The 47,723-nt window shown below is 67.6% G+C and carries 57 protein-coding genes and 1 pseudogene (1 of these 58 running past the window's edge); 22 read left to right on the top strand and 36 right to left on the bottom strand.

Going from position 1 to position 47,723, the window contains the following annotated elements:
* The 4 genes and pseudogenes from KHC24_RS12740 to KHC24_RS12725 all read left to right on the top strand — a co-directional run.
* Nucleotides 1-335 (top strand): annotated as a pseudogene (locus tag KHC24_RS12740) (CCA tRNA nucleotidyltransferase); the annotation flags it as partial.
* A 49-nt stretch (nt 336-384) separates the two neighbouring features.
* Entirely contained in the window at nt 385-810 is a 426-nt protein-coding gene (locus tag KHC24_RS12735) for a VOC family protein (protein ID WP_213363645.1), read from the top strand.
* Between the two features lie 64 nt (nt 811-874).
* Entirely contained in the window at nt 875-1,960 is a 1,086-nt protein-coding gene (locus tag KHC24_RS12730; RefSeq protein ID WP_213363644.1) for a DUF3616 domain-containing protein, read from the top strand.
* A 191-nt stretch (nt 1,961-2,151) separates the two neighbouring features.
* Nucleotides 2,152-3,054, top strand: coding sequence for a glycosyltransferase (locus tag KHC24_RS12725; protein WP_213363643.1), 903 nt, complete (start codon nt 2,152-2,154; stop codon nt 3,052-3,054).
* Nucleotides 3,055-3,102: 48 nt separating this feature from the next.
* On the opposite strand, the gene hemF is transcribed toward KHC24_RS12725, so the two are convergent.
* Nucleotides 3,103-4,038 carry an oxygen-dependent coproporphyrinogen oxidase gene (gene hemF, locus KHC24_RS12720; protein WP_213363642.1) on the bottom strand — a complete coding sequence of 312 codons (936 nt, stop codon included), beginning with the start codon at nt 4,036-4,038 and terminating at the stop codon, nt 3,103-3,105.
* A gap of 219 nt (nt 4,039-4,257) precedes the next feature.
* Here hemF and KHC24_RS12715 point away from each other — a divergent pair, with 219 nt between their 5' ends.
* The 3 genes from KHC24_RS12715 to KHC24_RS12705 are packed head-to-tail and all read left to right on the top strand — an operon-like array spanning nt 4,258 to nt 7,239.
* The gene (locus KHC24_RS12715) at nt 4,258-6,117 is read left to right on the top strand and encodes an ABC transporter ATP-binding protein (protein WP_213363641.1); all 1,860 of its coding nucleotides are present in this window, start codon (nt 4,258-4,260) and stop codon (nt 6,115-6,117) included.
* 36 nt (nt 6,118-6,153) lie between these two features.
* Entirely contained in the window at nt 6,154-6,894 is a 741-nt protein-coding gene (locus tag KHC24_RS12710) for an FRG domain-containing protein (RefSeq protein WP_213363640.1), read from the top strand.
* Between the two features lie 9 nt (nt 6,895-6,903).
* Complete coding sequence (locus KHC24_RS12705; protein WP_213363639.1) at nt 6,904-7,239, top strand: pPIWI-associating nuclease domain-containing protein; 336 nt, start codon at nt 6,904-6,906, stop codon at nt 7,237-7,239.
* 19 nt (nt 7,240-7,258) lie between these two features.
* On the opposite strand, the gene KHC24_RS12700 is transcribed toward KHC24_RS12705, so the two are convergent.
* The gene (locus KHC24_RS12700) at nt 7,259-7,735 is read right to left on the bottom strand and encodes a tRNA (cytidine(34)-2'-O)-methyltransferase (RefSeq protein WP_213363638.1); all 477 of its coding nucleotides are present in this window, start codon (nt 7,733-7,735) and stop codon (nt 7,259-7,261) included.
* Nucleotides 7,736-8,076: 341 nt separating this feature from the next.
* On the opposite strand from KHC24_RS12700, the gene petA reads away from it, so the two are divergent.
* From petA to KHC24_RS12685, 3 genes are read left to right on the top strand one after another with little or no spacing between them, the layout of a single operon-like run.
* Nucleotides 8,077-8,637, top strand: a complete 561-nt coding sequence (gene petA / locus KHC24_RS12695) for a ubiquinol-cytochrome c reductase iron-sulfur subunit (RefSeq protein WP_213363637.1) — start codon at nt 8,077-8,079, stop codon at nt 8,635-8,637.
* 24 nt (nt 8,638-8,661) lie between these two features.
* Nucleotides 8,662-9,933, top strand: a complete 1,272-nt coding sequence (locus KHC24_RS12690; protein WP_213363636.1) for a cytochrome b — start codon at nt 8,662-8,664, stop codon at nt 9,931-9,933.
* A 14-nt stretch (nt 9,934-9,947) separates the two neighbouring features.
* Complete coding sequence (locus tag KHC24_RS12685) at nt 9,948-10,835, top strand: cytochrome c1 (protein WP_373878613.1); 888 nt, start codon at nt 9,948-9,950, stop codon at nt 10,833-10,835.
* A gap of 208 nt (nt 10,836-11,043) precedes the next feature.
* Here the strand turns inward: KHC24_RS12685 and KHC24_RS12680 are convergent, their stop codons facing one another.
* Genes KHC24_RS12680 through KHC24_RS12670 form a run of 3 tightly spaced genes read right to left on the bottom strand, consistent with a single transcriptional unit; the run spans nt 11,044 to nt 12,727 of the window.
* Entirely contained in the window at nt 11,044-11,784 is a 741-nt protein-coding gene (locus KHC24_RS12680) for an endonuclease/exonuclease/phosphatase family protein (protein ID WP_213363635.1), read from the bottom strand.
* Nucleotides 11,781-12,257, bottom strand: a complete 477-nt coding sequence (locus KHC24_RS12675) for a MaoC/PaaZ C-terminal domain-containing protein (protein WP_213363634.1) — start codon at nt 12,255-12,257, stop codon at nt 11,781-11,783. Before KHC24_RS12675 ends, KHC24_RS12680 begins: the two co-directional genes overlap by 4 nt.
* An 11-nt stretch (nt 12,258-12,268) precedes the next feature.
* Nucleotides 12,269-12,727 (bottom strand): MaoC family dehydratase, encoded by a 459-nt coding sequence (locus KHC24_RS12670; RefSeq protein WP_213363633.1) that lies wholly within the window; start codon nt 12,725-12,727, stop codon nt 12,269-12,271.
* A 154-nt stretch (nt 12,728-12,881) separates the two neighbouring features.
* On the opposite strand from KHC24_RS12670, the gene KHC24_RS12665 reads away from it, so the two are divergent.
* Nucleotides 12,882-13,217, top strand: a complete 336-nt coding sequence (locus KHC24_RS12665; protein WP_213363632.1) for an ArsR/SmtB family transcription factor — start codon at nt 12,882-12,884, stop codon at nt 13,215-13,217.
* A gap of 4 nt (nt 13,218-13,221) precedes the next feature.
* Nucleotides 13,222-13,752: an SRPBCC family protein gene (locus tag KHC24_RS12660; protein ID WP_213363631.1), complete on the top strand. Its 531-nt coding sequence runs from the start codon at nt 13,222-13,224 to the stop codon at nt 13,750-13,752.
* Nucleotides 13,753-14,094: 342 nt separating this feature from the next.
* Here the strand turns inward: KHC24_RS12660 and ychF are convergent, their stop codons facing one another.
* The 10 genes from ychF to lgt all read right to left on the bottom strand — a co-directional run bounded on the left by ychF (nt 14,095) and on the right by lgt (nt 23,740).
* The gene (gene ychF, locus KHC24_RS12655; protein ID WP_213363630.1) at nt 14,095-15,192 is read right to left on the bottom strand and encodes a redox-regulated ATPase YchF; all 1,098 of its coding nucleotides are present in this window, start codon (nt 15,190-15,192) and stop codon (nt 14,095-14,097) included.
* 87 nt (nt 15,193-15,279) lie between these two features.
* Nucleotides 15,280-15,891: an aminoacyl-tRNA hydrolase gene (pth, locus tag KHC24_RS12650; protein ID WP_213363629.1), complete on the bottom strand. Its 612-nt coding sequence runs from the start codon at nt 15,889-15,891 to the stop codon at nt 15,280-15,282.
* Between the two features lie 99 nt (nt 15,892-15,990).
* Complete coding sequence (locus KHC24_RS12645; protein WP_213363628.1) at nt 15,991-16,629, bottom strand: 50S ribosomal protein L25/general stress protein Ctc; 639 nt, start codon at nt 16,627-16,629, stop codon at nt 15,991-15,993.
* 199 nt (nt 16,630-16,828) lie between these two features.
* Complete coding sequence (locus KHC24_RS12640; protein WP_213363627.1) at nt 16,829-17,653, bottom strand: hypothetical protein; 825 nt, start codon at nt 17,651-17,653, stop codon at nt 16,829-16,831.
* A 163-nt stretch (nt 17,654-17,816) separates the two neighbouring features.
* Nucleotides 17,817-18,770, bottom strand: coding sequence for a ribose-phosphate pyrophosphokinase (locus KHC24_RS12635; RefSeq protein WP_213363626.1), 954 nt, complete (start codon nt 18,768-18,770; stop codon nt 17,817-17,819).
* Nucleotides 18,771-19,000: 230 nt separating this feature from the next.
* Nucleotides 19,001-19,705 (bottom strand): hypothetical protein, encoded by a 705-nt coding sequence (locus KHC24_RS12630; protein WP_213363625.1) that lies wholly within the window; start codon nt 19,703-19,705, stop codon nt 19,001-19,003.
* A gap of 95 nt (nt 19,706-19,800) precedes the next feature.
* Nucleotides 19,801-20,958, bottom strand: coding sequence for a M24 family metallopeptidase (locus KHC24_RS12625; protein ID WP_213363624.1), 1,158 nt, complete (start codon nt 20,956-20,958; stop codon nt 19,801-19,803).
* Nucleotides 20,959-20,961: 3 nt separating this feature from the next.
* Nucleotides 20,962-21,726 carry a peptidoglycan editing factor PgeF gene (pgeF, locus tag KHC24_RS12620; protein ID WP_213363623.1) on the bottom strand — a complete coding sequence of 255 codons (765 nt, stop codon included), beginning with the start codon at nt 21,724-21,726 and terminating at the stop codon, nt 20,962-20,964.
* A complete protein-coding gene (locus KHC24_RS12615; RefSeq protein ID WP_213363622.1) occupies nt 21,723-22,889 on the bottom strand; it encodes a class I SAM-dependent methyltransferase in 1,167 nt (388 codons plus the stop codon). The genes pgeF and KHC24_RS12615 overlap by 4 nt, the downstream gene beginning before the upstream one ends.
* A complete protein-coding gene (lgt, locus tag KHC24_RS12610; RefSeq protein WP_213363621.1) occupies nt 22,886-23,740 on the bottom strand; it encodes a prolipoprotein diacylglyceryl transferase in 855 nt (284 codons plus the stop codon). Before lgt ends, KHC24_RS12615 begins: the two co-directional genes overlap by 4 nt.
* A 264-nt stretch (nt 23,741-24,004) precedes the next feature.
* On the opposite strand from lgt, the gene KHC24_RS12605 reads away from it, so the two are divergent.
* The 4 genes from KHC24_RS12605 (at nt 24,005) to KHC24_RS12590 (ending at nt 26,348) form a co-directional block, all read left to right on the top strand.
* The gene (locus KHC24_RS12605; protein ID WP_213363620.1) at nt 24,005-24,271 is read left to right on the top strand and encodes an accessory factor UbiK family protein; all 267 of its coding nucleotides are present in this window, start codon (nt 24,005-24,007) and stop codon (nt 24,269-24,271) included.
* Nucleotides 24,272-24,504: 233 nt separating this feature from the next.
* Nucleotides 24,505-25,002, top strand: a complete 498-nt coding sequence (locus KHC24_RS12600; RefSeq protein ID WP_213363619.1) for a type III secretion system chaperone family protein — start codon at nt 24,505-24,507, stop codon at nt 25,000-25,002.
* A gap of 129 nt (nt 25,003-25,131) precedes the next feature.
* The gene (proC, locus tag KHC24_RS12595) at nt 25,132-25,956 is read left to right on the top strand and encodes a pyrroline-5-carboxylate reductase (protein WP_213363618.1); all 825 of its coding nucleotides are present in this window, start codon (nt 25,132-25,134) and stop codon (nt 25,954-25,956) included.
* A gap of 38 nt (nt 25,957-25,994) precedes the next feature.
* Nucleotides 25,995-26,348, top strand: coding sequence for a tRNA-binding protein (locus KHC24_RS12590; RefSeq protein ID WP_213363617.1), 354 nt, complete (start codon nt 25,995-25,997; stop codon nt 26,346-26,348).
* A gap of 97 nt (nt 26,349-26,445) precedes the next feature.
* Here KHC24_RS12590 and KHC24_RS25705 read toward each other — a convergent pair whose 3' ends face one another.
* The 4 genes from KHC24_RS25705 to KHC24_RS12575 all read right to left on the bottom strand — a co-directional run bounded on the left by KHC24_RS25705 (nt 26,446) and on the right by KHC24_RS12575 (nt 29,607).
* Complete coding sequence (locus KHC24_RS25705; protein WP_444979315.1) at nt 26,446-26,757, bottom strand: GFA family protein; 312 nt, start codon at nt 26,755-26,757, stop codon at nt 26,446-26,448.
* Nucleotides 26,758-26,770: 13 nt separating this feature from the next.
* On the bottom strand, nt 26,771-28,159 hold the full coding sequence (locus KHC24_RS12585; RefSeq protein WP_373878616.1) for an ATP-binding protein: 1,389 nt from the start codon (nt 28,157-28,159) through the stop codon (nt 26,771-26,773).
* A 107-nt stretch (nt 28,160-28,266) separates the two neighbouring features.
* On the bottom strand, nt 28,267-29,010 hold the full coding sequence (locus tag KHC24_RS12580) for a response regulator (protein WP_213363616.1): 744 nt from the start codon (nt 29,008-29,010) through the stop codon (nt 28,267-28,269).
* 9 nt (nt 29,011-29,019) lie between these two features.
* Complete coding sequence (locus KHC24_RS12575) at nt 29,020-29,607, bottom strand: MarR family winged helix-turn-helix transcriptional regulator (RefSeq protein WP_213363615.1); 588 nt, start codon at nt 29,605-29,607, stop codon at nt 29,020-29,022.
* A 268-nt stretch (nt 29,608-29,875) separates the two neighbouring features.
* Here KHC24_RS12575 and KHC24_RS12570 point away from each other — a divergent pair, with 268 nt between their 5' ends.
* Nucleotides 29,876-30,772 (top strand): branched-chain amino acid aminotransferase, encoded by an 897-nt coding sequence (locus tag KHC24_RS12570; RefSeq protein ID WP_213363614.1) that lies wholly within the window; start codon nt 29,876-29,878, stop codon nt 30,770-30,772.
* Between the two features lie 59 nt (nt 30,773-30,831).
* On the opposite strand, the gene KHC24_RS12565 is transcribed toward KHC24_RS12570, so the two are convergent.
* Both KHC24_RS12565 and KHC24_RS12560 read right to left on the bottom strand, forming a co-directional pair.
* Nucleotides 30,832-31,227 carry a DoxX family protein gene (locus tag KHC24_RS12565; protein ID WP_271180675.1) on the bottom strand — a complete coding sequence of 132 codons (396 nt, stop codon included), beginning with the start codon at nt 31,225-31,227 and terminating at the stop codon, nt 30,832-30,834.
* A gap of 21 nt (nt 31,228-31,248) precedes the next feature.
* Nucleotides 31,249-31,641, bottom strand: coding sequence for a VOC family protein (locus KHC24_RS12560; protein ID WP_213363613.1), 393 nt, complete (start codon nt 31,639-31,641; stop codon nt 31,249-31,251).
* A gap of 77 nt (nt 31,642-31,718) precedes the next feature.
* Between KHC24_RS12560 and KHC24_RS12555 the strand changes: the two genes are divergently transcribed.
* Nucleotides 31,719-32,240 (top strand): MarR family winged helix-turn-helix transcriptional regulator, encoded by a 522-nt coding sequence (locus KHC24_RS12555; RefSeq protein WP_213363612.1) that lies wholly within the window; start codon nt 31,719-31,721, stop codon nt 32,238-32,240.
* A gap of 4 nt (nt 32,241-32,244) precedes the next feature.
* Here the strand turns inward: KHC24_RS12555 and KHC24_RS12550 are convergent, their stop codons facing one another.
* The 4 genes from KHC24_RS12550 to uvrC all read right to left on the bottom strand — a co-directional run bounded on the left by KHC24_RS12550 (nt 32,245) and on the right by uvrC (nt 36,048).
* Nucleotides 32,245-32,754 (bottom strand): molybdenum cofactor biosynthesis protein MoaE, encoded by a 510-nt coding sequence (locus tag KHC24_RS12550; protein WP_213363611.1) that lies wholly within the window; start codon nt 32,752-32,754, stop codon nt 32,245-32,247.
* 4 nt (nt 32,755-32,758) lie between these two features.
* Nucleotides 32,759-33,010 carry a molybdopterin converting factor subunit 1 gene (gene moaD / locus KHC24_RS12545; protein ID WP_213363610.1) on the bottom strand — a complete coding sequence of 84 codons (252 nt, stop codon included), beginning with the start codon at nt 33,008-33,010 and terminating at the stop codon, nt 32,759-32,761.
* Complete coding sequence (pgsA, locus tag KHC24_RS12540; protein ID WP_213363609.1) at nt 33,007-33,663, bottom strand: CDP-diacylglycerol--glycerol-3-phosphate 3-phosphatidyltransferase; 657 nt, start codon at nt 33,661-33,663, stop codon at nt 33,007-33,009. The genes moaD and pgsA overlap by 4 nt, the downstream gene beginning before the upstream one ends.
* A gap of 129 nt (nt 33,664-33,792) precedes the next feature.
* Nucleotides 33,793-36,048: an excinuclease ABC subunit UvrC gene (gene uvrC, locus KHC24_RS12535; protein WP_213363608.1), complete on the bottom strand. Its 2,256-nt coding sequence runs from the start codon at nt 36,046-36,048 to the stop codon at nt 33,793-33,795.
* A 138-nt stretch (nt 36,049-36,186) separates the two neighbouring features.
* On the opposite strand from uvrC, the gene KHC24_RS12530 reads away from it, so the two are divergent.
* Nucleotides 36,187-37,119: a DMT family transporter gene (locus tag KHC24_RS12530; RefSeq protein WP_213363607.1), complete on the top strand. Its 933-nt coding sequence runs from the start codon at nt 36,187-36,189 to the stop codon at nt 37,117-37,119.
* A 26-nt stretch (nt 37,120-37,145) separates the two neighbouring features.
* On the opposite strand, the gene KHC24_RS12525 is transcribed toward KHC24_RS12530, so the two are convergent.
* Nucleotides 37,146-37,928 (bottom strand): SDR family oxidoreductase, encoded by a 783-nt coding sequence (locus KHC24_RS12525; protein WP_213363606.1) that lies wholly within the window; start codon nt 37,926-37,928, stop codon nt 37,146-37,148.
* A 293-nt stretch (nt 37,929-38,221) separates the two neighbouring features.
* Between KHC24_RS12525 and KHC24_RS12520 the strand changes: the two genes are divergently transcribed.
* Nucleotides 38,222-38,830 (top strand): outer membrane protein, encoded by a 609-nt coding sequence (locus KHC24_RS12520; protein ID WP_213363605.1) that lies wholly within the window; start codon nt 38,222-38,224, stop codon nt 38,828-38,830.
* Nucleotides 38,831-39,183: 353 nt separating this feature from the next.
* A complete protein-coding gene (locus KHC24_RS12515) occupies nt 39,184-39,828 on the top strand; it encodes an outer membrane protein (protein ID WP_213363604.1) in 645 nt (214 codons plus the stop codon).
* 179 nt (nt 39,829-40,007) lie between these two features.
* Here the strand turns inward: KHC24_RS12515 and KHC24_RS12510 are convergent, their stop codons facing one another.
* The 10 genes from KHC24_RS12510 to KHC24_RS12465 all read right to left on the bottom strand — a co-directional run bounded on the left by KHC24_RS12510 (nt 40,008) and on the right by KHC24_RS12465 (nt 47,224).
* Entirely contained in the window at nt 40,008-40,613 is a 606-nt protein-coding gene (locus KHC24_RS12510; RefSeq protein WP_213363603.1) for a glutathione S-transferase family protein, read from the bottom strand.
* A gap of 112 nt (nt 40,614-40,725) precedes the next feature.
* Nucleotides 40,726-40,941, bottom strand: a complete 216-nt coding sequence (locus KHC24_RS12505) for a cold-shock protein (RefSeq protein ID WP_213363602.1) — start codon at nt 40,939-40,941, stop codon at nt 40,726-40,728.
* A gap of 147 nt (nt 40,942-41,088) precedes the next feature.
* The gene (locus KHC24_RS12500) at nt 41,089-41,952 is read right to left on the bottom strand and encodes a 23S rRNA (adenine(2030)-N(6))-methyltransferase RlmJ (protein WP_213363601.1); all 864 of its coding nucleotides are present in this window, start codon (nt 41,950-41,952) and stop codon (nt 41,089-41,091) included.
* Nucleotides 41,953-41,966: 14 nt separating this feature from the next.
* Nucleotides 41,967-42,671: a ribonuclease T2 family protein gene (locus KHC24_RS12495; protein WP_246546917.1), complete on the bottom strand. Its 705-nt coding sequence runs from the start codon at nt 42,669-42,671 to the stop codon at nt 41,967-41,969.
* Nucleotides 42,672-42,673: 2 nt separating this feature from the next.
* Nucleotides 42,674-43,243 (bottom strand): hypothetical protein, encoded by a 570-nt coding sequence (locus KHC24_RS12490; RefSeq protein WP_213363599.1) that lies wholly within the window; start codon nt 43,241-43,243, stop codon nt 42,674-42,676.
* A 114-nt stretch (nt 43,244-43,357) separates the two neighbouring features.
* Nucleotides 43,358-43,663 carry a hypothetical protein gene (locus KHC24_RS12485; protein WP_213363598.1) on the bottom strand — a complete coding sequence of 102 codons (306 nt, stop codon included), beginning with the start codon at nt 43,661-43,663 and terminating at the stop codon, nt 43,358-43,360.
* Nucleotides 43,664-43,705: 42 nt separating this feature from the next.
* On the bottom strand, nt 43,706-44,059 hold the full coding sequence (locus KHC24_RS12480; protein ID WP_213363597.1) for a cupin domain-containing protein: 354 nt from the start codon (nt 44,057-44,059) through the stop codon (nt 43,706-43,708).
* Nucleotides 44,060-44,115: 56 nt separating this feature from the next.
* Nucleotides 44,116-44,622: a peptidoglycan-binding domain-containing protein gene (locus tag KHC24_RS12475; protein ID WP_213363596.1), complete on the bottom strand. Its 507-nt coding sequence runs from the start codon at nt 44,620-44,622 to the stop codon at nt 44,116-44,118.
* Nucleotides 44,623-44,825: 203 nt separating this feature from the next.
* Complete coding sequence (locus tag KHC24_RS12470) at nt 44,826-46,436, bottom strand: regulator (protein ID WP_213363595.1); 1,611 nt, start codon at nt 46,434-46,436, stop codon at nt 44,826-44,828.
* Nucleotides 46,437-46,522: 86 nt separating this feature from the next.
* Nucleotides 46,523-47,224 (bottom strand): cysteine hydrolase family protein, encoded by a 702-nt coding sequence (locus KHC24_RS12465; RefSeq protein WP_373878612.1) that lies wholly within the window; start codon nt 47,222-47,224, stop codon nt 46,523-46,525.
* A gap of 318 nt (nt 47,225-47,542) precedes the next feature.
* Between KHC24_RS12465 and KHC24_RS12460 the strand changes: the two genes are divergently transcribed.
* Nucleotides 47,543-47,723: the beginning of a phosphodiesterase gene (locus KHC24_RS12460; protein ID WP_213363593.1), read on the top strand. Its footprint extends 617 nt past the window's final position; only the first 181 of its 798 coding nucleotides appear in the window; its start codon is at nt 47,543-47,545; the stop codon falls past the right edge of the window.

Here is a 47,723-nt window from a genome sequence, read left to right as displayed (position 1 = left end):
CGCCGACGCCGGGCATGTGCGAGAAGGGGCAGAAGGCGTTCCTCTACCGGATGGCGCGCGAGCGCTTCACCGACCGGGCGCTGATCGCCTTCGCCCGTTCCGGTGCGGCACCGGACGAGGAAGGCTGGCGGGCGCTGCTGGCGATCGCGCTGGATTGGCCGATCCCGGTTTTTCCGCTGAAGGCAGCGGATTTCCTGGCGCGCGGGCTCTCGCCCGGCCCGGCGCTGGGCGTGGCGATGAAGCGGGCGGAGGAAGCCTGGATCGAGGCCGGATTCCCGCAGGATCCGTCAGCCCTCGACCAACTCCTCGCAGCGGTACTCGCCGACGACCGCTGAACGGCAGCGCATGCGATAGTGCGCCCTTACCCAAGGGGGAGGGTTGCCCATGGCCAATGAGGGGCTTCATGTCGCCCGGCAGATCTTCGTCAACCTGCCGGTGAAGGAGCTGAAGCGTTCGGTGGAATTCTTCACCGCGCTCGGCTTCAGCTTCAACCTGCAATTCACCAATGATGATGCCACCTGCATGATCATCGGCGAGAATTTCTTCGCCATGCTGCTGGTCGAGCCGTTCTTCAAAAGCTTCACCCACAAGGAAATCGCCGACACCGCCAAGACCACCGAGGTGCTGGTGGCGCTGCAGGTGGACGACCGCGCGGCGGTGGACGCGCTGATGGCCAAGGCGCGGGCCGCCGGCGGCGCGGTGCCGCGCGCGCCGCAGGATCTCGGCTTCATGTATTCGCACGGCTTCGAGGATCCCGACGGCCACATCTGGGAAGTGTTCCACATGGGCGAGATGCCGGCGACCGCCTGAGGCTCTGGCCGGTGCCGGCGAAGGGTGGTTGAATGACACCCTTTCCGTCGTTTCGGGTGATGCCATGATCGCCGCATGGGTGCGGGCTTTGCGGTTCGGTCTGCTGGCGGGGCCGCTGCTTCTGGCCGGCGCCGGGGCGGCGCGGGCCGACGAGACGGAATGGCCGATCGAGGGGCGGCTGTTCGGCAAGCTGGAGCCGGGCGGCAACGGCAAGAAGCTCGACTTCAAGACCGCGCGCGACATCAGCGGCATCGCCTGCGAGGACGGCACGGCGCTGCCGCGCCTGTGCCTGATCGCCGACGACGAGGCGCAGGGGGTGCAGATCGTCATGGCGCGGCGGCACGAGGGCGAGGCCGGCGCCTTCATCCCGCTGATCGCCGACCGTCTCGGCGGCGAGCCGCTGTCGCTCGACGCCGAGGGCGTCGCCTATGCCGATGGCGCCTTCTACGTCATCGGCTCGCATGGCCGGCCGCGCCGCGAGAGCGACCCGGCGGCGGCGAATATCCGGGCGAAGGCGACCTGGCGGGTGTTCCGCATCCGCTTCGTGCCGGGCTCGGTGAACCGCAGCGGCGACATCCGGGGGCCGCGCCCGGCGGTGGAGGTTTCCACCGACCTGCCGGCCTTCCTGCGCTCGGTGCCGCAACTGGCCGGCGCCTTCGACGGAAAGCTCGCCGAGCACGGGCTCAACCTCGAGGGCGTCGCGGTGCATGAGGGCCGGCTGTTCGCCGGCTTGCGGGCGCCGGTGGTGGAGGGCCGGGCGGCGGTGGTGGCGGTGCCGCTCGCCGCGCTGTTCGGCGGCGAGCCCGGCAAGGCGGAGCTGATCACCTACGACCTCGGCAAGGACACGCTCGGCGCGCCGCGAGGCATTCGCGACCTGATCGCCTTCGGCGGCGGCTTCCTCATCCTGGCCGGGCCGCAACTCGACCCGCCGGCGGGCCGGGCGGTGGCCTATGGCGACTATGCGGTCTACCGCGCCGCCACTGCCGGCACCGGCGCGACGCTGGTGGCGAACCTGCCGGCCTTCGGCGGCGAGGGGAAGCCCGAGGCGCTGCTGCCGCTGAAGCACGAGGGCGGCGCGCTCAGGGCGGTGCTGCTGTTCGACGGACCGCGCGAGGGCGGTGGCCGGATGGTGAGCTTCGAAATCCGTTAGCCGGCGGCACCTGCTGCCGGAAGTCGCGCCCGGCGCCGGGCGGGCGCGGACAGCCCCATTTCCGCGCCGCGATCCGGGATCGTCGCGGGATGACGGGCTGAGGATCGCGGCCGTGCGGCCGGGCCCCGGCTTGACCTCCGGACGGGCGGCGCCTAGCTTCCGCTCGGTTACGAAGGGGCGGTCGCAGCGGAATGTCGATTACATTCGTCGGGCTGACGCGGTTCAGCCTGGTAACCCAGGATTCGTTGACCTGGTTCGAATCCACGCGCTACCTCACGATCGAGGAAGCCAAGCAGCTGGTGTTCGACGAAGGCCGGCTGCGGCTGCGGCTGGAGATCTTCCGCCGCTACGCCCTGCCGACCTATGCGGTGCTGACCAAGCACCCGCAATCCTATGCGCTCATCATCATCAACGCGGATTTGCCGGCGTTCTGCCAGAAGCGGCTGCAGGAGATGATCGCGCCCTATCCCAATATCCGCATCGTCCAGGTGCGCGGGGGGCAAAGCTTCAAGACGCCGCCAAAGCGGCTGTCGGTGGAGCTTGCGGCCGGCGGGCGGCTGTTCTCCTATCGGTTCGACGACGACGACGCGCTGCCGCCCTCCTATATCGACATGATCCGCAGCCACGCCGAGACGCTTGCCGACGGCACGGTGATTTCCCCGATCAATGGCTGGACGATCGCGCCGGCGCCGGATGACGGCATCCAGATGCAGAACAGCGAACTGCCCTGCCTGGCGCTGGGGCTGGGCGTGATCTCGTCGGCCGAGCGCTATCTGAGCGCCTTCCAGCTCGGCAACCACATGACGGTGCACAAGCGGTTTCCGGTGCACCTCATCTCGTCCGAGCGGCCGCTCTGGCTGCGGACGCGGCACGGCTACAATGACAGCGTGAAGCGCCGGCCCGGACCGCCGCCGGAAGACAAGCCGATGCTGGACGCCTCCCTCGAGCTGAAGAAGGATTTTCCCTTCATCAACCTCGCCTCGCTGCGGGTGCTGCATCGGCCGCCGGTGCCGTCGCCGGCCGCGGAACCGCGCCAGCTGGAGCCTTCCTCCGATGCCGGCATGGAAGCGCCGGCCATCGGCAGCGGCACCTGAGCGGGCGTCTGGCCCCTCGAGGCCGTTGGCGAGATGGTCAGCCGGCCGTCACGGCCACTTCACCACCGGCGGCATCGAGGACAGGATCGATTCCACATTGCCGCCGGTCTTCAGCCCGAACACCGTGCCGCGATCGTGCAGCAGGTTGAACTCGACATAGCGGCCGCGACGGATCAGCTGTTCCTCGCGCTCGGCCTCGGTCCACGGCGTTCCGAGGTTGGCGCGCACCAGGCGCGGATAGATGTCGAGGAAGGCGAGGCCGACGTCGCGGGTGAAGGCGAAGTCGGCGTCGCGGTCGCCCGAATCCAGCCAATCGTAGAAAATGCCGCCGATGCCGCGCGGCTCCCGGCGGTGCGGCAGCCAGAAATATTCCTCGCACCAGGCCTTCAGCCGGCCATGGTCGGCGACGGCATGGGCATCGCAGGCGGCCTGCATGGCGGCATGGAAGGCGAGGGCGTCGGGATCCTCTTGTGAACGGCGGCGGTCGAGCACCGGGGTGAGGTCGGCGCCGCCGCCGAACCACGCCCGCGAGGTGACGACGAGGCGGGTGTTCATGTGCACCGCCGGAACATGCGGGTTCGCCATGTGGGCGATCAGCGAGATGCCGGTGGCGTGGAAGCGCGGATCCTCCTCGGCGCCGGGAATCTGCTTGCGGAATTCCGGGGCGAATTCGCCGTACACGGTGGAGCAATGGACGCCGACCTTCTCGAACAGCCGGCCGCGCATCATCGACATCACCCCGCCGCCGCCGGGAGCGCCGGAATGATCGGTGCGGCTCCAGGGCTTGCGCTCGAAGCGGCCGGGGGCGCCGGGATAGAGTGCGGCCGGCGCCTCGTCCTCAAGCGCCTCGAAGGCGGCGCAGATGCGGTCGCGCAGTTCTTCGAACCAGTCGCGGGCGACCGCCTTCAGCGGCTCGACGCGCGCCGGGTCGAGCGGCGTTCCGGGGGCGTTGCGGGCGGCGTCGGCGATATTCGAGGCGGACATCGACAGGCTTCCTCTCTGCGCCGCCGCTTCTAGATTGTTTTGCGCTTTCGCGAAATGGCGTGCCGGCGCCGCGGTTTTTCGCGCGGGAGAGCTACAGGCAGGACGGGGACAACCGATCGATGCTGGCGGATGGACGGCGACTCGTGTTTGTTCCCGGTTAGTTCACGCGCGTTCCCAATCGACATACTGCCGCCGCATCGAAGGCGGAAAAGGCTGATCATGCTGACGCGTCTGCTTATCTGGTTCGAGAACCGCCTCGATCCGTTCCGTCCCATGCCGCTGGCCCGCCCTCCCGAGGGGCTGTGGGCGTTCTACTGGCATTTCGTGCGGCAAAGCGGCCCGATCTTCGTATTCGCGCTGGCGGCTGCCTTCCTCGTCGCCATCGTCGAGGTGTCGCTGTTCCGTTATGTCGGGCAGATCGTCGACCTGCTGCAGTCGTCCTCGCCCGGCGCGATCTTCGCCGACCATGGCGGGCTGCTGCTGTGGATGGCCTTCGTGGTGATGGTCGCCCGGCCGGCGACGCAGGCGCTGCACGATTTTCTCGTGCGCCAGACCATCAACGCCAATTTCTCCAGCCTGATCCGGTGGCAGTCCTATCGCTGGGTAGTGCGCCAGAGCCTGTCCTATTTCCAGAGCGACTTCGCCGGGCGCGTCGCCACCCGCGTGCTGCAGGCCGGGCCGGCGGTGCGCGGCTCGGTGGTCGAGGTGATCGACGCGCTGTGGTACGTCTCGGTCTATGCGATCAGCGCCGTCATCCTGTTCGCCGAGGCCGACTGGCGGCTGGCGGTGCCGATCGTCGCCTGGATCGTGCTCTATGTCGCTGCGCTCTCCTATTTCATTCCGCGGGTGCGGGCGCTGTCCAAGGCGATGTCGGAGACCAATTCGGCGCTGACCGGGCGCATCGTCGACAGCTACACCAACATCATGACGGTGAAGCTGTTCGCCCATGCCGACCGCGAGGATGCCTATGTCCGCGAGGCGACGCAGCATCACAACGAGGCCTTCCTGCGCCAGCAGCGACAGATCACCGGCATGGCGATGAGCGTCAGCTGGCTGAACAGCCTGATGCTCGGCGCCATTGGCGGGCTCGGCGTGTGGCTGTGGTCGACGGGGGCGATCAATCTCGGTGCCATCGCGCTGTCGACCGGCCTCGCCATCCGCATAACCAACATGTCCGGCTGGATCATGTGGGTGGTGACCGGGGTGTTCGAGAATGTCGGCACGGTGCAGGAGGCGATCCTCACCATCGCCCGCCCGCATACGGTGATCGACAGGCCGGGCGCCCCCGCCCTCGCCGTGCCGCGCGGCGACGTCCGCTTCGAGGATGTCAGCTTCCATTACGGCAAGGGTTCTGGGGTGATCGAGAAGCTCGACCTGACGGTGAAGCCGGGCGAGCGCATCGGCCTCGTCGGGCCCTCGGGAGCGGGCAAGTCGACGCTGATGAACCTCTTGCTGCGCTTCTACGACCTCGAGGGCGGGCGCATCCTGATCGACGGGCAGGACATTGCCGGCGTGGCGCAGGAGAGCCTGCGCGGCCATATCGGCGTGGTGACGCAGGACACCTCGCTGATGCACCGCTCGGTGCGCGACAATATCCGCTACGGGCATCCCGAGGCGGATGAGGAGGCGATCTGGCAGGCGGCGCGGCGGGCGCATGCGGCCGAGTTCATCGACGGGCTTGCCGACCCGCAGGGGCGCAGGGGCTTCGACGCGCATGTCGGCGAGCGCGGGGTGAAGCTGTCGGGCGGCCAGCGCCAGCGCGTCGCCATCGCGCGGGTGCTGCTGAAGGACGCGCCGATCCTGGTGCTGGACGAAGCGACCTCGGCGCTCGATTCGGAGATCGAGGCGGCGATCCAGCTGAATCTCGACGAACTGATGCAGGGCAAGACGGTGATCGCCATCGCCCACCGGCTCTCCACTATCGCACGGATGGACCGGCTGGTGGTGATGGACCATGGCCGCATCGTCGAGATGGGCACCCATGCCGAACTGATCGCCCGCGGCGGGCTCTATGCCCGGCTGTGGCAGCGCCAGTCCGGCGGCTTCATCGACATGGAGGAGGACATCGCGGCGGAGTGAGGCGGTGGTAAGATGCCGGGGGGAAGGGGAAACCGTATGGCATCCAATGCTGGGAATACATCGCGCGGCGAAAGGCTCGCGGTCGAGCGACGTCGTTTATGGCTCGAATTCATGGATTTTGTCGAACGGCACCGACAGTCAAACTGGGTGTTCCGAGGCGTTGCTGATGCGAAGAACCATCGACTGATCCCAAAGGTCGGACGAATCGCCAGCGTGTACGATGCCGATGCAGAGGCCGTCATCTTCGCAAATTTTAAACGACGTGCTCGCCAGTTCATCGAGACGGGCGGAATGTCGCAATGGGAATTGCTGGCGCTCGCCCAGCACCATGGACTGCCGACGCGGCTTCTGGACTGGACAACGAATCCATTGGTCGCGGCGTATTTCGCGGTGTCGAGCGAGCCGCGCGACACAAAAGCCCGCATTTATGCGGCCAAGGCACCACCATTGGTCGATGTTGGGCGTGTTTCCGAACCCTTCGCATGCTCTCACGTCGTGTCGCTCATGCCGACAGCGGTGACGCCGCGCATCGTCGCGCAGCGCGGACTTTTCACCGTGCATCCCGATCCGACGAAGGCCTGGGAGACATTCTGGGAATACGATATTCTGGAAGAGGATACCTTCGACATCGAAGCCTCGTTCCGCTCTGATTTCGAGCGGCGGCTATTTCAGGTGTCCATCGATGCCGCCTCGATCATGGCCGATCTTGACGGCATCTGTGATACATTGGCTTGGCAGTTTCGCTCCAAGGTCGCCGTCGGCGAGTTCAACTATTAGGAAACCGGCATGCCCGTCACGTTGAAGAAGAGGGATGCTGAGGACCTGATCGCTGAGGCGGTGCGGTCTGTCGAACTCAGGGATTTTCCGTCCGCCTGGAACGAACTTGATACGCTTTCGAGCGAGACGACCGTTGACAATATTGGCGTCGACCCAGCTGGCATCAGGGTGAGTGGAACCAAGTTTTCGGGATTGGCCTCGGTCTATGTCGCCCTGCGGTATGGGAAGGGCGATGATGAATTCACCACCTCCGAGGCCTTCCGCGGCAAGTTTCATGGCCATTTTGATCAAGGCAAGCCGTTGATCGACGACTTCACGGTCGATACGTCGCCTTTCTTCGCTTGAGGTGGCGGCGGAGTGAGCCTCACGCCGCCGCGCCGGCCGGGAAACCCCCGAGCTGGCGCAGCGCCTCGCCGGCGATCATCGCGCCGGCGATCGCCACGTTGAGCGAGCGGGTCCCCGCCGCCAGCGGGATCAGCAGGCGCGCATCCGCCGCCGCGTGCACCGGCTCCGGCACCCCGGCGCTCTCGCGGCCGAGCAGCAGCACATCACCCGCCGCGAATCGGAACGCGACATAGGGCACGGCGCCGCGCGTGGTGGCGAGCAGCAGCCGCGCTTGCGCCGCCAGCCGCCAGGCCTCGAAGGCATCGAAGCTCGCATGGCGCCGGATCGTCGCGCGGTCGAGATAGTCCATGCCGGCGCGGCGGAATCCGGCATCGCCCACCGGAAAGCCGGCCGGCTCGATGATGTGCAGTTCCAGCCCGAGGCAGGTGCCGAGCCGGGCGAGCGTGCCGGCATTCTGCGCGATGTCGGGCTGGTAGAGGGCGAGGCGGATCGACATGGCGGCGGTTCCGGGCGAGGTCCTGACCAAAGGTCGTCGGAAACGGCGGGATTGCGGCGACAGCATGGCGTCGACACGGCCGAGGTGGATGAAGGTGCAGCAGGGGGGCGGGGCGGACTGCCGCACTGCCGTCATCTGGACAAGGGGCTGGGAGGGTGCAATTAGAGGCAGTCGAAGGTAAGCCGACCGCGTGATCGGCCGCACCGGCGTTGCGTCACGCCGGGGGGCGGCAGGCGCATCACGCGGCGGCGGCCAACGGTTTAGGCGGCGATCGGCTTCGGCGGCGACTGGCTCGGCGGATCGTGCATCGTTCGATGGGCGTGAGGGGAAAGGAAACACTCGTGGCATCAACCGGAACGGCGGAAACCACGCGCCGCGACTTCCTCTATATCGCGACCGGCGCCATGGGCGCGGTCGGGGCCGCCGCCCTGGTGTGGCCCTTCATCTCGCAATTGCAGCCGGATGCCTCGGTATTGGCGCTGTCCTCGACCGAGGTCGATATCGGCCAGATCCAGGAAGGCCAGATCGTCACCGTGAAGTGGCGCGGCAAGCCGGTCTTCGTGTGGAACCGCACCCCGAAGGACATCGAGGAAGCCCGGGCGACCCAGCTTTCCGCGCTGCTCGACCCGGTAGCCCGTAACGCCAACCTGCCGGCGGACGCTCCCGCCACCGACGAGAACCGCGCCGCCAAGGACCAGGAGAAGTGGCTGGTCGTCATCGGCATCTGCACCCATCTCGGCTGCGTCCCCATCGGCCACATGGGCGAATATGACGGCTGGTTCTGCCCCTGCCACGGCTCGGAATATGACAGCGCCGGCCGGGTGCGCCGTGGCCCGGCGCCGGAAAATCTCGCCATTCCGCCGTATCATTTCGTGTCCGACACGAAGATCTCCATCGGCTGAGCCGAGCATCCGGGAAAGAGACAGATGAGCGGACACGCTACCTTCGAGCCGAAGAACCCGGCGCTCAAGTGGTTCGAGAGCCGGCTGCCCCTGGTCGGGCTGATCCATTCCTCCTTCATCGCCTATCCCACCCCGCGCAACCTGAACTACTGGTGGACCTTCGGCGGCATCCTGTCGCTGATGCTGGCCTGCCAGATCCTGTCGGGCGTGGTGCTGGTGATGCACTACACGCCGCATGTGACGCTGGCCTTCGATTCGGTCGAGCACATCATGCGCGACGTCTCCTATGGCTGGCTGCTGCGCTACATCCACGCCAACGGCGCCTCGATGTTCTTCATCGCGGTGTACATCCACATGTTCCGCGGCCTGTATTACGGGTCCTACAAGGCGCCGCGCGAGGTGCTGTGGATCCTCGGCTGCATCATCTACCTGCTGATGATGGCCACCGCCTTCATGGGCTACGTGCTGCCGTGGGGCCAGATGAGCTTCTGGGGCGCCACCGTCATCACCAACCTGTTCTCGGCCTTCCCGGTGGTCGGCCCGACCATCGTCGAGTGGCTGTGGGGCGGCTTCGCGGTCGACAACCCGACGCTCAACCGCTTCTTCTCGCTGCACTATCTGCTGCCGTTCATGATCGCCGGCGTGGTGGTGCTGCACATCTGGGCGCTGCATGTCGTCGGCCAGAACAATCCGACCGGCGTCGACCCGAAGACCCCGAAGGACACCGTGGCCTTCACCCCCTACGCGACCATCAAGGACGCGTTCGGCATGGTGTGCTTCCTGATCTTCTTCGCCTGGTTCCTGTTCTACATCCCGAACTATCTCGGCCATGCTGACAACTACATCCCGGCCAACCCGCTGGTGACGCCGGCGCATATCGTGCCCGAATGGTACTACCTGCCGTTCTACGCGATGCTGCGCGCAGTGCCTTCCAAGCTTGGCGGCGTGCTCACCATGTTCAGCGCCATTATCGTGCTGTTCTTCGTGCCGTGGCTGGATACCTCGAAGGTGCGCTCGGGCGTCTATCGTCCGCTGTTCAAGCAGTTCTTCTGGATCTGGGTGCTGGTGTGCATCGGGCTCGGCTGGCTCGGCTCGAAGCCGGCCGAGGGCGGCTACATCATCGCCGGCCGCATCCTGACGATCTGGTACTTCGCGCACTTCCTGATCATCCTGCCGCTGCTCGGCCTGTTCGAGAAGCCGAAGGCGGTGCCGGCCTCGATCACCGAGGCGGTGCTGGGCAAGAAGGGGGGCGCCCCCGCATCCGTCGGCGTCAGCGCGCCGCAGACCAAGGGCTGAGCGGGAACCGAACGATGAACAAACTGATGTCCTCGCTCTCGATCTTCTCCTCCTCCCGCGCCTCGCTGCGGCGCGGCCTGATCGGTGCCGCCGTGACCGGCGCCGTGTTGGCCGGCGGTATGGCCCCGGCGCTCGCCGCCGAGGGCGCGCCGAAGCCGCACCGCGAAAGCTGGAGCTTCGCCGGCCCGTTCGGCAAGTTCGACCAGGCGCAACTGCAACGCGGCTTCCAGGTGTTCAAGGAGGTCTGCGCCTCCTGCCACTCCGCGCATCTGCTGGCCTTCCGCAACCTCGCCCAGCCGGGCGGGCCGCACTTCTCCGAGGAGCAGGCCAAGGTGGTGGCCGAAGGCTACCAGGTGCAGGACGGCCCGAACGATGCCGGCGACATGTTCGACCGCCCGGCGCGGCTGTCCGACCGCTGGCCCTCGCCGTTCCCGAACGAGCAGGCGGCGCGGGCCTCCAATGGCGGCGCCTATCCGCCGGACTTCTCGACGCTGGCCAAGGCGCGCACCTATGAGGTCGGCTTCCCCGGCTTCCTGATCGACATCTTCACCCAGTATCAGGAGCAGGGCCCGGACTACATCCACGCGCTGCTGAACGGCTATGTGGACCCGCCGGAAGGCTTCACGGTGCCGGAAGGCGCGTTCTACAACGCCTTCTTCCCCGGCCACGCCATCAAGATGCCGCAGCCGATCTCGGCCGATCAGGTGACCTATACCGACGGCACGCCGCAGACCGTCGATCAGTATTCGCGCGACGTCACCGCCTTCATGATGTGGGTCGCCGAGCCGCATCTCGAAGCGCGCAAGCGCCTGGGTTTCCAGGTTATGATCTTCCTGATCGTGTTCGCCGGCCTGCTCTACTTCACCAAGAAGAAGGTGTGGAAGGCGGTCCACGATCACTGAGCGGCCTGCCGCGCTTACGTCCATCGTATCGAAGGGCCCCTTGCGGGGCCCTTTTACGTTGGCGATAGGCCTTCTGGCGGTGTCGGTGTGGAAACGGCCCGTCCCATGGCATCAGCCGGCGGGGCGGGGCGGGGCTGGCGCCGCGGCGGCTTGCAGGCTGGCGAGTGGGTGGTGAGGTGGCGGTGGTGCAGTGCCGCCCGGGGCCATTCTACGGTGCCGATCGGGCGAGGCGGATCATGAGGCCGGTGTGATCGGAGATCCGGCTGCCGTCCTCCAGCACATTGGGCAGCGCGGCAATGTCGAGCGGCGTCAGATCGCTTGTCGCGGCCAGATGGTCGATGGACGGACGCTCCAGGCCGGGGATCGCCCCGGCGGTGGCGACGGTGAGCGACGGCCCCAGCGCGGCGGCGAGGGCCGTGGCCACGTCCTTCGGTGCTCGCGTGCGCGGGATGGCCTGATTGAAGTCGCCGAGCAGCAGCGTGTCCGCGCGGGGCGCCTCACGCCCCAGCAGGTCACCGAACGCATGCAGGTAGCGGCGATGGTCTTCCCAGGGCGCGCGGTCGCGCCGTCCGCACGCGACATGCGCCATCGACCAGGGAATGCAGACGCCGATGACGGCGAGCCGGCCGAGCGGCGTCGCGGTCATGCCGCGTACGAAGCGGCCGGAGGGCAGATCGCGATGGCCGCGATCGTCCACCTGTTCCCAGGGATGCCGGCTCCACACTATCACCTTGCGGCGGCCGGGCTTCATCGGCATGCCGTAATCGGGATCGGCGGCGATGACGTGCCCGCCGACCGGCAGATCGAGCGGCGCCTCGGTGAGGCAGACGAGATCGGGATCGTGGCGCGCGAGCAGGTCGCGTATCATCGCACCGGCGGGTGAGGCGGGCCGGCGCCAGGCGACGTTCCACAGCAGCACGCGCAGCGCGCCGCCGGGGAGGGCGCTCACGCCTCGATCCGCTCGACGAAGACGCAGTCGTCCAGTGCGAACACCGCGCGGCCATACTGGTCGGTGCCGGTCTCGTGGGTGAAGACCAAGCCCCATTCCGGGCGGCTGGCGCTGGGCTTCTTGGACGTCACCTCGCTGGTGAAGGTGACAGTGTCGCCGGCCAGTACCGGGCGAAGCCATTTGAGGTTCTTGAAGCCGGGGGAGGGGCCGATGCGCGGTGTCGGCTTGCCCTGGCCGCGCAGCACGGCGTGGTGCCGGGCGATCGCCTGCGCGCGCAGCCGGGCGGCGACCGCGGCAGTGTGCCAGCCTGAGGCGGCGAGGCCGCCGAAATGCATGCGCGCGCCCACCGCGGCATCGAGATGGAAGGGCTGGGGATCGAAGGCGCGGGCGAAGGCGATGATCTCGTCGGCGAAGAAGCTGTGCGCCCCGAGCGGGGTGGAGGTGCCGACGAGAATGTCCTCGAAGAAGTCCATGCCCGCCTCCCTCACGCCGGCCGGAAGCCGGGATTGCGCCGGCCGAACATGATCGGCCCGATGAGCTCGCAAACCGGGCGGTTGTCGGCGTCGAGCAGTTCCAGCCGCATCTTGACGATCCCCATGTCCGGCCGGCTCTTCGAGGAGCGGGTCTCCAATATGTGACGGCGCAGCTTCAGCACCATGCCGGGGCGGACCGGAGCCAGGAAGCGGGTCTCGTCGATGCCCGGCGAGCCGAGGCAATCGGCATTGGCGAGCACCCCGTCCACCAGCAGCCGCATGGCGATGGCGCAGATGTGCCAGCCGGAGGCGCACAGCCCGCCGACGGCGCTCGCCTCGGCGGCGGCATCGTCGAGATGCAGCGGGTTGGGGTCGTATTTCCGTGCAAAGGCGACGATCTCCTCGCGCCCGACCACATAGCGCCCGCTTACCGCGACATGGCCCTCGTGGAAGTCTTCCCAGAAGAGCATCGGCGCCCCGCTCCGTACCCGCGACTCTTGCCCATTATGACAGGCGACGGGCGCGCCAAGGTCAAGCCGTCCAGTCGAAAAGAGCGGGCAAGAGCGTCGCAGGTTGTTTGACCGGAATATATCCATATGGTTATATATCTAAATGGATATAAATTTGGCGCCGCAACTCGATCGTCGTTTCGCCGCGCTTGCCGATCCGGTCCGTCGCGCCATCCTGACCCGGCTGGCGCAGGGCGAGGCGACGGTGGGCGAACTCGGCAAGCCCTTCGGCATCAGCCAGCCGGCGATTTCCAAGCATCTGAAGGTGCTGGAGATGGCGGGGCTGATCGAGGCCGGGCAGGCGGGCGCCGCGCGGCCGCGTCGGCTGAAGCCGGAGGCGCTGCGCGAGACGGAGCAGTGGCTCGCCGGCCTGCATGCGCTGTGGGTCGACAGCTTCGACCGTCTCGACGCGGTTCTCGCGCAGCTTCAGCAACCCGACCCACAAGGATGAGATCATGAGCGCCCAGATGCCGGCCTCGGACCAAAGCTCGACCGCACCCGTGTTCACCATTGTTCGCCGGTTCGCGGCGCCGCGCCCGCTGGTGTGGCGGGCCTGGACCGAGGCCGGCCTGCTCGGCGCCTGGTTCGGGCCCAAGGGGGCGAAGACCACCGTATTGTCGCAGGATCTGCGCCCCGGCGGGCGGCTGCACGGCCGAATGGAGATCGCCGAGCACGGCGTGGTCCATTTCCGCTTCGTCTATCGCGAGATCGCCGCGCCGGAGCGGCTCGTCTGGGTGCATTCCTTCGCCGATGCGGCGGGAGAGGTCGTGTCGGCGCCGTTCCTCGACGCGTGGCCGCGCGAGCTCGTCACCACGGTGCATTTCGAGGAGGCGGCGGCGGCGACACGGGTGACGCTCACCTCCGAGCCGCTCGGCGCCAGCGCGGCGGAGATCGCGGCCTTCATCGACCTGATGCAGGGCATGGAGGCCGGCTGGGGCGGCGGTTTCGAGACACTGGACGGGTTGCTGGCGAAGCTGGGCGGATGATCTCGGCGCCGAAGGGAGTGGCGGGCGCCTGCGTGCTTCGAGGCTCGCGGCGTTCGTGCCTCAGAGCCCGACTCACGATTTCCTCTCCCGCTCGCGGAGGTAGCCCGCGAAACGTGTCGGTAAGGGGAGATGCCTTTGCGGAGCGTCGAAGACCCCTCACCCCAGCCCTCTCCCCGACGGGGAGAGGGAGAAAAGCGTCTTCATCGTCCATATGCGCCACGATGAGTCGGGCTCTCGGCATGCGGGCGCTGGGGGCGATGGCGCCGGCTGCCGTGAAGCCAGGGCGTCCGGCCTCAGGCGGGCCGGCGGCGCTTCCGTATCGGTCGCGCCACCCCGCCGCCTTCAGTTGGCGAAGCGGAAATGCAGCACGTCGCCATCGGCGACGACATAGTCCTTGCCTTCCAGCCGCAGCCGGCCGGCGTCGCGGGCACCGGCCTCGCCCTTGCCCTTGACGTAGTCGTCATAGGCGATGGTTTCGGCGCGGATGAAGCCCTTCTCGAAATCCGAGTGGATCACGCCCGCCGCCGCCGGCGCCTTGGTGCCGGCGGTGATGGTCCAGGCGCGGGCTTCCTTCGGGCCGACGGTGAAATAGGTCACCAGCTTCAGCAATTCGTAGCCGGTGCGGATGATGCGGTTGAGGCCGGGTTCGTCGAGGTCGATGGCCTCGAGATAATCCTTCTGTTCCTCGGCGGGCAGCACGGCGATCTCGCTCTCGATCTTGGCCGAGACCACCACCGCCTTGGCGCCTTCCTCGGCGGCGCGGCCGAAGACTTCCGCCGACAGCGCATTGCCGGCCTTGGCCGAGGCCTCCTCGACATTGCAGACGTAAAGCACCGGCTTGGACGAGAGCAGGCCGAGCATGCGGAAGGCCTTCTCCTCCTCCGGCTTGACGTCGACCAGGCGGGCCGGCTTGCCCTCGCGCAGCAGCACCAAAGCGCGGTTCATCAGCTCGAGCTGTTCCTTGGAATCCTTGTCGCCGCCCTTGGCCTTCTTCTCCAGCGCGCCGGCACGCTTCTCCAGGCTTTCGAGATCGGCGAGCATCAGCTCGGTCTCGATGGTCTCGATGTCGGAGATCGGTGCAAGCTTGCCCTCGACATGGGTGACGTCGGAATCCTCGAAGCAGCGCACCACATGGGCGATGGCGTCGCATTCGCGGATATTGGCGAGGAACTGATTGCCGAGGCCCTCGCCCTTCGAGGCGCCGCGCACCAGCCCGGCAATGTCGACGAAGGTCAGCCGAGTCGGGATGATCTGGGCCGAGCCGGCGATGGCGGCCAGCGTCTCCAGCCGCGGATCGGGCACCGCGACGTCGCCGACATTCGGCTCGATGGTGCAGAACGGGTAATTGGCCGCCTGCGCCGCCGCCGTCTGCGTGAGCGCGTTGAAGAGGGTCGACTTGCCGACGTTCGGCAGGCCGACAATGCCGCATTTGAAGCCCATGGTGCGATGCTCTTTAGGATCTGGTCTGGTTGCCGATGTGGTTAGGCAAGCCGGAGCGCAAGCGCAAGCGCCGCGGTCATCATAGGGTTATTTCGCCGGTGCGCCCGGCGGTTTGACGGTTCCGTAGCCCTGCGCATCAAGGAAGAGATGCAGCCGGCTCTGGAACTCGTCGATCCTGCCGGCGATCAGCAATTCGGCACAATCGGCGCAACCATCCGCCACCGCCTCCACCCATGCCCGCTCGGACTTGGCGAAGTCGCCGAGCACGAAGGGCATGACCAGGGCCTTGTCGCCGGGATGACCGATGCCGAGACGCACCCGGCCATAGTCGTTGCCACAATGGGCAGTGATGGAGCGCAGCCCGTTATGGCCGGCATTGCCACCGCCGAACTTGGTGCGGACCTTGGCGGGCGGCAGGTCGAGCTCGTCATGGAAGACGAAGATGTCCCTGAGCTCGATCTTGTAGAAGCGCTGTGCCTCCGCGACCGCGCGGCCGCTCTCGTTCATGAAAGTTTCCGGCAGCAGCGCCAGCACCTTCTCGCCGCCGATCTCGCCTTCGCAGGCGGCACCCTGGAAGCGACGGCGCCACGGCGAGAAGCGATGGCGGCGGGCAAGGGCGTCCACCACCATGAAGCCGATATTGTGCCGGTTGCCGGCATATTTCGGCCCGGGATTTCCGAGCCCGGCGAAGAGGAACACGTCCGGCCTCCTGCCGCGACGAGGCGGCGTACCGCTGAAACGAGAGGGAGCCGGAAGCGGGCTTCCGGCTCCCTCGACAGGACAGGCGCGTGCGGCCGATCAGCCCTTGGCGGGCGGGGTCGCAGCGGCCGCAGCAGCGGCGGCAGCGGCCTCGTCCTGCTCGGCTTCCTTCTTGCCCGACGGGGCGACGATGGTGGCGAGCGTGTCGTCGCCATGGCCGGCCCAGGTGACGCCTTCCGGCAGCTTCACCGCCGACAGGTGGATGGACGAACCGAGGGCGTAGCCCGACACGTCGACTTCGATCGCCTCGGGAATGGCGTCGGCCGGTGCGTTCAGCGACACGGTATGGGCGACGATGTTCAGCGTGGCGCCCTGCTTGAAGGCGGCACCAGTGTCGGCACCGAGGAAATGCACCGGGACGTCGACGGTCAGGGTGGCGCCGATGGCGACACGCAGGAAGTCGATGTGCAGCGGGAAGTCCTTCACCACGTCGAGCTGGTAGTCGCGCGGAATGACGCGGTGCTTCTCGCCGTCGATGTCGACGTTGAACAGCGTGGTCAGGAAGTGGCCGGCATAGATGATCCGGTTGATCTCGACATGGTCGAGGGTGATGCCGACGGGGGCCTTCCCGTCGCCATAGATCACGGCGGGTACGCGACCGGCGCGACGCTCGGCACGGGCGGCCCCCTTGCCGCTCTTCGTGCGGGCCTGCGCCTTCAGTTCCTTGATGGCGGTCATGGCTAAAAGTCCTTGGTTGCAAAAGGAGAGGGCCGCTCGCGCGGCCCGGTCCCTTCAGGCTGGGTCTGGTGTCGCCGCGGCGGGCCTCCAGGGGTGCGGAATGGCCACGGCGAGCGGCTTCCTAGCAGCAAAAGCCTTCTGCGGCAATGCTTGCGTCGCGCTGGAGGCGGCACGACGGGCGAGGTCCGGAGCCCGCGGCTCAGAACCTGCCGAGCACGCCGGCCTTCACCACGCCGCTGGCGTCGGAGCCGACCGGCGCCGAACGCTGCACCGAGAGGAAGCGCTCATAGCTGCCCATCGGCGCGCGCAACTCGACGCCGGTGTTCACGGTCGAGGAACTGTCCATCTCCACCGTGGCGCCGAGCCTGTCGCCCTTGCCGAGGCCGAGATTGTCGAGCGGCATGCTGTAGGTGCTGCCGACCGTGTAGCCATCATACACCGAGGGAGTGCCGGTGGAGGCCGAGGCGCCGAGCTGGGTGGTGCCGTAGACCGACAGATTGTCCATGGAATAGCCGACGCGGCCCTTCACCTCGCCATTGCCGCTGCCGGCCTGCCGGTTGGTGGGCGAGGAGACCGGCGCGCTCGCCGACATGCTGGTGGAAACGCCGATGCTGACCGGCCCGCGGTCGACGAACTGCACGCTGGTGGGCAGCTTGGAGGTTTTCGACGTCGCCACCGCCTTGCGCTGGGGCAGCAGGGTGTTCGGCGCCGGCTTCTCCGGCTCCGGCTCCGGCCGGCCGCCAAGGCCGAGATCGAGGCTCTGGTAGAGCGAGGGCGGCGTCCACTGATCGACCGGGGTATCGGCGACCTGCGGCTCGGGCCCCGGCACGTCGGCCGGATGCGGCGGCGGCAGCGCCGGAACTGCGGCTTCCGGCTCGTACCGATCCTGCGTCGGGGTGACGATGACGGTGACGCCGGCCCAGGGATCGACCGGATCATAGGGCATCGGGCCGCCCATCGACTGGGCGCCGGCAAGGGCGGGCATCAGCACCGCGATAGCGGCGGCACCGGCAAGCAGGGGCACGCGAGTCGGCCTATGGCCGCGCAAGGTGGCGCGTAGCATCGGGTCGTCCCGTTCCGTTCAACGAGCCCGATACATGCGGCTGAAAAGTGGAAGGAGCATGGCGCAGCGCGCACAGAACTGTGTGCGCTGCGGTAGGCGAGGGTCGGAACCGGCGAAAAATGTCTCAGTTGAACAGGCTGGAGACGCTTTCCTCATGCGCGGTGCGCCCGATCGCCTCGGCGAGCAGGCTGGCGATGGAGATGACGCGGATGTTGCGCGCCACCCGGACCGCCTCGGTCGGCTGGATGGAATCGGTGATCACCAGTTCCTTGAGGTTGGAGGCGGTAACGCGCGCCACCGCGCCGCCGGACAGCACGCCATGGCTGATATAGGCGTGCACCTCGGTGGCGCCGCGCTCCAGCAGCGCATCGGCGGCGTTCACCAGCGTGCCGCCGGAATCGATGATGTCGTCGACGAGGATGCAGCGCTTGCCGCGCACGTCGCCGATGACGTTCATCACCTCGCTCTCGCCCGGCCGCTCGCGGCGCTTGTCGACGATGGCGAGCTGGGCGTCGATGCGCTTGGCCAGCGCACGGGCACGCACCACGCCGCCGACGTCGGGCGACACCACGGTGATGTCGTTGAGGTCGAAGCGCGACTTCACGTCCTGCACCATCACCGGGGCGGCGAACAAATTGTCGGTCGGGATATCGAAGAAGCCCTGGATCTGTCCGGCATGCAGATCGACGGTGAGCACGCGGTCCGCGCCGGCATGAGTGATCAGGTTGGCGACCAGCTTGGCGGAGATCGGCGTGCGGCCGGAGGAGCGGCGGTCCTGCCGGGCATAGCCGAAATAGGGCAGCACCGCGGTGATGCGGCGCGCCGAGGAGCGGCGCAGCGCATCGATCATGATGAGCAATTCCATCAGGTGATCATTTGTCGGGAAGGAGGTGGACTGCAGCACGAACACGTCCTTGCCGCGCACATTCTCCTGGATCTCGACGAAGATCTCCATATCGGCGAAGCGCCGCACCACCGCCTTGGTCAGCGAAGTGGCGAGATAGGCGCCGATCGCTTCGGCGAGAGGGCGGTTGCTGTTGCCCGCGACCAGTTTGATCGAACCGTTATTGCTGGACATTCCGGCGCGCGCTCCAAGCCGTAGATTCACCGCGTAAGATCACCTCGCGGCCGTCTCACGGCCGTCGCGAGGTTCTGATAGGCGGGCGGGCCTGCCCTGTAAAGCCACACCGGCACAGGATTTGGGCAAGGCATCCGCCCGAGTGGCGAGGCGGCGATGCCTCGGCACGACGTATGCGGAGGTCGTTCCGGGAACGGCGATCCGGGATTCGGCAATCGGCTGACGGAAGGTCAGTGGCTTGCGGTGAGGGCGAGGGTCGAGCCGGATTCCGGCCCCGGCGCCTCGTCGCCGGCCGCTGCAACCGGTGGGCCGTCATCGGTACGCACCGGCTCATGGGGATCCTCGGCGGCAGCGGGCTCGGCCGCGACCGCGGGGTCGCCGACCGGCTTGCGCGGCGCGGTCGGGCTCTCGGCGAGGCGGGTCGAAATCTCGGCGAGGCTCTGCGCGGCGATGCGATCCAGCATGGCTTGATCGACATTGGCCCAGACGTCGCTGCCGGCCCCGGCCGGCTCGGCACCGGAAACGCGCAGCACCCGCTCGCGGTCCTTGTCATAGACGTCCCATGCCCAATCGACGCTGCCCTTGCCGTTCTCGACGACGGCGAGGAGATAGCCGCGCACCCGATAGGGCGCATTGCTGTCGCGCGAAGCGACCGGAATGCGCCGGGCGCCAGCCTCGGTGGACAGGCTGCTGACCAGCCGGTCGAACACCGGCTCCGGCGGGCCGTCGATCGATTCGAAGGCAAGGGTCTTAGGACCGGCGGTGCGGGAGGCGACGGCGCGGGCCGGCTGGGCGCCGGAGGTTTCGGCACCGGTGGCGCTCGCGACCGGCTTGCCGGCGCCGCCGGTCTGGCAGGCAGCCAGCCCAAGGGCAACGACAGTGACTGTAGCTGCCGGCACGAGCTGACAAAATCGCCGGCCGAGCTGTTGGATCATCAAGCGCCGTCCCCTTGCGGGCCGGTCGCTGCGCGTGTCCGCACCGAAGCGATTCGGCGCGGCCGCGCCGTCGCCGGCACATCCGGGGCAAATCGTTAACGGGAATTAACGATAAGGTCCAGAGGTGCACCCGTTAACGGCTCGTTACCGTTAATGGTGACGAGGAAGGTGCGCCCGAGGCACATGGCGGTTTCGGTCTCGCTGTCCATCAGGATCATGTGGGCGAACATGACCATGCCGGGCTCCAGCACCCAGGGATTGCCCTCGTAGAACATTGGCGGGTCCATCCATGACGGGGTGAACTTGGCGCCGAGCGAATAGCCACAGGCGGCCAGCCGGTGCTCGGCGAGGCCGTGACCGTCCATCACCTGCGCATGGGCGGCGAACACCTCGCCGGCGGTGCGGCCGGGTGCGATATTGGCGGCGCAGGCCTCCAGCGCCAGCCTGGCGGCGTTGAACAGGTCGATGTGGCGGTCGCGGGGGCGACCGACGATCGCGGTCTCCATCATCGCCGCATGATAGTGGCGGTAGGTGCCGGCCCATTCGAGGGTGATCTGGTCGCGCGCGTCGAGGCGCCGGCGGCCGGACTTGTAGCGGCAGAGCAGGGCGTCGCGGGCGGAGCCGATGATGAACTCGTTGCCGGGATAGTCGCCGCCGCCCTTGAAGATGGCCCCCTGCATGGCGGCGAGGATGTCGCCCTCGTCGACGCCGGCGCCGATCAGCTCGATGGCCGCCTGCCGCGCGTCGAGCGCCAGCTGGCCGGCTTTGCGGACATAGAAGATTTCCTCCTCCGACTTTACCGCCCGCAGGTAATCGACGAGGCCGGATGCGTCGTCGAGGATGGCGAAGCCGTCGAAGGCGGCATCGAGCTTGCGGCCGTTGGCGGCGGTGAGGCCGTAGCTGTCATACTCGACCCCGATGCGGGCATGCGCGCCGCCGAGATCGGCCACCATGTCGCGCAATTGCTGCTGCGGCGTGGAATCGGCGGCATCGCGCCAGATGCGGATGTCCTCGATAAGCGAGGTGTGCTGCGCCTGCCTCAGGTCCGCCGAGCGGGTGAGCAGGGCGAAGCGGCCGTCGGCGCCGAGCCACAGCGACTGGAAGAAGCAGAAGCCGAACGTGTCGTAGCCGGTGAGCCAGTACATCGATTCCTGCTGGAACATCAGCATGCCGTCGAGCTGCCGCTCGGCCATTGCCGCCAGCAGGCGGTTCTTGCGGCGTTCGAATTCCAGTGTGGTGAAATGCAGGCTCATGGCTCAAGGCACCAGGGTGATGGCGGCGATCAACCGGCCGTAATCGGGCTCGCCGCGATGGGTGGCGCGGCGATAGGAATAGAAGCGGGCCTCGTCGGCATAGGTGTCGAGGCCGAGATCCTCGACCGTGCCGACGCCGAGGCGGGTCAGCCGGGCGGCGATGTAGCCGGGCAGGTCGAACATCGCGTGCCCCGCCCGCTCGGACGGCGCGAGGAAGCGGATGTTCCCGGCATCGAGGGATGTGAGGTTGGCGACGAATTCGGGGCCGACCTCGTAGCTCGGCTGGCGGATCAGCGGGCCGATGGCGGCGACGATGCGCGCGCGCTTTGCCCCCAGCTCCTCCATGCGGGCGAGGGTGGAATCGAGTACGCCGCCGACCGCCCCCTTCCAGCCGGCATGGGCGGCGCCGACGACACCCGCCTCGGCATCGGCGAACAGCACCGGGCCGCAATCGGCGATGGCGATGCCGACCGCGACGCCGGGCGTGTCGGTCGCCACCGCGTCGGCCTTGGGGCGCTCGTCCCACGGCACGCGAGCAACGAGGCAGTCCGGCGAATGGATTTGCCAGGCGGTGAGCAGATGCGTCGGCGGCACGCCGAGCGCGGCGGCCATGCGAGCGCGGTTCTCGACGACGTTCTCCGCCGCATCGCCCGAGCCGGTGCCGCCATTGAGGCCGGCATAGATGCCCTCCGACACGCCGCCCTCGCGAGTGAAGAACGCGTGGCGGATGCCGGGCAGCGCCTTGAGGGCGGGGGATTCGACCTTCATGCGGTTTCGTCTCCGATGTTCTCGACGAACTCTTCGCCGGCCGCGAATCCGGCCGGGGCGCCGAGGGAAGGATGCACCAGCGCGAGCGCCTTGAAGAGAGCGCCCATGCCCTGTTGGTGGGTGCCGGCGAGCCGAAGCGCGGCGGCATCGATGGCGGCGGCGGCTTCCGGGCCGGCATTGCGCTTCAGCCGTTCGGCACGGGCATGGAGGCCGAGGCGCTCCAGCAGGTCGCCCTGGCAGATGGGGCCGAAGGCGCGGGCGCCGTTTCTTCGCGCGGCGATCGCCAGCGCAGCGAAGTCGACATGGGCGGTGAGGTCGGCCTCGCCGGGGTGGGCGAGCGGATGATCGTAAACATGGGCACGCAGCGCCTGCAGCGTGTCGCCAAAGCCGCCTGAGGGTTCGTGTTCGCCCTTGTGGCCATAATCGATGAACAGCGCCGCGCCGCCGTCGCGCGCAAGGCGGGCGCCGACATGGGCGGCGACGCTCTGGCCGAGCGGGCAGATTTCCAGCAACGCGCCGGCCGGGGCGGCGAGCAGCCGCCGCTCGGCAGCGGCATCCAGGCGGGCGCCGGGGCGCAGGCCGAAGGCGAGGGCGTCGGAACCGGGAGGGCAGGCGCCATCGAGGCCGACCATGCGTTCGGCAATGCCCTCCGGCATGCGGAGGAACTGGCGGATCGGCAGCGCGTCGACGAATTCGTTGGCGATGAGGATCAGCGGGCCGGCCGGCAGGTCTTCCACCCGGTCGGCCCATTCGACGGCGTGGCCGGCGAGGGCACGCTTCTGCACCGCGCGCAGGCGCGGGGAGGCTTCGACCAGCACGAGGCGGGCGGCATCGAGAAAGCCGGGGACGATGCGGACGGCCCGCAAGGCGTCGGCCATCAGGGTGCCGCGGCCGGGGCCGAGCTCGGCGAGAATGAACGGGGCCGGGGAGCCGAGACGTATCCAGCTGTCTGCCGCCCACAGCCCGACGAGTTCGCCGAACATCTGGCTGATTTCCGGCGCGGTGACGAAGTCGCCACCCTGCCCGAACGGCTCGCGGGTGGAATAATAGCCGTGGCGGGGATGCAGCAGGCATTCGGCCATATAGTCGGCGACGGTGAGTGGCCCGTCCCCGGCGATGCGGGCGGCGAGCTCATGCGCCAGCGGCGTTGGCGCCTCGCTCATGCGGGGACGCGCTCGTTCAGCGGTGGCCGGCGCGAGGAGTGCCAGGCGAGCCAGGCGCCGAACAGCACCATCGGCACCGACAGCAGCATGCCCATGGTCAGCCAGCCGCCGGCGAGATAGCCGAGCTGCGGATCGGGCTCGCGCACGAATTCAACGATGATCCGCGAGAGGCCGTAGAGCATCACGAACAGGCCGCCGACGATGCCGGGTCGCGCCAGCGCCTTGAAGCCATGGATCGCGATCTGCAGGATGACGAAGATGGCGACGCCTTCCAGCGCCGCCTCGTAGAGCTGGCTCGGATGGCGCGGCTCGGGGCCGCCGGTGGGGAAGACGAAAGCCCAGGGCACGTCGGTGACGCGGCCCCACAGCTCGCTATTGATGAAATTGGCGAGGCGGCCGAGGAACAGGCCGATCGGCACCACAGCGGCGGCGATATCCAGCATCGACATCAGGGGCAGGCCGCGGCGGCGGCAGAACAGCGCCATGGCGAGGATGGAGCCGAGGAAGCCGCCGTGGAAGGACATGCCGCCATGCCAGACGGTGAGCGCTTCCATCGGGTGGGAGGCGTAATAGGGCAGGTTGTAGAACAGCACATAGCCGAGGCGCCCGCCGAGGATGACGCCGAACGCCACCCACACCACGGCGTCGTCGAACTCCTCCGGCGGGATGGCGGACTTGCCGCCCCACAGCGCCGGCGTGGCGCAGAGCTTCTTCGCCAGCCACCAGCCGATGAGCAGGCCGGCGACATAGGCGAGCGCGTACCAGCGGACGGCAAAGGGGCCGAGCTGGATCAGCACGGGATCGATGGCCGGGAAGGGCAGAACGAGAAGCGGCGGTGTCGCGATCAGCATGAGGCGTCCGGAATGCGGGACCAATGGCGGCGCGACCGGCCGCGGCACGACTCGTGCGGCGCCGACGCCGCCACGGTCTTGCCCCCCCCGCGTGACAGGATCAAGGCCGGAGATGGGCCCGCAAGGCCGGAGCATGGCCTCCGAGGTGCGTTCCACGGTCGCCCCTGCGTGTGGAACATGGGTGCGACGGTGGCTGCGCCCTTGCGGTGCGGGGACTTGCGCCCCATTGTTGATCCTGAGGCGTCAAGCCGGGAGAAAAGAGCCATGACCCAGACGACGAGCCGCATCTTCGACGATTTTGCGCGACTGATGAACGACGCCGCCGGCGTCGCCACCGGCGTGCGGCGCGAAGCCGAGACGGTGATGCGCGCCCAGGCTGAACGGGTCCTGCGCGAGCTCGACGTGGTGACGCGCGAGGAGTTCGACACGGTGAAGGATCTCGCCGCCGCTGCCCGCGAGGAAAACGAGAAGCTCGAGGCGCGACTGGCGGCGCTGGAGGCCCGGCTCGCCAAGCTCGAAACACCCGAGTGAGGGCTGTTGTGGATGCCGGACCGCAATGCTTGCGGCACCCGGCGAATCCCTGACACCTTCAATCTATTGATTGTCGAGAGGCGATCACCCACGAACGGTCGTAGCGAGGTACGGATTCAGCGCGATATAGTCGGATGACGGCGATTCGTTCGGAGATCGAAAGGGTTGCCGGCCTGCTGTTCGCGTTGCGTGCGTTCGACCCCCTCCCGCGTCCCAGCCTCGCGAGGTCGAGCATGACCTATACCGATTTCGAAGCCGACACCCGCCTCAATCCGCTTGATCTCGTCGAGCGCATGGCCGCGCTCAACGAATGGTCGTTCGAGCGATCGGCCGAGGACGAGATCACCATCTCGGTGGAAGGGCGGTGGACCGATTGCCACGTCTCCTTCCAGTGGATGGACGAGGTGGAAGCGCTGCACATCGCCTGCGCCTTCGATCTCAAGGTGCCGGAGAAGCGCAAGAACGAAGTGCTGCGTTTGCTCTCGCTGATCAACGAGCAGATGTGGGTCGGCCATTTCGACCTGTGGTCGAAGGAGGGCGTGATCATGTTCCGCCATGCCTTGCTGCTGGCCGGAGCCGAGGCGACCGACCGCCAGTGCGAAGTGCTGATGGAAGTGGCGGTGGAAGCGGTGGAGCGCTATTTTCCGGCCTTCCAGTTCGTGGTCTGGGCCGGCAAGTCGGCCCGCGAGGCGATGGACGCCACCTTGTTCGAGACCATCGGCGAGGCGTGACGGGACGGTAACCCCCGGCCGCCGCTCGACGCGGTGGACACCGGTGCCGATGGGGCAGCATTGATCGGGCGAATCCGGTAATCCCTTGCCCGATACCGCTTCGGCGGCGCAGAAGTGCGAGGCGAACCTATGGCTTCTCTTTCCGACATTCCCGGCCGTGTCCTGCTGGTGGGCGCGGGCAAGATGGGCGGCGCCATGCTCCAGGGCTGGATCAGCCTCGGGCTCGAGCCGGCCCGCATCGCGGTGGTCGATCCCGGTCCGCCGCCGGAAGTGGCCGCGATGCTGGAGGCGCGCGGCGTGGCGCTCAATCCGCTCAATGGCGGGGTGCCGGCGGTGATGCTGTTGGCGGTCAAGCCGCAGGTGGCCCCCGACGTGCTCGCCAGGGTGGCGCCGCTCGCCGGGCCGGACACGCTGGTGGTCTCGGTGATGGCGGGACGCACGCTCGCCTTTCTCGAGGGTCATTTCGCACCGGGCACGGCGGTGGTGCGCTCAATCCCCAACACGCCGGCAGCGATCGGGCGCGGTGTCACCGTGGCGGTGCCGAATGCCTCGGTCTCGCCGGAGCAGATGCGCATCGCCGATGCGCTGCTCAAGGCTACCGGCGGCTGCGAATGGGTAGAGCGCGAGGACCTGATCGACGTCGCCACCGCGGTGTCGGGTTCGGGGCCGGCCTATGTGTTCCTGCTCGCCGAGGCGCTGGCGGAGGCCGGCACCAAGGCCGGGCTGCCGGCTGACATGGCGGACCGGCTGGCGCGGGCCACCGTCGCCGGCGCCGGCGAATTGATCGTCCGCTCCGGCATCGACCCGGCGCAGCTGCGTCGCAACGTCACCTCGCCGAATGGCACCACGGCGGCGGCGCTGGCGGTGCTGATGGACGAGACGAAGGGGTTCGGGCCGCTGCTGACCGAGGCGGTCGCCGCGGCCGCCCGCCGCTCGCGCGAGCTGGCGGGCTGAGCCGGCCGGATCAACACTCGACGACAAGGGAGGATGTCATGAGCCTTGCACCCGCCGCGACCATCGACATCGGCGACTTCCTGAAGGTCGATGTCCGTGTCGGCACCATCATCCAGGCCGAATCCTTTCCCGAGGCACGCAAGCCGGCGCTGAAGCTGGTGATCGATTTCGGCCCGCATGTCGGGGTGAGGAAGTCCACGGCGCAGATCACCGTGCATTATGCGCCGGAGGATCTCATCGGCCGGCAGGTGGCGGCGGTGGTGAACTTCCCGCCGCGCCAGATCGGGCCGGTCATGTCGGAGGTGCTCACCCTCGGCTTCCCGGACGAGGACGGCGCGGTGGTGCTGTTCGCCCCCGACCGCGAGGTGCCGAACGGCGCAAGGCTGTTCTGAGGCCGCACGGACGACCTATGCCGTCTCGTCCGGCTTGATCTCGACATGCCACCATGCCGGCCGCCGGTCGGCGAATGAGTGCTCGGCCGGCACGAGCTCAGGCGAGGTGATGTCGTCGAAGGTGCGACGAGCAGCGCGACGACGGGGGCGTCGTCGCGGGCGCCGAGCGTGCTGCCGCATGTCGGACAGAAGGCGCGGCTGGAGACGTCCGAGGATCGATAGGTCGACGGCGTGCCGGCCGGTCCGGTCCAGACGATGCGGTCGGCGGGAAACTCCACCACAGCGCCGTCAGCGCGCCGGTGTGCCGCTGGCAGACGCTGCAAGAGCAGCTATGCGGGTTCCTGGCAGGGCCGACGGCTGCGAAGCGGATGTCGCCGCACAGGCAGCCGCCTTGGTAGCGCCCGATCATCTGTCGCCACCCTTCACACCGGGATGCGGATCGTCGCCCTCAGGCCGCCGAGCGGGCTGTCGCCGAGCGATACGTCGCCGCCATGCGCGCGGGCGGCGTCGCGGGCGATGGTGAGGCCGAGCCCCGAGCCGCCGGCATCCTGGTTGCGGGCCTCGTCGAGCCGGAAGAACGGCCGAAACACCTCCTCGCGCCGCTCCGGCGGGATGCCGGGCCCGTTGTCGTCCACCGTCACGATCAGCCAGCGCTCGGCACGGGTGCCGTTGATGTCGATGCGGTCGGCATAGCGCCAGCCATTGGCGACCAGGTTGGCCAGACAGCGGCGGAAGGCATCGGGCCGCAGCGTCACCATCGGATCGCCGGAGAAGGCGGAGGTGACGCCGGCGCCGTGGCGCTCGCCATTGACGCGGGCCTCCTCGATGAGGCGGGCAATGTCGGTGAGCACCGGCGGCTCGCCCATGTCGTCGCGGGCGAAGGCGAGATAGGCCTCCAACATGCTCTGCAGCTCGTCGACATCCTTGCGCAAGGCGTCGGTCTCGGCCTCGTTCAGGAAGGCCAGCTCGAGCTTGAAGCGGGTGAGGATGGTGCGCATGTCGTGGCTGACGCCGGCCAGCATGGTGGTGCGCTGCTCGATCTGCCGCTCGATGCGCCGCCGCATCTCGAGGAACGCCAGCGCCGCGCCGCGCACCTCGCGGGCACCGCGCGGCCGGAAGCCGGTGACGTCGCGGCCCTTGCCGAAGGCGATGGCGGCGTCGGCCAGCGCCTCTATCGGCTTGATCTGGTTGCGCAGAAACAGGATGGCAACGGCGAGCAGCACCAGCGAGGTGCCGACCATCCACACCAGGAAGATGTGCGAGTTCGACAGATAGGCCTGGCTGCGGCGGGCGAAGATCCGCATCACCATGTCGTCGAACTGGATCCGCACCTCGATGAGGTTGGAGTTGCCGACGGTGTCGGTCCAGAACGGCCGGCGCAGCCGCTTGCCCAACTCGCCGGTGAAGTTGGAATCCAGGATGGAGAAGAACGGCTTGGGTCCCGGCGGCGGCAGGTGCTCGTCCGGCAGGAAATCGACCGACAGGCCCATGGACGACTGGGCGATCTGCCGCACCTGCTCGCGGCCCTCCGGGGAGGGGAAGGCGACGGCGAAGTCGGCGATGGCCGAGATGTCCTGCGACACCGCGGCGGAAAGGCGGCGGGTTACGGTATTATAGTGACGCTCCATAAACACGAAGGCCAGCACCGATTGCAGGATCACCATCGGCGTGACGATGATGATCAGCGAGCGGGCATAAAGGCCCTTCGGCATGACGCTGTTGAACCAGGAGCCGAAACGGGCATTGTTCGCCCGCATGCGGGCATTGGCGCCGCACGCGGCATCCCAGGCGACGTGGACGCTCTTCGGCATCGTGCGATCGATGCGGGCGGCGAGGCGGGCATTGTTCGCCCGCATGCGCGCCGCGACATCGCGCAGGAAGTGGCGGGCGGCGCCCAGCCGCTGATCGTCGAGCAGGCTCAAGGCGCCACGACCAGCCGGTAGCCGACGCCGCGCACCGTCTGCAGATAAGCGGGGTTGGCGGGGTCGCGCTCGATCTTGCGGCGCAGGCGGTTCACCTGCACGTCGACCGCCCTGTCGCCGGCGGAGATGCCCGGCGCCACCAGCGCCTGGCGCGGCACCGTCTCGCCGGGCCGCTCGCCGAGCACGCGCAGCATGTCGCGCTCGCGGTCGGTGAGGCGGACCAGCTCGCCGTCGCGGCTGAGCTCGCCGCGCTCCAGATGGAAGACGAACGGCCCGAAGCGCACCGATTCGATGGCCTGCGTCGGTGGGACGGTGGAACGCTTCAGGATGTTGTTGATGCGCAGCAGCAGTTCGCGCGGCTCGAAAGGCTTGGCGAGATAGTCGTCGGCGCCGATCTCCAGCCCCTTGATGCGGTCCTCGGTCTCCGAGCGGGCGGTGAGCATGAGGATCGGCACGGTCGATTCGGTGCGCACCAGCTTTGCGAGGTCGAGACCGTTCATGCCCGGCATCATCACGTCGAGGATCAGCAGGTCGAAGGTGAGGCCGGCGAGGCGGCCGCGGGCATCGTCCGCCGACTCTGCCGTCGTCACCCGGTAGCCCTGCTCGGACAGGAAACGCGAGAGCAGGTCGCGGATGCGGCGGTCGTCGTCGACGATGAGCAGGTGCACGGCGTCGTCGGCCGGCGTCGCCATGCGCGGCCGGGCGGGCGAGGAGGGGCCGGGATTGGCGGCGTCGAGCATCGAGGTCTCCTAGCGGGGGCGGGCGGGCGCCTTGCCGGCGCGCGTGCCGCCCGACACGGCGGCCAGGTCGGCGCGGACGATGAGCTTCTCGACCGCCGCCTGATCTTCGGCATCGATCATGGCGACAAGAAAGCGGCGGACATCCTCGCGCGCACCCGGCGAGCAGGCGGCGAGCGCCTTTTCGATGCGCTGCGACTGGATGGCGACGAAATCGCGCGCCAGCGCCGCCCCCTTCGGCGTGAGATGCAGCAGCCGCTGGCGCCGGTCGGAGGAGCCGGCGCGGCTGTCGACGAAGCCGCCCTCGACCAGCTCGCGCAGCACCCGGCCGAGGCTCTGCTTGGTGATGCGCAATATGTCGAGCAGATCGGTGACCCGCATGCCGGGATGGCGGTTGACGAAATGCAGCACCCGGTGGTGGGCACGGCCGAAGCCGTAGCCCTGCAGCACCTTGTCCGGGTCGCTGACGAAGTTGCGATAGGCGAAGAACAGCAGCTCGATCAGGTCGATCTGGCTGCGCGGCGCAGCGTCGCCCGCTGCGGCGGAGTCGAGATCCGCCGCATTGGCGTGGGGCGGTTGCGAGACATTTATGTCAGCCATGTTGACTTTTTTCGTTATGATCGTTACCAAGAAGCCCTGTCTGACGAAAGGATCGTTCGGGAGTCCCGGATCGACCTCGCGTCAGACAGACGCGTCGGCGGGGCCGGACGGCAGTTCGTTCGACGGCGTTCACGATAGATGTACTTGGCCTGCGAAGCAAAATATGCGCGGAAAAACGCACGCGACCGGGTAGGACATGCTTTAAGGACAAGATGGGCGACGTCGCCGGATCATGGCAGGCGGCGAGCCCCGTTCGGGAGACAGTACCATGGCAAGCGAACCCTTCGACAAACGCAGTGGCTGGATCTGGTATGACGGCGCCTTCGTGCCGTGGTCGGATGCCAAGGTCCATGTACTGACCCACGGCCTGCATTACGGCAGCTGTGTATTCGAGGGCGAGCGCGCCTATGGCGGCGAGATTTTCAAGCTGGACGAGCACACCATCCGGCTGAAGGAGAGCGCGCGCCTGCTCGACTTCGAGATCCCCTACAGCGAGGCGGAGATCAACGCCGCCTGCCGCGAAATTCTGGTCAAGCAGAACCTCGCCGATGCCTATCTGCGGCCGGTGGCGTGGCGCGGCTCGGACATGATGGGCGTCTCGGCGCAGCACAACCAGATCCACCTCGCCATCGCGGCGTGGGAATGGCCGAGCTATTTCGATCCGGCGGAGCGTCTGAAGGGCATCCGCATCGGTATGGCGAAATACCGCCGTCCCGATCCGATGACCGCGCCCTCGACCTCGAAGGCGGCCGGCCTCTACATGATCTGCACCATCTCCAAGCACGCCGCCGAGCGGGAAGGCTATGCCGACGCGCTGATGCTCGACTGGCGCGGACGCGTCGCCGAGTGCACCGGTGCCAACGTGTTCTTCGTGAAGGACGGGGTGATCCACACGCCGGAGGCGGACGCCTTCCTGAACGGCATCACCCGCCAGACGGTGATCGAGCTTGCCAAGCGCCGCGGCATCGAGGTGCAGGAGCGGGCGATCATGCCGGAGGAACTGTCGAGCTTCGACGAATGCTTTATCACCGGCACCGCGGCCGAAGTGACGCCGGTGTCGGAGATCGCCGGAACGCATTTCCAGCCCGGCCCGGTGACCAAGACGCTGTTCGACGACTACTCGGCTGCAGTGCAGCCGAAGAAGGCGGCCGCCTCGGCGGCCTGAGTTCCGGTTCCGCAGAGCCTATAGAATGCCGGCCTTCGGGCCGGCGTTTCTGTTTGTGCTCAACGATCAGGCGTGACGACCGGGAACAGCGCGCGCAGCCACGGCGCGCGCAGCCACAACCCGCCCCACATGAACAGGCCGAGATAGACGCTGAACAGCACATGGCTGAACAGCGGATTGCCGACTCGGAGTTGCGTCGCCATGGCGCCGCCGAGCAGGCCGGTCATCAGCACCGCGCCGAGGAGACTGGTGCGCGGGACGAGATATAGCGCCAGGCAACCGAGCTCGACGAGGCCGATCATCAGCGTGTGGCCGGCCGGCCAGCCGAGCGCGGCCATGGACTCGGTCGCCACGCTGGCGCCGATCAGCTTGGGCGCGATCGAGGCGATCAGCAGGAAGGCGGCAAACAGACCGGTGAGGGTGTAGCCGACCGGCACCATCAGCGAGCTGGGCACGGGGATTCTCCGATCTCGGGTTCAGCCGCGCAGTTCGACGCCATTGCCGTCGGGGTCGCGCAGATAGATGGACGGGCCTTCGCCGGCGGCGCCGTAGCGGAGGACGGCGGCATCGGCGGCGATGCCGTGGGCGGCGAGTTCGGAGCGAACCCGTTCCGGCTCGAAGCCGGCGATGCGCAGGCAGAGATGGTCCATGTTGCGTCCCTCCACCGCGGGAGCTCCGCCGCCGCGCCGGCCAAGCGGACCGTCGACGGCGACCAGATCGATCAGTGCCCCGCCGGCGCGCAGCTGGACCATGCCGATCGCCTCCTGCCGCCGCTCGACCGGGCAGCCGAGCACCTGCGAGTAGAAGCGGGTGGCGACATCGAGATCGCCGACCCGCAGCACGACGTGATCCAAGCCCGTCACCTGCATCGCATTCTCCTTCGGAAAGCACTTGTTTCGTACTGCGAATGATTTATCTCGATATCAAGATAAAGGGAGATGTCTTGATGTCAAGACAACTGGTGCCGGAGGCTGCCGACCATGTTGAGCAACGGCGGCGGCAATGGGCGCGGGAATTGCCGGACGTGGATACGCAAGGCATGGCGGTCCTCGGGCGGGCACGCTGGATCACCCTGCGGGCGCGTCCGCCGATCGAGGCGGTGTTCGCCGCCCATGGACTCGATGCCGGGGAATTCGACGTGCTCTCGACGCTGCGTCGCGCCGGCCCGCCCTATCGGTTGCGGCCGACCGAGCTGTTCCAGGCGCTGATGATCTCCTCGGGCGGGCTGACCGACCGGCTGGCGCGGCTGGAGAAGGCCGGATTGGTTGTACGGCGGCCGAGCGAGAGCGACGCGCGCAGCCTGCTGGTGGAGCTGACGGTTGAGGGCAGGGAGCGGGCGGAGGCGGCATTCCGCGCCGACATGGAAGTGGAGGCCCGGCTGCTCGCCGGGCTGAACGGCGAGGAACGCGACCAACTGGCCGGCCTGCTGGCAAAGCTCGCCTTGTCGATGGAAGGGGCGAAGGATTAGCGGCTCAGGGCGTGCCGGCGGTCCACCGCTCCGCCGCCGCGTCGTCGGCCTCCTTGGCCGCGACCCAGTTCCTGGCTTCCGCACGCTCTTCCAGTTTCCAGAATGGCGCGCGGGTCTTCAGCCAATCCATGAGGAAGGCCGCGGCCTCGAAGGCGGCACCGCGATGCGGCGAGGCGGTGACCACCAGCACGATGTTCTCGCCGGGGACGATGCGGCCATGGCGGTGGATCACCGTGGCGCCGAGCAGCGGCCAGCGCGTACGGGCCTCATCCACGAGCCGGCGGATCTCTTCCTCCGCCATGCCGGGATAGTGCTCGAGCGTCAGCGCGACCAGACGGCTGCCGTCCGGCGCGGAATCGCCGGCATCGTCGGCGCGGCACAGGCCGGAAAAGGTGACGACCGCTCCGATATCGACCCGTCCGGCCGAGAGCGCGGCGATCTCTGCGGCGGTGTCGAAATCCTCAGCCTGGATACGGACGGTGAAGCGGTCGCCGGATGGGGCTGCAACCGGCATGGCCTCAACCCCCGGTCATCGGCGGGAAGAAGGCGATCTCACGGGCGCCGGCGATCGCTGCGTCCGGCCTGGCATGGCGGCGATCGATGGCGGCGCGGACCACCTTGGGTTCCTTGAACGCCTCGGCATAGCCCTCGCCACGGGCGGCGAGGAAGGCCGCGAGCTCGGCGACGGTGCGCACCTCGTCGGGAGCCTCGACCTCCTCGGCCTCACGCCCGATGCGTTCCCGCACCCAGGCGAAATAGAGGATCTTCACGCTTCGTCCTCGATCAGGTGACGGGCACCGGCCCGGAAATAGTCCCACCCGGTATAAAGTGTGAGCAGCGCCGAGATCCACAAGAGCACGATGCCGGCGAGCGTGGTGCCGGGCAGCAGCGCGTCGGCCGCCGGGCCGGCCAGCAGCACGCCGACCGCGACCAGCTGCGCCGTGGTCTTCCACTTGGCGAGGCGGGTGACGGGCACGCTGACCCGCAGCTCGGCGAGAAATTCGCGCAGGCCGGAGACCAGGATCTCGCGGCACAGGATGACCGCGGCCGCCCAGAGCGACCAGCCGCGAATGGTGCCGTCCGACGCCATCATCAACAGCGAGGCGGCGACCAGCAGCTTGTCGGCGATGGGATCGAGCATGCGGCCGATCGCCGATTGCTGCGACCAGATGCGGGCGAGGTAGCCGTCGAAGAAATCGGTGATGGCGGCGACGACATAGATGCCGAGCGCCGCCCAGCGCAACCACAGCCCGCCGGCGAGGATATCGGCCCAGAACAGGCAGCCGACCAACAGCGGCACCGCCACGCAGCGGGCATAGGTCAGCAAATTGGGGAGCGCATAGGTATGCGCACGCCGGCTCCGCGCAGATCCGGTCTGCGCGGGTTCGGTCACCGTATTGCGGGCGGGCGCGACGTCGACCATGACTCTGTCCGGTTCCTTGACTGGGACGTAACCACCCTGCGGGCACACGTCAATCTACTGCGGGTATTTCACGGCAAAGTAACGGCCATGCCGGTGTCTCGCTGCCGCCGGCGTCAATGCGGCCCGGCGTCAGTGCGGTCCGGGGTGGAAAAAATCATAGACGGCCCGGGCGGTGGCGGCGTTCACCCCCGGCACCGCTTCGAGATCGGCCAGCGAGGCGCGCTCAATCGCCTTCAGCGTACCGAAATGATGAAGCAACGCACGCTTGCGGGTGGGGCCGATGCCGGGAATTTCCTGCAGGCCGCCCTGGGCGATGTCCTTGCTGCGCCGGGCGCGATGCGAGCCGATGGCGAAGCGGTGCGCCTCGTCGCGCAGCCGCTGCACGAAATAGAGCACCGGGTCGCGGGGCTCCAGCCGGAACGGCTCGCGGTCGGCAATGAAGAAGCTCTCGCGGCCGGCATCGCGGTCCGGGCCCTTGGCGACGCCGACCAGCGGCACATCGGTGACGCCGAGCTCGGCCAGCGCCTCGGCCGCCGCCTTCAGCTGGCCGGCGCCGCCGTCGATCAGCACCAGGTCCGGCCAGCCTTCCGGTGTCTCGCGCAGCGGCTCGGCGGTCTCTGCTTCTGCGAGAGCGTCTTTTTCCTTCTCTCCGACGGGGAGAGGTGGCCCGCGAAGCGGGTCGGTGAGGGGGGAGGGCGGCGGATCGGTTGGCGCGGCTTCCCCCTCACCGGGGAGCATGGTGCCCCCCTCACCCCAACCCTCTCCCCGACGGGGAGAGGGAGCAAGGGGCGTTTCGGGTGGAGAGGTAGCGTCGGTATTGGTGAGCGTTTCCCTCTCCCCGTCGGGGAGAGGGGTACGGTGAGGGGCCTTGTCGCCGGCCCGCGGGGCCTCGCGCAGCAGGCGCGAGAAGCGTCGGCGCAGCACCTCGCGCATCATGCCGTAATCGTCGCCCGGCGCGAGCTCGGTGTTCTTGATGTTGAACTTGCGGTACTGGCTCTTGGCGAAGCCCTCCGGCCCGGCGACGATCATGCCGCCCACGGCGTTTGAGCCCATAATGTGGCTGTTGTCATAGACCTCGATGCGGCGCGGGCTCGCCGGCAGGGCGAAGGCGCGGGCGAGCTCGTCGAGCAGGCGCGCCTGGCTGGCGCTCTCGGCGAGCTTGCGGCCGAGCGCCTCGCGGGCGTTCTGCATGGCGTGCTCGACCAGCTCGCGCTTCTCGCCGCGCTGCGGCACCGCGATCTCCACCTTGTGGCCGCTGCGCTCGCTCAAGGCCTCGGCGAGCAGGCCGCTTTCTTCCGCCGCATGGCTGAGCAGGATGAGGCGCGGGCTCGGCTTGTCCTCGTAGAACTGCGCGAGGAAGGCGCCGAGCACCTCGCCGGGCTCCAGTGTGCGGTCGGCGCGGGGATAGAGCGCGTGGTTGCCCCAGTTCTGCCCGGTGCGGAAGAAGAACACCTGTACGCAGGTGGCGCCGCCCTCCTGGTGGATGGCGAAGACGTCCGCCTCTTCCACCGAGCGCGGATTGATGCCCTGCGAGCCCTGCACCGCCGACAGGGCGGCGAGCCGGTCGCGCAGGGCGGCGGCGCGCTCGAATTCCAGCGTCTCGGACGCGGCTTCCATCTCGCGGGCCAGCTGCTCCTTCACCGTGCGGCTCTTGCCGGACAGGAAGTCGCGCGCCTCCCGGACATATTCGGCATAGTCGGTGTGGCTGACCTCGCCGGTGCAGGGACCGGCGCAGCGCTTGATCTGGAACAACAGGCAGGGCCGGGTGCGCGCCTCGTAATAGCTGTCCGAGCAGGAGCGGACCAGGAACGCCTTCTGCAGCGCATTGATGGTGCGGTTCACCGCCCAGACCGAGGCGAAGGGGCCATAATAGTCGCCCGGTTTCGAGCGGGCGCCGCGATGCTTGGTGATCTGCGGCGAGACGTGGTCCTTGGTGATGAGGATATAGGGGAACGACTTGTCGTCGCGCAGCAGCACGTTGAAGCGCGGGCGCAGCTGCTTGATGAGGTTGGCCTCGAGCAGCAGCGCCTCGGTCTCGGTGCCGGTGGAAATGAACTCCATCTCGGCGGTGGCGGACACCATGCGGAAGATGCGGTTGGTCAGCCCGGTCGGCCGGGTATAGGCGATGATGCGCTTCCTGATGCTCTTCGCCTTGCCGACATAAAGCACCGCGCCATCGGCGCCGATCATCCGATAGACGCCGGCGCCGTTCGGCGCGTGCTTCACCGCCCGCAGAATGGCGGCGCGGCCGGAGGCGAGCGAGCCGGCACCGGGCAGCGCCTCGTCCGGCTCGTCGAGCAGCAGCAGCGCCTCGTCCTCGATCTCCGCCATCTCGGCGTCATCGATCTCCGGTTCGGGCACGTTCGGGTGGGGGCGAGCGATCATGTGCGCCTAAAATATGGATTCGTGCTAGCCACGAACAGGGGGGCGTCGCCGTTCTTCCATGCCCGAACCGGGAGCGCGATGGCAGATATGCGCAAACTCGGTGCTGCGCCGGCGGCGAAATGGGATTAAGGGGACGGCATGTCCTCTGTGTCCGATGCTCCCGTCAAGCCCGCTGTTCCGCTCGCCGGCTATGCCTATGGCGCGGCGGGGGCGATTCTGTTCGCCTCCAAGGGCATCATCATCAAGCTCGCCTATGGCGAGGGCATCGACCCCGAGACCCTGCTGGCGCTGCGCATGGCGTTCTCGCTGCCGTTCTATCTGGCGATTGGTGCCCTTGCGCTGCGGTCCATGCGCGTGCGCGGCGAGGCGCTGCCGAGCTTCGGCATCTTCGCGCAATCGGCGGCCGTCGGCGCGCTGGGCTACTGGTTCTCCAGCTATGTCGACTTCCTCGGGCTGCAATATATCTCGGCCTCCTTCGAGCGGCTGATCCTGTTCACCTACCCGCTTTTCGTGGTGCTGTTCGGGGCGTTGCTGTTCGGCCAGCCGATCCGGCTCAAGGCGCTGTGGACCTTCCTCATCGCCTATGGCGGGTTGGCGCTGATCTTCATGGAGGGGCTGGCGACCGTCGGCACCGACGTGGCGCGCGGCGCGATGTTCGTCGGCATGGCGGCGATCAGCTTCGCGCTCTATCAGCTCATGGCCCGCAAGCTGCTGAACAGTATCGGCTCGGCGCTGTTCACCTGCGTGGCGATGATCTCGGCCTCGGTGCTGGCGCTGGGGCAGTTCGCCCTGGTCCGTCCGATCGCCGGGCTGATGGTGTCGCCGCGGGTGCTGATGCTCTCCGTGCTCATCGCAATCGGCGCCACGGTGGTGCCGACCTTCCTGATGAACGCGGCGCTGAAACGCATCTCGGCGCAGGCCAATTCGATGATCTCGACGGTGAGCCCGGTCGCGACCATGGTGCTGGCCTTCTTCGTGCTGGGCGAGACGGCGAGCCCGCTGGAGTTTACCGGTGCGGCGCTGGTGATGACCAGCGTCGGCTGGTTCACCCTGAGCGACCGGCGCAGATAGCAATCCAGGTCTGCCGAGCCGTCGGCTCAGTCGGGCACCTCGGTGTCCGGGGTCTGCCAGGCGAGATGCTGGCCGCCATCGACGGTGAGCAACTGGCCGGTGATGCTCTCGGCCTGCGCCAGAAACAGTACTGCCTCGGCGATCTCCTCCGGCCTCGGCCCGCGACCGAGCGGCACCGCCGCGCCCTGGCGCGCGAAATCCTCGGGGCTCTGGCGGATATTGGCGAGGGTCGGCCCGGGAGCGACCGCATTGACGCGCACGCGCGGCGCGAGCCCCTGGGCCAGCAGCCGCGTCGCCGCCCACAAGCCCTGCTTGGTCAGGCTGTAGGACAGGTAATGCGGCGTCGGTTTCAGCACCCGCTGGTCGATGAGGTTGACGACCGCGCCCGTCCCGTGGGCCGGCAGTTGTGCGGCGAAGGCTTCGGCGAGGAACACCGGCGCGCGCAGATTGACCGCGAAGTGCCGGTCCCACAGCCCGCGCACCAGTGCGCCCGCGGCATCGGGATGAAATTCCGAGGCATTGTTGACGAGCAGCCGCAGCGTACCAAATGTGGCACAGGCAGGAAGCAGGCCTGCGACCGCATCGGCATCCGAGAGTTCGGCATGCAGCAGATGGGCGCGGCCGCCACGGGCCTCGATCTCGGCGCATACCGCTTCGGCGACCGGTTCCGGGCGCCGGGTATGAATGACGAGATCATAGCCTGCCGTCGCGAGGGCGAGGGAAATGGCGCGGCCGATGCGGACCGCGCCACCGGTGACGAGGGCGAGCGGGCGCGCTGCGGCAGAAGAAAGCGGAGCAGGTGAGGTCATGTCTCTTCATGAACCCGAGCGAGGAAGCTGTCCAACGCGGCAACATCGGGAGTGTCGGTTTCGATCCTGGGTGTTAACGGGTGGCTAACCATGATCAATGCGATATGACTGGAATATCAAGGTCTAATGCTTGGCATTTGATGTTGTTTTCATCCGGGGTGCTTGTATACGAACTGTTAATGATAATATCAGGTTACGAAATGCCATAAGACTTTGCTCATAATCTTATGTGAACGTCGACCCTATCGAATTGAACCCGGGTGCGCAGCCGCCTGGATGAATGGGAGACGATCATGAAAGCACTTCTCGCGGGCCTCGCCCTCGCCGTGGCGGTCGCCGCGCCGGCGTCCGCCGCCGACCTCAGCTACCCGGCGCCGACCGCCTATGCCGCTCCGGTTCCGGTCTTCACCTGGACCGGCTTCTATCTCGGCGCCAATGCCGGCTATGGCTGGGGCGAGGCGGATTTCTCCGACGACACCAACGGTTTCCTCGGCGGCATCCAGGCCGGCTACAACTGGCAGTTCGCTGGTAGCCCGCTGGTCGTCGGCATCGAGACCGACCTCCAGGCCACCAACATCGAGAGCCCCACTTTCTCGCTGGATTATTTCGGTACGGTGCGCGCCCGCCTCGGCTGGGCCGTCGACCAGTTCCTGATCTACGGCACCGGCGGCTTCGCCTATGGCCGCGGCAATTACGAAGTGGCCGGCCTCTCCAACAAGCAGACCAACACCGGCTGGACGATCGGCGCGGGCGGCGAATATGCCTTCTCGCCGAACTGGAGCGTCAAGGCCGAGTATCTCTATGTCGATCTCGGCACCGAGACCTATGACACCATCGCCGGCCCGCTGGATATTGGCACCACCGCCAACATCCTGCGCCTCGGCGTGAACTACAAGTTCTGACGGCCGCGCCAGAACTCCGGCGCTCCGGTCATCCAAGGCGGCCCCGATCGGGGCCGCCTTTTGCGTTGGCGCTGCCATGTGACCTGATTTGTTGCATTTTTGCTACGTCCTAGATCAATCGCTGCGCAATCGTGGCGGAAATGTAGCTGGCCCTGCCTGGGAAACGGGCGGGCCGTTACCTCCCGAAATTCAGCATCCAGGCTGGTTAGAGAGGGGTTTCCTCGCCCCGATACTGCAAGCTTGTGGCGGGCCATTTCGGTTTTCGCCGCATTCCGGCCCTCGACATGACAAGCTGCCCTTCTATCTCACCCTCAACTGCATTGTGTTCAGCAGTTTTGCTCGGAGAGTACGTTATGAAGAAGATCCTCGCCTCGGGCGTTGCCCTCGCCGCCCTCCTGGTCGCGGCTCCGGCCTTTGCTGCCGACATCGCGCAGCCCTACCCGACGAAGGCTCCGGTTGTTGAGCCCGTCCCGGTGTTCTCCTGGACCGGCTTCTATCTCGGTGCCAATGCCGGCTATGCCTGGGGCAGCAGCAATGGCTATGCCGACGATCTCGGTATTGATCCGGCGGGTTGGCTCGGCGGTGGTCAGGTCGGCTTCAACTACCAGCTCGGCAACAACGTCGTGATCGGCGTCGAGGCCGACCTGCAGGGCTCGGGCATCAAGGACACCGCCTACGGCTATGAGTCGAAGCTCGACTATTTCGGCACCGTGCGTGCCCGTGTCGGTTACGCCTTCGACACCGTGCTGCCCTATGTCACCGGCGGTTTCGCCTATGGCAAGACCAAGATCACGGACCAGGTGCTGAACTGGAGCGAGAGCTCGACCCAGACCGGCTGGACCGTGGGCGCCGGCGTGGAATACGCCTTCCTGCCGAACTGGACCGTCAAGGCCGAATATCTCTATGTCGACCTCGGCGACGATTACTACGACAATCTCGGCGCGAATGCGGGTACCAACCTGAACATCGCCCGCGTCGGTCTGAACTACAAGTTCTGATCGCGATCGGTGCCTGCGGGCGCCGGCCACGCGTGTCTCAAGGCCCCGGAGGCAGCTCCGGGGCCTTTTTCATTGGGTTTTCCCGCAGGAGCCTAAGTCACTGGCCGGGAGCCACTAGCCGGTAGCCACTAAGCCGGTAGCCACTTGCCAGGGCTGCCGCCGAGCGCCACTTGCGTGCTTCAGGCGCGCGTTGCCTCGAAAGCGGGCACGCGTGCGGCGAACGCGTCGAGCCAGTCGACCAGCGCCGGATGGTCGGCCCTCCAGGCGCCCTCGAAGCGCAGGTCGAGATAGCCGAGCGCGCAGGCGGTGGCGATCTCCGCCACGTCAATGCCGGAGGAGGTCGCCGCCCTGGCCGGCGGGGCCGCTTCCAGCACCTTCAGTGCGCGGGCCACCTTGCCGGCCTGATTGTCGATCCAGGCCGGGGTGCGCTGTTCCTCGCTGCGGAAGCGCACTTCATAGACCTGCAGCAGCGCGGCATCCATCAGGCCGTCCGCCAAAGCCTGTCCGACCAGTGCATGGATGCGCGCCGGCCCCGGGGCGGGAAGAATGACGCCGCCGCCGGCCACACCGTCCAGATACTCCAGGATCACCGGCGAATCGAAGATCGGCGCATCGCCGCCCTCCGGCAGCAGCACCGGAATCTTGCCGAGCGGGTTCTGTCGGCGCACGGTATCGGTGGGATCGGTGGTATCAGCCCATTCGATGTCGAGATGGATCCCGCACAGGATGGCGCCGATCTTGACCTTGCGGCCGAATGGGGAGGGTTTGGACGAGCGGAGGATCATCGCGGGCTTCAGGCCTTCGGGCGCATGCGACAACGCCCGCCCGCCCATTCGGCGCAGAGGAGCGTCGCGGCATCCGGCGACGGCGCCATGCCGCCGCTTCAGCGCAGACCTATCAGTCGGCGGCTTGCAGGTCGATGGCCTTGGGCCCCTTGCCGCGCTTGTCCGGCTCGACCTCGAAGCTGATGCGTTGGCCTTCGGCGAGCGCTCCCAGACCCGAACGGGTGACCGCCGAGACGTGCACGAAAACATCGCGCCCACCGTCATCCGGGCGGATGAAGCCGTAACCCTTTTCCGTGTTGAAGAATTTGACGGTTCCCATCATTGCCATCGCGCCTGCTCCTTGCCTCCGCCGGCATTGCTGGCCTGCCGCCGGGTCTTACGAACGGAGAGGCTGAAGCAAGACCGATGCCGCGATGTGAGGCCGGAGGCAAAAACCGGCATATGGAGCGTGACTGCGATGGCCGGACGCGGCCGGTCAGCGCTCGGGAATCAGCCAGCCGACGCGCGAGCGGCCGACGCCGTCGCTCGCCATCACCGGCGCCAGGGCGGCGAGCACGGTGCGGATCTCGTCCGCGAGGGTGAAGGGCGGATTGACCACGATCAGACCGCAGCCGGACAGCACGCCGGCCTGGCGCACGGCGCGGGTATCGAACTCGATGCGCAGCGTCTTCGGGATGGCGGCGCGGGCAATCTCGCGCTGGAAGGCATCGACCGCCCGCACGTCCTTGATCGGATACCACAGCGCATAGATGCCGGTTGCCCAGCGCTTGTACGCCTCGGCGAGTGTGGCGGCGAGGCGATGGAACTCCCCGGCTTCCTCGAACGGTGGATCGACCAGCACCAGCCCGCGGCGCTCCTTGGGCGGCAGATAGGCGGCGAGCGCCTGCCAGCCGTCGGTCGGCAGCACTTTCGCGCGGAGGTCCTGCACGACGTCGTCGAGCGCCGCTCGCACACCGGGCTCGGTCTCGCAGAACAGCAGCCGGTCCTGCGGGCGGGCGAGGGCGAGGGCGAAGAGCGGCGAGCCGGGATAATGGCGCAAGGCGGACGGATCGGCATCGAGGCCGGGATTGAACCCGGCGATGACCTGCCGCCAGGGGGCCAGAAGCGCCGCGATCTCCGGCTTGAAATCCGCACGCAGCACCGCGCCGACGCCACTCTCCCACTCGCCGGTGCGCTGGGCCTCACTGCCGGAAAGATCGTAGAGCCCGGCGCCGGCATGGGTGTCGAGCACGCGGAAGGCGGCATCCTTCTGGCCGAGATAGGCGAGGATGCGCGTCAGCACGACATGCTTGACGACATCGGCGAAATTGCCGGCATGGAAGGCGTGGCGGTAATTCATCGAAAGCGTCCGGATCAGCCGCCGCGCATCGGCGGCATGACGACGCGCGACGCTCGGCAGGCGCGCTTGTCGACCTCGGCACAGGAGGTGAAGCCGAGCGACTTGTCGAGGCAGATGCGCACCTCGTGCAGCCGGCGGGAATCGCAGGTGATGGCGATCATGCCGGCATCGAGCCCGGGATTGACCGCAAGGAAGGCCGCCTCGACATCGCCGGGCGAGACCATCTTGTAAGTGTCGAGCTGGCGGTATTCCGTCGGGATGACGATCGCCGCGCGGGCCTTGCGCACCGTGTCGAAATAGGCGGTGGCGCCGAGGCCGGAGCAGGTGCCGTGCTTGCGCCATTCATGGATCACCAGCCGGCGGCTCGGCATCAGGTCGAGCATGGAGCGGACCACCGGCTCCGGCACGAAGGGGGCCGGCTTCTGGCAGTCTTCCGGCCAGCCGGAGATATTTTGCGGCCAGAGACCGTGAACCACGAAGGCGAAGGGGCGGCCGATTTTGCACTGGGCGGGGTCGGCCCGATCGCCGGCGCTCTCGCAATAGGTCGGCGACCAGGAGAGGGCGAGCACGTAATGGTCGAACCGGCCGGGCGTGCCGGGCTGCTGCGCCGCTGCCGGCGTCACGCCACCGGTCAGTGAAAGAACAAAGGCGCCGAGCGCCGCGCAGGCGAGGGAGGAGGCAATGAGGGCGGCGCGGGCAAGCCGCGCCGCGTCACCCAGCCTCACGGCAGCGCCATGCGGCAGTTCGGCGCGTAGGTCCAGGAGCGGTCGAAGCCCTGCACGCACCACTCGACGCCCCATGAGAAACCGATGAAGCCGCCATCCTCGATGATCGAGTAATAGACCTTGTGGCGGCTGCCGGTCGCCGAGACGGCTTTGACCGCGCCGACCTTGCCGCCGACATAATGGCCGCCGGAATACACATGGCCGGCCGGAGCGGGAGTACCGGAGACGATGACGTCGGCCGAGCAGTAGCGGCGCGGCTGATATTCCGGGCCCCAGGGCCGGAAGGCGATCTCGCGGATATCGTTGAAGCTGTCGATGGTCGCCGAGGAGGACCAATAGGTGCTCTCGGTCTCGGCGAAATGCTTCTGGATGCGCGACAGCGCCGCCGGGGTGTCGCAGGCGGGCACCTGGCCGCTGTAGTTCGGTCCCGAGAGCCAGAAATTCTTCTCAAGGAAGCTCGCCGCCTGGCCGGCGCCGGCAGAGGCAGCGAGCAGGGCGGCTCCCGCCAGCAGCCCCATTGCGCGCCGCACCGCGACGCCCGCCTTCCGGCTCCGATCCTTGACCATGTCAACTCTCTCCAATGCGTTGGCGCGACGATGCATCCCGTCCCGACACCGGTCAAGGACGGGCATGCAACACATCGGGCAAAATCCACGTCGCAACTACCGCGACCCGAGCGTTCAGCGAAGCGGCGGCAGGTGTGCGGCGACGCGCAGGGCCGCCGGGCGGGCGGAGACGGCACAGGGCTCGTCGAGGAAGATCCAGCTCGCGACGTTCTGGTCCATACCGCACACGGCGGTGCGCGGGCCGGTGGAGCCGGACAGGCAAACGCGCGCGCCGTGCTGGTAATCGCGCCCGCCGGCGCGGCATTTGCAGTCGGCTACCGCGCTGCCGCCGGCGGCCAGCAGCAGGGCGAGCGTCGCGGCGCTGTGCCGGACGGCGTGGGCGGTGAGCTTCGAGGCACGAGGGATGCGGGCATGCAACATGTGGGCACCCTCCCTTTTCGGCGCGCGGCGCGCCGCCACCGCTCAGATGAGGCGGATCACATAGAGCTTACGCGTTGTCTCCACGACTTCCCATACGCCTTTGAAGCCGGGACGCAGCACGAAGCTGTCGCCGGCGGCGAGGCGGACCGGCTCCTTGCCGTCCTCGTGCAGGATCGAGACCCCGGCCAGCAGGGAGCAGAATTCCCATTCCTCGTAATCGACGCGCCAGGCGCCGGGCGTCGATTCCCACACGCCGGCGAACAGCGCGCCGTCGGGCAGGGTCTCGAGGTTCCAGGTGCGGTGGAGCGGGTTGCCGGCGACCAGGCGCTCGGGCTGCGGCGCGGTCTCTTCCGGTACGCCGAGGGCGGCGAGGTCGAAGGGCAGAAGGAAGGACATCGGGAATCCGTGATGGGAGGAGCCGCGCGGCGCCATCGGCCGCGCGGCTCCCGATCCTAGCTGAAGAAGCCCTTGATTGTCGCCCAGATGCTTTTGGCCGGCGCTTCGCCGGCGGCGGAAGCCTCGACCGGCGCGGCGTCCTGCGGCGCGATCTGCGACTTCGCCACGACCTCGGGGGTGATCTGGGCGAACAGGCCGAGCCTCGCCAGCGTCGCCGGCCCGGCGAAGCCGTCGGCATCGAGGCCGTTCTTGGCCTGATACTCCTTGACGGCCTTTTGCGTGCCGCCGCCGAATTTGCCGTCGGCGGTGAGGCTGAGCGCGGTCTGCAGCTTCTTCACGGTCTCGCCGGACGAGCCGACCTTCAGCAGAATGAGCTCGTAAAGGCCGAGCGCCGCGAAGGTATCGGGGCCGGCAATGCCGTCGGCCGCCAGCCCGTTCTTGGTCTGATAGGCCTTCAGCGCCTCTTCGGTCTTCGGGCCGAATTGGCCGTCGCCGGGTAGGCCGAGCTTTTCCTGCAGGATTTTGACGGGAGTGCCGGCAAGGCCTTTTTTCAAGATCGACACGGCTATGTCCTCCTTTGCACGAGGCGTGCGCGACGCCGATGCATCGGTGTCTGCGCGCATCCCGGATTGGAGATTAGGGCGCGATTCATGACGGCCAATACAAAAACGTCGGGCATGCGACCGAAATCGCATGCCCGACGCTTCCCCGCTTCCAGGACCGGCGGCTGTCCGCCCCCCGCCGACGGTGCGAGGCGGGAGCCGATTTATTCGGCCGGTGCCGGCTCGGCCTCGATCGACGCCGGCGGCAGGGCTTCCACCGCGGCATATTTGGCGCAGGCGAGCAGGAAGCCCGCCACCATCACATAGGCCAGCGACACGCCCGGCGTGACGGCGATGCCCACCATCTCGCCATGCATGAAGCCGAAGAAGGTGAGCACCGCCCCGGCAAGGGCGAAGGCGGCCGCCTGGGTGAACTTGCGGTCGATGACGAAGACGCCGATGGCGCCCAGCACCAGGCCGACCAGGATGGCGCCGCCGCCCATGACCTCCAGCCCGTGATAGAGCACGCCGACCGCGCCGAGCTTTTCCATGCCGATGGCGGCGGCCGAGGTGCCGGCCATGCCGAGCGAATTGTCGATGAGCAGCTTCGCCCAGGCGGCAAGGTGCGGGGTCAGCGCCAGGATCACCGCCGGCGCGTGGCGCGACGGCGTGGTCTGGAAGGCCTGCGCGCCGATCAGCATGCCGATATAGAGCAGGATCGGCGAGATCGCGACGACCGGCACCAGCGCCAGCAGCACCGCGATGATGCCGAACCAGGACAGGATGATCACCATCAGCCCGGTGGCGGCGGAATAGCCGATGCGCCCGCCCATCGATTTCCAGCCGGGATGGCCGATATAGACGGCGTTGATGAAGGGGTTGCCCATCAGGCAGCCGATCAGGCTGACCACGCCGTCGGCGGTGAGCACGCGGGTGGTGGGGTAGTGGTCGCCGGCCGCCTCGGCGCTCTCCACATTGTCCATCGCCTCGACGAGGTCGTAGATGCCGAAGGGGATGGCGGTGATCAGGATGATGCCGAGATAATTGAAGCCGTGGAAGACGTGGTCGAAGGCCGGCAGCGGGATCGAGAAGCCGAAATTGGTGAATGAATCGCCGAGCTTCTCGAGGCTCATGCCGCCATAGCCGAGGCCGAACAGGTTGGAGCCCCAGGCGATGATCATGCCGACCGCGATGGCGACGAGGCCGGCGGGAATGCCCTTGGGATACTTCACCCCGCCGAACCAACTCACCATGATGATGGCGAAGCAGGTGAGGCCGATCACCGGTGTCATGAAGATCTCGAAGGCCGGGCGCATGGAGATGAACGCCACCGACACGCCGGCGAGCGTGCCGAGCAAGGCCGCACGCGGGGTGATCTTGCGGATGTAAGGCGCCACGAAGCCGCCGATCATCAGGATGAAGCTCTGGAAGAACACCCAGACGAGGCCGGCTTCCCAGCCCTGGATCGGGTCGCCGGAGGCGGCGCCGATCGGCAGCATGATGACGAACACGACGACGAACATGTGCGGCACCGAGATGCCCGAGGGCAGGGCGCAGACGTCGTCGCGGCCGGTCTTCTTGGCCAGCTGGTAGCCGAGATAGGCATAGTAGGCGGTCGACAGGAACATCATCAGCCCGACCGCCGGCAGGATGCGGCCGAAGACGATCTCGGACGGCATCTTCAGCACGAATTGCAGCAAGCCGGTCAGCACCAGCATGTTGACGAGAATGTTGGTGCCGAAACCGAACAGGGCGTTCCAGTCGCCCTTGGTCCATAGGACGGGCCGCATGCCGGTGCGCATGGGCGAAAGCGGAGACATCGAAGTCTCGGACATGCTCGGGGCTCCTTGATGGGGCGTGGCGGAGAGGCGCATGCGCAGGCAATGGGATCAGCCGGCCGGGCCGGCGGCAGGCACGGCACTCAGGCGGCCGCGGCGGCGCTTCCGGCGGAGGCCGCACCGAGGGCGGCAATGAAGGCGGTGCTGTCCGACACCCAGCCGAAAATGCCGCCCTGCGCCTTGATCATGTCGAGGCCGACGCGGTGGAATTCCGGGAAATAGGAGGCGCAGCAATCGGATAGCGCGACGCAGCGATAGCCGCGGTCATTGCCTTCACGGATCGTGGTGTGGACGCAGACCTCGGTGGTGACGCCGCAGACCAGCAGCGTGTCGATGCCGCGGTTCTTCAGCATCAGTTCGAGGTCGGTCTGGTAGAATGCGCCCTTGCCCGGCTTGTCGAGCACCGGCTCGCCCTCGATCGGGTAAAGCTCGGCGATGATGTCGTGGCCGGCCTCGCCGCGGATGAGGATGCGCCCCATCGGGCCGGCGCAGCCGATGCGGGTGGTCGGCTCGCCGCGCTCTACCTTGGCAGGCGGAGCATCGGCCATGTCGGGGCGGTGGCCCTCACGGGTATGGACGATCAGCATGCCGGCCTCCCGCGCGGCGGCTAGCGCGTTTTTGCAAGGTTCTACAGCGGCTTGCAGCAGCGAGACGTCGTTGCCCAGCGTTTCGCCGAAGCCGCCGGGTTCGAGGAAGTCGCGCTGCATGTCGATGATGACCAGGGCGGTGCGGGCCGGATCGAAAGGTAGCGGCGCAGGCTCGGCGGCGAGGACGGGCATGGGCATCTCCGCGGGATCGACATCCAGGATGGAGACGGGCCGGCGGATGCTTCAGCCGGCTTCGTCAGTTGTATGCGGAAATGTATGCATCAAGCGTGCCATGCATAAAATTGAAGCGCATAGGAATGTATAATATTGACATAAAACGATAATTGTTTTTAGCGCTTCACGTAGTCGAGTTCAATTTTGCACATAATGTGTTCAATTTGGCGGCGTGGTATGCACGGTGCGGCGGGCGGGATCGTGATCGACGTGGCGCTCGCGTTTCCCGTTGCTTCCGGCCGGGTGCAATGATCGACTGGCGGCGCATCTCGGGAACGCCTCATGCTCATCGCCCATCTCTCGGACCCGCATCTGCGGCCGAAAGGCTATCTCTATCAAGGCCTTGTCGATTCAAACGCCATGTTCGCGCTGGCCCTCGACCACCTCGCCGGGCTCGATCCGCGGCCGGATGTGGTGCTGCTGACCGGTGATGTGGTCGACGAAGGCATGGCGGAAGAATATG

The organism is Ancylobacter defluvii, assembly GCF_018390605.1.
Lineage (GTDB): Bacteria > Pseudomonadota > Alphaproteobacteria > Rhizobiales > Xanthobacteraceae > Ancylobacter > Ancylobacter defluvii.
This window is presented reverse-complemented; position numbering and strand designations above follow the sequence as displayed.

Bases quoted from the DNA above. Each gene is read 5' to 3' on its own strand.
- KHC24_RS12700 (WP_213363638.1), bottom strand. From the start codon at position 7,735: ATGTCGATCCGCCTCGCCCTCTACCAGCCCGACATCGCGCAGAATGCC.
- KHC24_RS12600 (WP_213363619.1), top strand. From the start codon at position 24,505: ATGACCTATACCGATTTCGAAGCCGACACCCGCCTCAATCCGCTTGAT.
- KHC24_RS12590 (WP_213363617.1), top strand. From the start codon at position 25,995: ATGAGCCTTGCACCCGCCGCGACCATCGACATCGGCGACTTCCTGAAG.
- KHC24_RS12675 (WP_213363634.1), bottom strand. From the start codon at position 12,257: ATGGACTTCTTCGAGGACATTCTCGTCGGCACCTCCACCCCGCTCGGG.
- KHC24_RS12580 (WP_213363616.1), bottom strand. From the start codon at position 29,010: ATGCTCGACGCCGCCAATCCCGGCCCCTCCTCGCCCGCCCGGCCGCGC.
- KHC24_RS12480 (WP_213363597.1), bottom strand. From the start codon at position 44,059: ATGTCCTTCCTTCTGCCCTTCGACCTCGCCGCCCTCGGCGTACCGGAA.
- KHC24_RS12630 (WP_213363625.1), bottom strand. From the start codon at position 19,705: ATGATCCAACAGCTCGGCCGGCGATTTTGTCAGCTCGTGCCGGCAGCT.
- KHC24_RS12635 (WP_213363626.1), bottom strand. From the start codon at position 18,770: ATGTCCAGCAATAACGGTTCGATCAAACTGGTCGCGGGCAACAGCAAC.
- KHC24_RS12605 (WP_213363620.1), top strand. From the start codon at position 24,005: ATGACCCAGACGACGAGCCGCATCTTCGACGATTTTGCGCGACTGATG.
- KHC24_RS12715 (WP_213363641.1), top strand. From the start codon at position 4,258: ATGCTGACGCGTCTGCTTATCTGGTTCGAGAACCGCCTCGATCCGTTC.
- KHC24_RS12575 (WP_213363615.1), bottom strand. From the start codon at position 29,607: ATGGCTGACATAAATGTCTCGCAACCGCCCCACGCCAATGCGGCGGAT.
- KHC24_RS12645 (WP_213363628.1), bottom strand. From the start codon at position 16,629: ATGACCGCCATCAAGGAACTGAAGGCGCAGGCCCGCACGAAGAGCGGC.
- KHC24_RS12555 (WP_213363612.1), top strand. From the start codon at position 31,719: ATGTCAAGACAACTGGTGCCGGAGGCTGCCGACCATGTTGAGCAACGG.
- KHC24_RS12515 (WP_213363604.1), top strand. From the start codon at position 39,184: ATGAAGAAGATCCTCGCCTCGGGCGTTGCCCTCGCCGCCCTCCTGGTC.
- KHC24_RS12730 (WP_213363644.1), top strand. From the start codon at position 875: ATGATCGCCGCATGGGTGCGGGCTTTGCGGTTCGGTCTGCTGGCGGGG.
- KHC24_RS12710 (WP_213363640.1), top strand. From the start codon at position 6,154: ATGGCATCCAATGCTGGGAATACATCGCGCGGCGAAAGGCTCGCGGTC.
- uvrC (WP_213363608.1), bottom strand. From the start codon at position 36,048: ATGATCGCTCGCCCCCACCCGAACGTGCCCGAACCGGAGATCGATGAC.
- ychF (WP_213363630.1), bottom strand. From the start codon at position 15,192: ATGGGCTTCAAATGCGGCATTGTCGGCCTGCCGAACGTCGGCAAGTCG.
- KHC24_RS12505 (WP_213363602.1), bottom strand. From the start codon at position 40,941: ATGGCAATGATGGGAACCGTCAAATTCTTCAACACGGAAAAGGGTTAC.
- hemF (WP_213363642.1), bottom strand. From the start codon at position 4,038: ATGTCCGCCTCGAATATCGCCGACGCCGCCCGCAACGCCCCCGGAACG.
- pgeF (WP_213363623.1), bottom strand. From the start codon at position 21,726: ATGAAGGTCGAATCCCCCGCCCTCAAGGCGCTGCCCGGCATCCGCCAC.
- KHC24_RS12585 (WP_373878616.1), bottom strand. From the start codon at position 28,159: ATGCCGAAGAGCGTCCACGTCGCCTGGGATGCCGCGTGCGGCGCCAAT.
- KHC24_RS12615 (WP_213363622.1), bottom strand. From the start codon at position 22,889: ATGAGCGAGGCGCCAACGCCGCTGGCGCATGAGCTCGCCGCCCGCATC.
- KHC24_RS12685 (WP_373878613.1), top strand. From the start codon at position 9,948: ATGAACAAACTGATGTCCTCGCTCTCGATCTTCTCCTCCTCCCGCGCC.
- KHC24_RS12485 (WP_213363598.1), bottom strand. From the start codon at position 43,663: ATGTTGCATGCCCGCATCCCTCGTGCCTCGAAGCTCACCGCCCACGCC.
- KHC24_RS12520 (WP_213363605.1), top strand. From the start codon at position 38,222: ATGAAAGCACTTCTCGCGGGCCTCGCCCTCGCCGTGGCGGTCGCCGCG.
- KHC24_RS12660 (WP_213363631.1), top strand. From the start codon at position 13,222: ATGAGCGCCCAGATGCCGGCCTCGGACCAAAGCTCGACCGCACCCGTG.
- KHC24_RS12470 (WP_213363595.1), bottom strand. From the start codon at position 46,436: ATGTCCGAGACTTCGATGTCTCCGCTTTCGCCCATGCGCACCGGCATG.
- KHC24_RS12670 (WP_213363633.1), bottom strand. From the start codon at position 12,727: ATGCTCTTCTGGGAAGACTTCCACGAGGGCCATGTCGCGGTAAGCGGG.
- KHC24_RS12550 (WP_213363611.1), bottom strand. From the start codon at position 32,754: ATGCCGGTTGCAGCCCCATCCGGCGACCGCTTCACCGTCCGTATCCAG.
- KHC24_RS12490 (WP_213363599.1), bottom strand. From the start codon at position 43,243: ATGGTCAAGGATCGGAGCCGGAAGGCGGGCGTCGCGGTGCGGCGCGCA.
- KHC24_RS12690 (WP_213363636.1), top strand. From the start codon at position 8,662: ATGAGCGGACACGCTACCTTCGAGCCGAAGAACCCGGCGCTCAAGTGG.
- pgsA (WP_213363609.1), bottom strand. From the start codon at position 33,663: ATGGTCGACGTCGCGCCCGCCCGCAATACGGTGACCGAACCCGCGCAG.
- lgt (WP_213363621.1), bottom strand. From the start codon at position 23,740: ATGCTGATCGCGACACCGCCGCTTCTCGTTCTGCCCTTCCCGGCCATC.
- KHC24_RS12725 (WP_213363643.1), top strand. From the start codon at position 2,152: ATGTCGATTACATTCGTCGGGCTGACGCGGTTCAGCCTGGTAACCCAG.
- KHC24_RS12525 (WP_213363606.1), bottom strand. From the start codon at position 37,928: ATGACCTCACCTGCTCCGCTTTCTTCTGCCGCAGCGCGCCCGCTCGCC.
- KHC24_RS12560 (WP_213363613.1), bottom strand. From the start codon at position 31,641: ATGCAGGTGACGGGCTTGGATCACGTCGTGCTGCGGGTCGGCGATCTC.
- KHC24_RS12500 (WP_213363601.1), bottom strand. From the start codon at position 41,952: ATGAATTACCGCCACGCCTTCCATGCCGGCAATTTCGCCGATGTCGTC.
- KHC24_RS12465 (WP_373878612.1), bottom strand. From the start codon at position 47,224: ATGCCCATGCCCGTCCTCGCCGCCGAGCCTGCGCCGCTACCTTTCGAT.
- KHC24_RS12735 (WP_213363645.1), top strand. From the start codon at position 385: ATGGCCAATGAGGGGCTTCATGTCGCCCGGCAGATCTTCGTCAACCTG.
- KHC24_RS12530 (WP_213363607.1), top strand. From the start codon at position 36,187: ATGTCCTCTGTGTCCGATGCTCCCGTCAAGCCCGCTGTTCCGCTCGCC.
- proC (WP_213363618.1), top strand. From the start codon at position 25,132: ATGGCTTCTCTTTCCGACATTCCCGGCCGTGTCCTGCTGGTGGGCGCG.
- KHC24_RS12625 (WP_213363624.1), bottom strand. From the start codon at position 20,958: ATGAGCCTGCATTTCACCACACTGGAATTCGAACGCCGCAAGAACCGC.
- KHC24_RS12510 (WP_213363603.1), bottom strand. From the start codon at position 40,613: ATGATCCTCCGCTCGTCCAAACCCTCCCCATTCGGCCGCAAGGTCAAG.
- KHC24_RS12570 (WP_213363614.1), top strand. From the start codon at position 29,876: ATGGCAAGCGAACCCTTCGACAAACGCAGTGGCTGGATCTGGTATGAC.
- KHC24_RS12705 (WP_213363639.1), top strand. From the start codon at position 6,904: ATGCCCGTCACGTTGAAGAAGAGGGATGCTGAGGACCTGATCGCTGAG.
- KHC24_RS25705 (WP_444979315.1), bottom strand. From the start codon at position 26,757: ATGATCGGGCGCTACCAAGGCGGCTGCCTGTGCGGCGACATCCGCTTC.